Origin of the sequence: Dietzia sp. NCCP-2495 (assembly GCF_026011735.1) — a bacterium.
GTDB lineage: Bacteria > Actinomycetota > Actinomycetes > Mycobacteriales > Mycobacteriaceae > Dietzia.
In genome coordinates this window covers 1-56,438 of the sequence record NZ_BRVN01000012.1, presented here as the reverse complement: position 1 = coordinate 56,438, position 56,438 = coordinate 1, and the positions used below count along the sequence as shown (strand labels likewise).

Annotated in this window: 54 protein-coding genes (1 of these 54 running past the window's edge); 30 read left to right on the top strand and 24 right to left on the bottom strand. The window is 70.7% G+C overall.

What is annotated here, in order from left to right:
* The 3 genes from OPF83_RS11540 to OPF83_RS11530 form a co-directional block, all read right to left on the bottom strand.
* A protein-coding gene (locus tag OPF83_RS11540; protein ID WP_264887606.1) for an FMN-binding glutamate synthase family protein crosses the window boundary here: on the bottom strand, positions 1–481 show its beginning. 1,109 nt of this gene lie to the left of the window's left edge; only the first 481 of its 1,590 coding nucleotides appear in the window; the start codon lies at positions 479–481; the stop codon falls past the left edge of the window.
* A 226-nt stretch (positions 482–707) separates the two neighbouring features.
* Positions 708–1,829, bottom strand: a complete 1,122-nt coding sequence (locus OPF83_RS11535; RefSeq protein ID WP_264887605.1) for a glycerate kinase — start codon at positions 1,827–1,829, stop codon at positions 708–710.
* Between the two features lie 129 nt (positions 1,830–1,958).
* On the bottom strand, positions 1,959–2,615 hold the full coding sequence (locus OPF83_RS11530; RefSeq protein WP_264887604.1) for a hypothetical protein: 657 nt from the start codon (positions 2,613–2,615) through the stop codon (positions 1,959–1,961).
* Between the two features lie 256 nt (positions 2,616–2,871).
* Here OPF83_RS11530 and OPF83_RS11525 point away from each other — a divergent pair, with 256 nt between their 5' ends.
* A complete protein-coding gene (locus tag OPF83_RS11525) occupies positions 2,872–4,461 on the top strand; it encodes a bifunctional aminoglycoside phosphotransferase/ATP-binding protein (protein WP_264887603.1) in 1,590 nt (529 codons plus the stop codon).
* A gap of 10 nt (positions 4,462–4,471) precedes the next feature.
* Here OPF83_RS11525 and OPF83_RS11520 read toward each other — a convergent pair whose 3' ends face one another.
* Positions 4,472–5,623, bottom strand: coding sequence for a DUF4185 domain-containing protein (locus OPF83_RS11520; protein WP_264887602.1), 1,152 nt, complete (start codon positions 5,621–5,623; stop codon positions 4,472–4,474).
* Positions 5,624–5,788: 165 nt separating this feature from the next.
* On the opposite strand from OPF83_RS11520, the gene OPF83_RS11515 reads away from it, so the two are divergent.
* The 7 genes from OPF83_RS11515 to OPF83_RS11485 all read left to right on the top strand — a co-directional run bounded on the left by OPF83_RS11515 (position 5,789) and on the right by OPF83_RS11485 (position 14,872).
* Positions 5,789–6,325 (top strand): hypothetical protein, encoded by a 537-nt coding sequence (locus OPF83_RS11515; RefSeq protein WP_264887600.1) that lies wholly within the window; start codon positions 5,789–5,791, stop codon positions 6,323–6,325.
* A 462-nt stretch (positions 6,326–6,787) separates the two neighbouring features.
* A complete protein-coding gene (gene gltB, locus OPF83_RS11510) occupies positions 6,788–11,389 on the top strand; it encodes a glutamate synthase large subunit (protein WP_264887599.1) in 4,602 nt (1,533 codons plus the stop codon).
* Positions 11,382–12,854, top strand: a complete 1,473-nt coding sequence (locus OPF83_RS11505) for a glutamate synthase subunit beta (protein ID WP_264887598.1) — start codon at positions 11,382–11,384, stop codon at positions 12,852–12,854. The genes gltB and OPF83_RS11505 overlap by 8 nt, the downstream gene beginning before the upstream one ends.
* A 222-nt stretch (positions 12,855–13,076) precedes the next feature.
* Positions 13,077–13,433 (top strand): hypothetical protein, encoded by a 357-nt coding sequence (locus OPF83_RS11500; protein WP_264887597.1) that lies wholly within the window; start codon positions 13,077–13,079, stop codon positions 13,431–13,433.
* Positions 13,434–13,443: 10 nt separating this feature from the next.
* On the top strand, positions 13,444–13,743 hold the full coding sequence (locus OPF83_RS11495) for an RNA-binding S4 domain-containing protein (RefSeq protein WP_375546255.1): 300 nt from the start codon (positions 13,444–13,446) through the stop codon (positions 13,741–13,743).
* Positions 13,740–14,294, top strand: a complete 555-nt coding sequence (locus OPF83_RS11490; RefSeq protein WP_264887596.1) for a hypothetical protein — start codon at positions 13,740–13,742, stop codon at positions 14,292–14,294. The genes OPF83_RS11495 and OPF83_RS11490 overlap by 4 nt, the downstream gene beginning before the upstream one ends.
* Before the next feature lie 167 nt (positions 14,295–14,461).
* On the top strand, positions 14,462–14,872 hold the full coding sequence (locus OPF83_RS11485) for a hypothetical protein (protein WP_264887595.1): 411 nt from the start codon (positions 14,462–14,464) through the stop codon (positions 14,870–14,872).
* Between the two features lie 36 nt (positions 14,873–14,908).
* Here the strand turns inward: OPF83_RS11485 and rraA are convergent, their stop codons facing one another.
* Complete coding sequence (gene rraA, locus OPF83_RS11480; protein ID WP_264887594.1) at positions 14,909–15,391, bottom strand: ribonuclease E activity regulator RraA; 483 nt, start codon at positions 15,389–15,391, stop codon at positions 14,909–14,911.
* Positions 15,392–15,528: 137 nt separating this feature from the next.
* Here rraA and OPF83_RS11475 point away from each other — a divergent pair, with 137 nt between their 5' ends.
* The 3 genes from OPF83_RS11475 to OPF83_RS11465 all read left to right on the top strand — a co-directional run bounded on the left by OPF83_RS11475 (position 15,529) and on the right by OPF83_RS11465 (position 19,242).
* Entirely contained in the window at positions 15,529–16,695 is a 1,167-nt protein-coding gene (locus OPF83_RS11475; RefSeq protein ID WP_264887593.1) for an amidohydrolase family protein, read from the top strand.
* A gap of 23 nt (positions 16,696–16,718) precedes the next feature.
* Entirely contained in the window at positions 16,719–18,212 is a 1,494-nt protein-coding gene (locus OPF83_RS11470) for a phospholipase D-like domain-containing protein (RefSeq protein ID WP_375546256.1), read from the top strand.
* A gap of 88 nt (positions 18,213–18,300) precedes the next feature.
* Complete coding sequence (locus tag OPF83_RS11465) at positions 18,301–19,242, top strand: hypothetical protein (protein WP_264887592.1); 942 nt, start codon at positions 18,301–18,303, stop codon at positions 19,240–19,242.
* Between the two features lie 11 nt (positions 19,243–19,253).
* On the opposite strand, the gene OPF83_RS11460 is transcribed toward OPF83_RS11465, so the two are convergent.
* Together OPF83_RS11460 and OPF83_RS11455 are read right to left on the bottom strand one after the other, a co-directional pair.
* Positions 19,254–20,141 carry an oxidoreductase gene (locus OPF83_RS11460; RefSeq protein WP_264887591.1) on the bottom strand — a complete coding sequence of 296 codons (888 nt, stop codon included), beginning with the start codon at positions 20,139–20,141 and terminating at the stop codon, positions 19,254–19,256.
* 95 nt (positions 20,142–20,236) lie between these two features.
* Positions 20,237–21,031 (bottom strand): MerR family transcriptional regulator, encoded by a 795-nt coding sequence (locus tag OPF83_RS11455; RefSeq protein ID WP_264887590.1) that lies wholly within the window; start codon positions 21,029–21,031, stop codon positions 20,237–20,239.
* Positions 21,032–21,126: 95 nt separating this feature from the next.
* On the opposite strand from OPF83_RS11455, the gene OPF83_RS11450 reads away from it, so the two are divergent.
* On the top strand, positions 21,127–22,692 hold the full coding sequence (locus OPF83_RS11450; RefSeq protein WP_264887589.1) for a succinic semialdehyde dehydrogenase: 1,566 nt from the start codon (positions 21,127–21,129) through the stop codon (positions 22,690–22,692).
* Positions 22,693–22,797: 105 nt separating this feature from the next.
* On the opposite strand, the gene OPF83_RS11445 is transcribed toward OPF83_RS11450, so the two are convergent.
* Together OPF83_RS11445 and OPF83_RS11440 are read right to left on the bottom strand one after the other, a co-directional pair.
* Positions 22,798–23,466: a copper resistance CopC family protein gene (locus tag OPF83_RS11445; RefSeq protein ID WP_264887588.1), complete on the bottom strand. Its 669-nt coding sequence runs from the start codon at positions 23,464–23,466 to the stop codon at positions 22,798–22,800.
* Complete coding sequence (locus OPF83_RS11440) at positions 23,463–24,299, bottom strand: DUF6474 family protein (protein WP_264887587.1); 837 nt, start codon at positions 24,297–24,299, stop codon at positions 23,463–23,465. The genes OPF83_RS11445 and OPF83_RS11440 overlap by 4 nt, the downstream gene beginning before the upstream one ends.
* A gap of 125 nt (positions 24,300–24,424) precedes the next feature.
* On the opposite strand from OPF83_RS11440, the gene OPF83_RS11435 reads away from it, so the two are divergent.
* On the top strand, positions 24,425–26,101 hold the full coding sequence (locus tag OPF83_RS11435) for a TM0106 family RecB-like putative nuclease (protein WP_264887586.1): 1,677 nt from the start codon (positions 24,425–24,427) through the stop codon (positions 26,099–26,101).
* A 6-nt stretch (positions 26,102–26,107) separates the two neighbouring features.
* Positions 26,108–26,368: a hypothetical protein gene (locus OPF83_RS11430; RefSeq protein WP_264887585.1), complete on the top strand. Its 261-nt coding sequence runs from the start codon at positions 26,108–26,110 to the stop codon at positions 26,366–26,368.
* Between the two features lie 409 nt (positions 26,369–26,777).
* Here OPF83_RS11430 and OPF83_RS11425 read toward each other — a convergent pair whose 3' ends face one another.
* Together OPF83_RS11425 and OPF83_RS11420 are read right to left on the bottom strand one after the other, a co-directional pair.
* The gene (locus OPF83_RS11425; protein WP_264887584.1) at positions 26,778–27,545 is read right to left on the bottom strand and encodes an SDR family NAD(P)-dependent oxidoreductase; all 768 of its coding nucleotides are present in this window, start codon (positions 27,543–27,545) and stop codon (positions 26,778–26,780) included.
* 100 nt (positions 27,546–27,645) lie between these two features.
* Positions 27,646–29,709 (bottom strand): neutral/alkaline ceramidase, encoded by a 2,064-nt coding sequence (locus OPF83_RS11420; protein ID WP_264887583.1) that lies wholly within the window; start codon positions 29,707–29,709, stop codon positions 27,646–27,648.
* Positions 29,710–29,831: 122 nt separating this feature from the next.
* On the opposite strand from OPF83_RS11420, the gene OPF83_RS11415 reads away from it, so the two are divergent.
* Positions 29,832–30,152, top strand: coding sequence for a hypothetical protein (locus OPF83_RS11415; RefSeq protein ID WP_264887582.1), 321 nt, complete (start codon positions 29,832–29,834; stop codon positions 30,150–30,152).
* Between the two features lie 214 nt (positions 30,153–30,366).
* Here OPF83_RS11415 and OPF83_RS11410 read toward each other — a convergent pair whose 3' ends face one another.
* A complete protein-coding gene (locus OPF83_RS11410; RefSeq protein WP_264887581.1) occupies positions 30,367–30,969 on the bottom strand; it encodes a superoxide dismutase in 603 nt (200 codons plus the stop codon).
* 193 nt (positions 30,970–31,162) lie between these two features.
* Here OPF83_RS11410 and OPF83_RS11405 point away from each other — a divergent pair, with 193 nt between their 5' ends.
* Positions 31,163–31,630 carry an NUDIX domain-containing protein gene (locus OPF83_RS11405; RefSeq protein ID WP_264887580.1) on the top strand — a complete coding sequence of 156 codons (468 nt, stop codon included), beginning with the start codon at positions 31,163–31,165 and terminating at the stop codon, positions 31,628–31,630.
* A gap of 95 nt (positions 31,631–31,725) precedes the next feature.
* Here the strand turns inward: OPF83_RS11405 and OPF83_RS11400 are convergent, their stop codons facing one another.
* Positions 31,726–31,899: a hypothetical protein gene (locus OPF83_RS11400; protein ID WP_264887579.1), complete on the bottom strand. Its 174-nt coding sequence runs from the start codon at positions 31,897–31,899 to the stop codon at positions 31,726–31,728.
* A gap of 104 nt (positions 31,900–32,003) precedes the next feature.
* Between OPF83_RS11400 and msrA the strand changes: the two genes are divergently transcribed.
* Entirely contained in the window at positions 32,004–32,681 is a 678-nt protein-coding gene (gene msrA / locus OPF83_RS11395) for a peptide-methionine (S)-S-oxide reductase MsrA (RefSeq protein WP_264887578.1), read from the top strand.
* Between the two features lie 161 nt (positions 32,682–32,842).
* Here msrA and OPF83_RS11390 read toward each other — a convergent pair whose 3' ends face one another.
* Positions 32,843–33,046, bottom strand: coding sequence for a cold-shock protein (locus tag OPF83_RS11390; protein WP_264887577.1), 204 nt, complete (start codon positions 33,044–33,046; stop codon positions 32,843–32,845).
* A 206-nt stretch (positions 33,047–33,252) separates the two neighbouring features.
* Positions 33,253–33,633 carry a DUF488 domain-containing protein gene (locus OPF83_RS11385; RefSeq protein WP_264887576.1) on the bottom strand — a complete coding sequence of 127 codons (381 nt, stop codon included), beginning with the start codon at positions 33,631–33,633 and terminating at the stop codon, positions 33,253–33,255.
* 46 nt (positions 33,634–33,679) lie between these two features.
* On the opposite strand from OPF83_RS11385, the gene OPF83_RS11380 reads away from it, so the two are divergent.
* The 4 genes from OPF83_RS11380 (at position 33,680) to OPF83_RS11365 (ending at position 37,884) form a co-directional block, all read left to right on the top strand.
* Entirely contained in the window at positions 33,680–34,507 is an 828-nt protein-coding gene (locus tag OPF83_RS11380) for a DUF4328 domain-containing protein (protein WP_264887575.1), read from the top strand.
* A gap of 20 nt (positions 34,508–34,527) precedes the next feature.
* Complete coding sequence (locus OPF83_RS11375; RefSeq protein ID WP_264887574.1) at positions 34,528–35,445, top strand: glycerophosphodiester phosphodiesterase family protein; 918 nt, start codon at positions 34,528–34,530, stop codon at positions 35,443–35,445.
* Between the two features lie 90 nt (positions 35,446–35,535).
* The gene (locus tag OPF83_RS11370; protein ID WP_264887573.1) at positions 35,536–36,444 is read left to right on the top strand and encodes a DUF5926 family protein; all 909 of its coding nucleotides are present in this window, start codon (positions 35,536–35,538) and stop codon (positions 36,442–36,444) included.
* A 948-nt stretch (positions 36,445–37,392) separates the two neighbouring features.
* A complete protein-coding gene (locus OPF83_RS11365; protein ID WP_264887572.1) occupies positions 37,393–37,884 on the top strand; it encodes a hypothetical protein in 492 nt (163 codons plus the stop codon).
* A 33-nt stretch (positions 37,885–37,917) separates the two neighbouring features.
* On the opposite strand, the gene OPF83_RS11360 is transcribed toward OPF83_RS11365, so the two are convergent.
* The 3 genes from OPF83_RS11360 to OPF83_RS11350 all read right to left on the bottom strand — a co-directional run bounded on the left by OPF83_RS11360 (position 37,918) and on the right by OPF83_RS11350 (position 41,143).
* Positions 37,918–39,513: an LCP family protein gene (locus OPF83_RS11360; RefSeq protein WP_264887571.1), complete on the bottom strand. Its 1,596-nt coding sequence runs from the start codon at positions 39,511–39,513 to the stop codon at positions 37,918–37,920.
* Positions 39,514–39,621: 108 nt separating this feature from the next.
* Entirely contained in the window at positions 39,622–40,434 is an 813-nt protein-coding gene (locus tag OPF83_RS11355) for a CPBP family intramembrane glutamic endopeptidase (protein WP_264887570.1), read from the bottom strand.
* A gap of 13 nt (positions 40,435–40,447) precedes the next feature.
* Positions 40,448–41,143 (bottom strand): hypothetical protein, encoded by a 696-nt coding sequence (locus OPF83_RS11350; protein ID WP_264887569.1) that lies wholly within the window; start codon positions 41,141–41,143, stop codon positions 40,448–40,450.
* An 81-nt stretch (positions 41,144–41,224) separates the two neighbouring features.
* Here OPF83_RS11350 and OPF83_RS11345 point away from each other — a divergent pair, with 81 nt between their 5' ends.
* From OPF83_RS11345 to OPF83_RS11335, 3 genes are read left to right on the top strand one after another with little or no spacing between them, the layout of a single operon-like run.
* A complete protein-coding gene (locus OPF83_RS11345) occupies positions 41,225–41,764 on the top strand; it encodes a hypothetical protein (protein ID WP_264887568.1) in 540 nt (179 codons plus the stop codon).
* A gap of 20 nt (positions 41,765–41,784) precedes the next feature.
* On the top strand, positions 41,785–42,720 hold the full coding sequence (gene pheA, locus OPF83_RS11340) for a prephenate dehydratase (protein WP_264887567.1): 936 nt from the start codon (positions 41,785–41,787) through the stop codon (positions 42,718–42,720).
* A complete protein-coding gene (locus OPF83_RS11335) occupies positions 42,717–43,352 on the top strand; it encodes a histidine phosphatase family protein (protein ID WP_264887566.1) in 636 nt (211 codons plus the stop codon). The genes pheA and OPF83_RS11335 overlap by 4 nt, the downstream gene beginning before the upstream one ends.
* A gap of 39 nt (positions 43,353–43,391) precedes the next feature.
* On the opposite strand, the gene OPF83_RS11330 is transcribed toward OPF83_RS11335, so the two are convergent.
* Both OPF83_RS11330 and OPF83_RS11325 read right to left on the bottom strand, forming a co-directional pair.
* Entirely contained in the window at positions 43,392–43,742 is a 351-nt protein-coding gene (locus tag OPF83_RS11330; RefSeq protein ID WP_264887565.1) for a metallopeptidase family protein, read from the bottom strand.
* Between the two features lie 8 nt (positions 43,743–43,750).
* The gene (locus OPF83_RS11325; protein WP_264887564.1) at positions 43,751–44,884 is read right to left on the bottom strand and encodes a septum formation family protein; all 1,134 of its coding nucleotides are present in this window, start codon (positions 44,882–44,884) and stop codon (positions 43,751–43,753) included.
* A 143-nt stretch (positions 44,885–45,027) separates the two neighbouring features.
* Here OPF83_RS11325 and OPF83_RS11320 point away from each other — a divergent pair, with 143 nt between their 5' ends.
* Positions 45,028–45,375, top strand: a complete 348-nt coding sequence (locus OPF83_RS11320) for an ankyrin repeat domain-containing protein (RefSeq protein ID WP_264887632.1) — start codon at positions 45,028–45,030, stop codon at positions 45,373–45,375.
* 33 nt (positions 45,376–45,408) lie between these two features.
* Positions 45,409–46,671, top strand: coding sequence for a serine--tRNA ligase (gene serS, locus OPF83_RS11315; RefSeq protein ID WP_264887563.1), 1,263 nt, complete (start codon positions 45,409–45,411; stop codon positions 46,669–46,671).
* A 16-nt stretch (positions 46,672–46,687) separates the two neighbouring features.
* Here serS and OPF83_RS11310 read toward each other — a convergent pair whose 3' ends face one another.
* Complete coding sequence (locus OPF83_RS11310; RefSeq protein ID WP_264887562.1) at positions 46,688–47,203, bottom strand: PaaI family thioesterase; 516 nt, start codon at positions 47,201–47,203, stop codon at positions 46,688–46,690.
* A 55-nt stretch (positions 47,204–47,258) separates the two neighbouring features.
* Between OPF83_RS11310 and OPF83_RS11305 the strand changes: the two genes are divergently transcribed.
* Together OPF83_RS11305 and OPF83_RS11300 are read left to right on the top strand one after the other, a co-directional pair.
* On the top strand, positions 47,259–48,140 hold the full coding sequence (locus tag OPF83_RS11305) for a 1-acyl-sn-glycerol-3-phosphate acyltransferase (protein WP_264887561.1): 882 nt from the start codon (positions 47,259–47,261) through the stop codon (positions 48,138–48,140).
* Complete coding sequence (locus OPF83_RS11300; protein WP_264887560.1) at positions 48,137–49,036, top strand: HAD family hydrolase; 900 nt, start codon at positions 48,137–48,139, stop codon at positions 49,034–49,036. The genes OPF83_RS11305 and OPF83_RS11300 overlap by 4 nt, the downstream gene beginning before the upstream one ends.
* 21 nt (positions 49,037–49,057) lie before the next feature.
* On the opposite strand, the gene OPF83_RS11295 is transcribed toward OPF83_RS11300, so the two are convergent.
* Both OPF83_RS11295 and OPF83_RS11290 read right to left on the bottom strand, forming a co-directional pair.
* The gene (locus tag OPF83_RS11295) at positions 49,058–49,501 is read right to left on the bottom strand and encodes a nucleoside deaminase (protein ID WP_264887559.1); all 444 of its coding nucleotides are present in this window, start codon (positions 49,499–49,501) and stop codon (positions 49,058–49,060) included.
* 215 nt (positions 49,502–49,716) lie between these two features.
* A complete protein-coding gene (locus tag OPF83_RS11290) occupies positions 49,717–51,783 on the bottom strand; it encodes an N-acetylmuramoyl-L-alanine amidase (RefSeq protein ID WP_264887558.1) in 2,067 nt (688 codons plus the stop codon).
* A gap of 452 nt (positions 51,784–52,235) precedes the next feature.
* Here OPF83_RS11290 and glf point away from each other — a divergent pair, with 452 nt between their 5' ends.
* Positions 52,236–53,438 (top strand): UDP-galactopyranose mutase, encoded by a 1,203-nt coding sequence (glf, locus tag OPF83_RS11285; protein ID WP_264887557.1) that lies wholly within the window; start codon positions 52,236–52,238, stop codon positions 53,436–53,438.
* A 46-nt stretch (positions 53,439–53,484) separates the two neighbouring features.
* Here glf and OPF83_RS11280 read toward each other — a convergent pair whose 3' ends face one another.
* Positions 53,485–54,762: a hypothetical protein gene (locus OPF83_RS11280; protein ID WP_264887556.1), complete on the bottom strand. Its 1,278-nt coding sequence runs from the start codon at positions 54,760–54,762 to the stop codon at positions 53,485–53,487.
* Between the two features lie 78 nt (positions 54,763–54,840).
* Here OPF83_RS11280 and OPF83_RS11275 point away from each other — a divergent pair, with 78 nt between their 5' ends.
* A complete protein-coding gene (locus OPF83_RS11275) occupies positions 54,841–56,298 on the top strand; it encodes a DUF5129 domain-containing protein (RefSeq protein WP_264887555.1) in 1,458 nt (485 codons plus the stop codon).
* Positions 56,299–56,438 lie beyond the last annotated feature (140 nt).

The window sequence follows — 56,438 nt, the reverse complement described above, 5'->3', positions numbered from 1 at the left end:
GCGCTTCGACGGCGGGTCCGGACAGGGCGCCGTAGCTCATCGCGGAGATGGTGACCAGCGATCCGGGGCGGAACGCACGCGCCCGGCCCCGCGCGGCGCCGAGCACCTTGGCGGGGGGAGTCGGCACGAACTCGCCGGAGTGGATGTGGGCGGACAGGGACACCTCGCTGAAGGTCCGCTGCTTGATGAGCGGGTACCCCTCGAGGAATTCCACGTCGTTGTCCGTGCCGAAACCGAACGTGGTGGCGCGGCCCTCGGCGGACTCGTAGACCCAGTCGCGGTGGTCGCGGGTGAACGGCCGCTCCTCGTCGTTGCTCGCGACGATGTACTGCCGCAGTTCCGGCCCGATCGCCGTCAACGCCCGACGGGCGTGGCCGAGGATCGGGAAGTTGCGCAGGACCGGATAGCGGGTCTGAGTCAGGTCGGAGACCGCGACGGCGGCGAGCGCGGCCAGTGGTGCACCGATGAGCAATGAGCGCACGGGACTCTCCTAATGGGTGGGACGTGTCCGATGACGAGTGGCTCTCATCATGGGCCACCTCTACTACCCGTGTCCGGCGGCTCGCGAGACGGCCCGAAACCCGTCCGGCGACGTGGTCCCGGTTCGCGCACGGTGCCGTTCGCGCCCGCGGCCCGTACCGCCTAGCGCTGAGGGGGCACTGAGGGTGCACTAAAGGGGTGCTGAACGGCGCCTGAGCAGGCGTGCGTCAGGGCAGGATACGGGAGATGACCTCGGCGGTGACGTCCTCGAGCAGCGGTCCGGCGTTCGCTATCGATTTCTCGAGATCGGGTTCCACCTCGGTGAGGGCGGCGGCGGCCACGAAGCCGGCCTCGGCCACCCGGTGGGCCTCGAGGTCCAGGCGACCGCACACGGCCACCACGGGGACGGCGTGGTTGCGGCAGAGCGCGGCGACGCCGAGGGGGGTCTTGCCGTGCATGGTCTGGTCGTCGAGTCGCCCTTCGCCCGTCACCACCACGTCCGCCGCCGAGACCACGTCCTCGAGGCCGGTGAGGGTGCCGAGCACGGTGAAGCCGGGATCGAGCGAGGCGCCGAGCAGTTCGCGGGCGGTGAAGCCCACCCCGCCGGCGGCGCCGGAGCCGGGGGCCTCGGGGTCCACGGCCATGCCCTGGCCCCGCAGGACCTCGACCAGGCGCGTGAGGCCGGCCTCGAGCAGGTCGACCTCCTCGGGAGTGGCCCCCTTCTGCGGCGCGTAGACACGGGCGGCGCCGAGAGGGCCGAGGAGCGGGTTGTCGACGTCGCACGCGACGAGGATGCGTGCGGCCCGCACGGCGGGATCGAGCGCGGAGAGGTCGACGCTGTCGAGGTGGACGAGCGAGCCGCCGCCGTCGGGCAGTTCGTCGCCGCGTTCGTCGAGGAAGCGTGCGCCCAGGGCGGAGAGCATGCCGGTGCCGCCGTCGGTGGAGGCGCTACCGCCGATCCCGAGGTGGATGTTGCCGCGTCCGGACCGCAGGGCCGCGAGGATCGCCTCACCCACGCCGCGGCTGGAGGCCTCGACCGGTCGGGGGGTGCCGCCGGGCAGCCGGAGGAGTCCGCAGGCGTCTGCCATCTCGACGAACGCCGTGTCGGGGTCGATGGCGGCGTAGGCACTGTCGACCGCGTCGCCGGTCGGCCCGGCCACGGTGACGGGGACCCGGCGGGCGCCGCCGGCGACCATCACCTCGAGGCTGCCGCCGCCTCCGTCGGCCACGGGGCGCTCCACCACGTCGGCGTCGGGGTGCGCGCGGCGTGCGCCCTCGGCCGCGTGATGGCAGGCCTCGATAGCGGTGAGTGAACCCTTGAAGGCTCCGCATGCCACGACGATCGTCACGCCAGCATCATCCCTCATGCGTGTCGGCGGACACACGACGACCCGGGAACCGGTGCCGTCCAGGCACCGTGTTCCCGGGTCGTGGGGTGTCCTGCGGACGCCGGAGACCGCTGGTCAGACCGGTGTGTCTCAGCCGATCGAGCCGGTGAGAGCCGCCGGGCCCTCGGAGCTCAGGCCGGCGAGCGAGCCGGTGTCCACCGAGCCGGTGTCGTCGGCATCCGCCTCGGGGGTCTCGGCCGGGTCGGTGGTGTCCTCGCCGGAGACGCTGCCCTCGACGATGCCGGTGACGGTGTCGAGCGCGGAGTCCTCGACCGAGGAGCCGGGGACGACGCCCTCGATCGACTCGGTGGCGGAGCCGGAGACCGACTCGGAGACGGAGTCGGACAGCGAGCCGGTGACGGAGCCGCCCTCGCCGTCGATCACGGCGCTGCCGGTGTTCGGCGAGATGCCGAGGCTGCCGAGCTCGACGGAGCCGGGGTTGGGGGTCGAGGCGTCGAGGACCAGGGAGACGTTCAGGCTGCCGAGGTCGACCGCGAGATCGGTGCCGAGGGTGCCCTCGAGGCTGGCGGCGTCGAGGGGGAGCTCCTCGAGGCTCGCGGAGTCGACGGGCAGGCCCTCGAGGCTGCCGGAGTCGAGGCTGCCCGACTCGGTGCTCCCGGTGGGGGCGGGGGCGTCCTGCGCGGCGGCGAAGCCGGGGAGCGCAATGGCGGCGCCGACCGCGAACGCGCCGACGGTGGCGATCTTGGCGGAGGTGCGGGCGGTGTGCTTGCGGTGGGTGTTCGTCACAGCGTTGGGGCTCCGATCTACATCGACCGCAATGTGTCTCATCGCGGGCACCCTGGCCAGGCGGCACGGACCTTCCCGCGCGTCGTCCCGCGCTCGGGTGCGCCGCTGACCATACAAGCGGGGGCGCCGACTGTCAGTAGTCAGTTCCCGGCGGATTTTCGGCGTAGGTCGCTGGTTAAACGATCTTTTCCGGGTTCGTCACGGCGCCTGTCCCGGGTCACCGTTGAGGCGAGTTCACCATGTCTACACTGGCGTTATGGACACCTCGGACCGGTCCGTTCCCGGGGCGTGGGGGCCACCCTTCGTGGTGGAAACCCACAGCTCGCTCATCTTCCTCTGTGGTGACGAGGCTCATAAAGTCCGCAAGCCGATCGATCTGGGATTCCTCGACAACCGGACCGTCGGCGCGCGTGGGCGGCAGAGCCGCCGGGAGGTGGAGCTGAACAGGCGGCTCGCCCCGGACGTGTATCTGGGGGTGCTGGAGGTCCTAGATCCCGACGACGACGAAGTCGTCGACCACGTCGTGCGGATGCGTCGACTCCCGGACCGTCTCGGTCTCGCCCGCCTGGTGCAGGCCCGGGAGCCCGGCGGTCGCCGGGTCCGCGATACGGATGTCTTCGGTGGCGTGGGCGAGGTGGCCCGGCAGATCGCGCAGCTGCACGCACGCAGCCCCCACTCCCCGGAGATCGACGCGGCGGGGGAGCCGGAGACGATCCACGGGCTGTGGACCGACTCCCTCGAGCACCTGCGTCGGCTCGCCGTGGGCCGGGATGCGCCGGAGATCGTCGACGACATCGCGGCCCTCTCGGATACTTATCTCCGCGGCCGCGGCCCGCTGCTGCGGTCGCGGATCGACGCCGGCCGGATCGTCGACGGGCACGGAGACCTCGTCGCCGCGGACGTCTACCTCCTGCCTGACGGTCCGCGGATCATCGACTGTCTCGAATTCGACGACGGATTGCGGTTCGGCGACGCGATGGCCGATATCGGGTTCCTGGCGATGGATCTCGATCGTCTGGGTGCGCGGGACCTCGCCGTCGTGCTCCTCGAGGCCTACCGCGCGGCGTCGGGCGACGACGCGCCGCCCTCGCTCGTGCACCACTACCTCGCGTACCGCGCACTGGTCCGTGCGAAGGTCACCGCGATCCGCGCCGAGCAGGCAGACCAGGCCGAGCAGGTCGAGAGAGGTGAGGGCCCCGCCGCGATCGCCGACGCCCGACTGGCGCTGCGGCTCGCGGACACGGCGGTCGATTCGCTGCTGCGCGGACGGGTGCGGCTGGTGCTGGTGGGCGGGGTGTCGGGGTCGGGCAAGTCGACACTGGCCTCGGCGCTGGCGGACTCGCTCCGCGCGGAGGTGCTGCGTTCGGACGTGGTGCGGCTCGAGATGCGCGGCGCCGCGAAAGACACGGCCACCCCGGCCGCACCAGGTACCCCGGGCAGTCCGGCGGACGGCTATTCGGAGGCGGCGGTCGATGCCGTCTACGACGAGATGCTGCGGCGGGCGGCAGAGCTGCTCGGGCAGGGGCGCAGTGTGGTGCTGGACGCGACGTGGCTGCAGCCGCGACGGCGGACCGCGGCCGAGACGGTCGCCGCCGACACGCACGCCGAGCTGGTGGAGATCTCGTGCACCGCACCGCGTGACGATCTGGTGCGGCGCATCACCGAGCGGGCCCGCCGTGGCGGGGATCCTTCCCAGGCGACGCCCCGGGTCCTGGACGCGCAGCTCGCCGACCTCGCGCCGTGGCCCGAGGCGCTCGACGTGGACACGACCGAGCTGGATACCCGCGACCCGGATGCCGTGCACGCCTGGGCCGCGCGCGAGTTGGGGCCGCTGCCGTGGGTCTGAGTGCTGCGGGTCAGCGGCCCGGCGGGCGGGGGATCGATCCGACGAACTGCATCGAGCGATACGGCCACCCGGCGGGCCCGGCGGCCGAGTCATGCGTGTTCCACTGACTCACCACGACATGCCACTGCTCGGGAGTCGACCCCGGGACAGGGCAGCCGCAGTACAGCTGCGCCACCCGGGCGGGGCCGGTGGCGGGGTCGATGCCGTTGGACTCGTCTCCCCACGCGCAGCCCGGCAGCAGGGTGGTGTGCGCGGTCACCGAGCGGTCCATCAGGTCGGCGCCGATGAACGGGAAGCTCAGGCAGTCGATCCGGTAGTGCTCGGCGTTGAAGTACGTCAGGGTCCAGAAGTCCTCACATCGGCGCAGGTACATCTCCCCGATGCGCCCCGGCAGCACGATGGTCGTGGGATTGCCCCAGTCCCAGCGGCCGTCCGCGTGACCGAAGGTCTCCCAGTTGCCCGGGTCGGGGTGGTCGAGAAGCTCCTCGGGCACGCGCATGAGGATGACGCCCTTGTCGCGCTGGAACCCGGTCGAGAGGACGTACACGTAGCCGTCGTCGCCCTTCTCCCAGGTCCACAACTGACGGTGACCCCCCTCGAGCCGCGGCGAGAACTCGGCGCCGGTCGGTTCCCACGTGCGGCCGTCATCGGTAGACCGGTGGATCTGCGTGCGGGTCACCGTGCCCAGGCCCTCGTTGACCATGACGTGCAGATACATGGTGTCGCCGATCGTGAGCACGTCGCTGGGCAGGACCGTCGAGCAGCCGCGACCGTGCACGTAGTCGAGGAGCTGCGCCGCGTAGTCCCGCGGACCGGGGCCCGCGGCGTCAGCCCACTCGAGGCCGGCGGCCGGATCCCGGGTATCGGAGAACAAGCCCACCGGTGAGCGCCAGTCCGGATTCCCCGGACCCGGGCGGTCGTCGGTCGTGGGGGAGCACTGCGCGATCCCGGGATGTGGACGCCCGACATGAGGGGCACCCATGCCGGCGCCGGCGAAGGTGTCGCCGAACACGGCGAGTAGTCGCCCGGACGGCGTACGGGCGAGGATTCCCAGGTCTGTGCCCTCCATGCCGAACCCGGTGGTGATCCCGGGGCCGGTCAGGTCGCGCACCTTCCGGGTCCCGGTCGAGGTCGCTGCGGGGGCCTGCGGCGTCTCGTTCATGGGACCGACGCTACCGCGACCTGCCACAGGGGACGTGCAGGCAGACCGGCGGCCCGGGGCCGAGGCCAGGAAAATCCAGGTCGCCCGTTGCCACGTCGTTGCCGGATCACTCATTATTCGGAGCACTCCACACGTGTCTGATCGAGAGGCGTATGGTCGTCAATCGTGACCTCTCCCTTCGCGCGGCCCGGACGAGAACTCGTCCCCGGCCGGTGGCTCGGCTCCGTGGCCGTGCTGGCTCTGGGATGTGCGATCGCCTGGACCCTCGTGGGTTTCGGGCACGGAGTCCCCTTGGCCACCGCGGTTCTCCTCGGCCTGGCGGCGGTCGCACTGTGGAACTCCCCGCTTCGGGCGACCGGTCACGAGCCTCTGGCAGCGGTCCGGAGCCGGGCGGCGTTCGAGAACGCCGTCGTGGTGCTCTGGCGTCCGGGTTGTGCCTACTCCTCTGCTCTGCGTCGACGCGCCGCCCGCGAGGGTCTCAAGGTCCACTGGGTGAACATCTGGCGCGACGAGGGCGCCTACGAGCTGTGCTGCAGCATCAACCGTGGCTCCGAGGAGACGCCCACCGCCGTGGTGCTGGACCCGAGACACGGTGGTCCGATCGTGATCCCCGCATCGGTTCCCGGTATCCGCGAGGCCACCTCGGCCCGCGCTCTACCCGCGCCTCGCGCACTACAGTCGCCGCGCACCTTTCGGCGCTGACCTACTCCGTTCCGCGCTCCTTCCCGCGCTGGCAAGCCCTTTCTGTCGACTCGCTTCTGGCCTGCCCCGGGCGCGTCTTTCGCCTCTCCCCGCAGTCCTGAGTGTCTTGTGCTGTCCCGTGCTGCCCCGCTCGGCTCCGCCTCGTTGACCGGCCCTGACCGCTCGGTGAATCACCGGTGGCGGAAACCAGAACTTGTTGCAGCAAACGCCGATGCGCCCACATTATGAGACGAAAGTGTCTCAATTTGGGAGATTCAGTGAACTGGGAGTTTGTCGGAACCGCCCTGGGAACTCTCACATATTGAACTGAGAATCTCAGCTTTGGAGAAGTTAGTTGACATTCCTCGGTTAGGTCGACCCGGTTTCGTCCCATAGTATTTTCCTGCCAGCGGGCCCCGGCCCACTGAGTGCGGGCGCTCCACCGTGCACGGAGTCCGCCCGCCGATATGCGAAGGCGAACACATGCAGACGACTCCCGGCCCCCAGGGCCTGTACCGCCCGGAATACGAACACGACGCGTGCGGCGTGGCGTTCGTGGTGGACATGTACGGACGTCGGTCTCGAGACATCGTCGAGAAGGCGATCGCCGCCCTGGTCAATCTCGAACACCGCGGCGCGGTGGGTGCCGAGGCCAACACCGGCGACGGCACAGGACTGCTGATCCAGGTGCCGGACACGTTTCTGCGCGAGGTGATGCGCGACGAGCACGAGATCGATCTCCCCGAGGCCGGCGCGTACGCGACCGGACTCTGCTTCCTGCCCCAGTCCCGGATGCTCGCGATCGACGCCGCCCGCATGGTCGAGCGGATCGCCGCCGAGCAGGGCGTGACCGTCATCGGCTGGCGCGACGTCCCGGTCGACGACTCCTCCGTCGGCGCGATCGCCCGAGACGCGCAGCCGACCATCAAGCAGATCTTCGTCAAGGCCGCGGGCCAGGACGGGGCACTGCTCAGCGACGTGGACCTCGAGCGCAAGTGCTTCGTGGTGCGCAAGCGGTGCGAGCACGAGCTCGGGAGCCGTGGCCCCGGCGTGGGCGGCATGGGCTCCGAGACGGTGTACTTCCCGTCGCTGAGCCCCCGGACCCTCGTCTACAAGGGCATGCTCACCGAGAAGCAGCTTCCGGACTTCTACCTCGACCTCCAGGACGAGCGGGTCGAGTCCGCGCTGGGCATCGTGCACTCCCGCTTCTCCACCAACACGTTCCCGGCCTGGCCGCTCGCGCACCCGTTCCGCTACGTCGCGCACAACGGCGAGATCAACACCGCCCGCGGCAACGAGAACTGGATGCGGGCCCGCGAGGCGCTCATGGCCAGTGGGCTCATCGAGGACCTGCCGGCGGCGCTGCCCATCTGTACCCCCGGCGGGTCCGACACCGCGCGGTTCGACGAGGCGCTCGAGCTGCTGACCCTGGCCGGACGTCCGCTGCCGCACGCGGTCCTGATGATGGTCCCGGAGGCGTGGGAGCGCCACGAGAAGATGGACCCCGCCAAGAGGGCGTTCTACGAGTACCACGCCTCGCTCATGGAGGCCTGGGACGGACCGGCTTCGATCACGTTCACCGACGGCACCGTGATCGGCGCCGTCCTGGACCGCAACGGCCTGCGCCCCTCGCGCATCTGGGTGACCGACGACGGGCTCGTCGTGATGGCCTCCGAGGTGGGCGTGCTCGACATCCCCCAGGACAAGGTCGTCACCAAGACCCGCCTGCGCCCGGGCCGGATGTTCCTCGTGGACACCGAGCAGGGCCGGATCATCGACGACGAGGAGATCAAGACCTCCCTCGCCGCCGAGCACCCGTACCGCACCTGGCTCGACGAGGGGATCACGCGCCTTCAGGACCTGCCCGAGGTCCGGTACGAGTACATGAGCCACGAGCGCGTGGTCCTGCGCCAGCGCGTCTTCGGCTTCACCGAGGAGGAGCTGCGGATTCTGCTCACGCCGATGGCCGCCAGCGCCGCCGAGGCGATCGGGTCCATGGGCACCGACACCCCGCTGCCCGTGCTCTCCGGACGCTCGCGGCTGCTGTTCGACTACTTCGCGCAGCGGTTCGCCCAGGTGACCAACCCGCCGCTGGACGCCATCCGCGAGGAGCTCGTCACCAGCTACGGCGTGGTGCTCGGCCCCGAGGGCGACCTCATCAACCCGGGACCCGACTCGTGCCGTCAGGTCCGCCTGGACAACCCGATCCTGTCCAATTCCGAGCTGACGACGCTGCTCGCGGCCGGCGACTCGCGCCCCGGTCTGCAGTCCGTCGTGGTGAGCGGTCTCTACAACGTCGCCCACGGCGGCGACGGCCTGAGGGTCGCACTGAGCCGGATCCGTCGCGAGGTCTCGGACGCGATCTCGGGGGGCGCGTCGATCGTCGTGCTCTCGGACCGCGAGTCGGATGAGCGCAACGCCCCGATCCCGTCGCTGCTGCTCACCTCCGCCGTCCACCATCACCTCGTCCGCGAGAAGACCCGGACCCGGGTCGGCCTCGTGGTCGAGGCCGGTGACGCTCGCGAGGTCCACCACATGGCGGTGCTCTTCGGCTACGGCGCCGAGGCGATCAACCCGTACATGGCGTTCGAGTCGATCGACGAGCTCGTCAAGACCGGGGACCTCACCGGCATCGACTCCGAGAACGGCTACGCCAACTACCGCAAGGCGGCCGCCAAGGGGGTGCTCAAGGTGATGTCCAAGATGGGCATCTCCACCCTCGCCTCCTACACCGGCGCCCAGCTGTTCGACGTCACCGGCCTGTCCCAGGAACTGTGCGACGAGTACTTCACCGGCTCGATCAGCCCCATCGACGGCATCGGCCTGGACGAGATCGCCGAGGACGTGGCCCGCCGCCACCGCTTCGCGTTCCTGCCCCGCCCCGAGGAGGCCGCGCACCGCGAGCTCGAGATCGGCGGCGAGTACCAGTGGCGCCGCGAGGGCGAGTACCACCTGTTCAATCCGGACACGGTCTTCAAGCTCCAGCACTCCACGCGCTCGGGACGCTACGAGATCTTCAAGGAGTACACGCGACTGGTCGACGACCAGTCCGAGCGGATCGCCACCCTGCGCGGCCTGTTCGAGCTCCGCGGGACCCGCACCCCGGTGCCGATCGAGGAGGTCGAGCCGGTCTCCGAGATCGTCAAGCGGTTCTCCACAGGCGCGATGAGCTACGGCTCCATCTCCGCCGAGGCCCACGAGACCCTGGCGATCGCCATGAACCGCCTCCACGCCCGGTCCAACTCCGGCGAGGGCGGCGAGTCGGTCGATCGCTTCACCCCGGACGCGAACGGCGACTGGCGGCGCTCGGCGATCAAGCAGGTCGCCTCCGGCCGGTTCGGCGTGACCAGCCACTACCTGTCCAACTGTACTGACATCCAGATCAAGATGGCCCAGGGCGCCAAGCCCGGCGAGGGCGGCCAGCTCCCGCCGAACAAGGTGTACCCGTGGGTCGCCGAGGTTCGCGGCTCGACCCCGGGCGTCGGCCTGATCTCACCGCCGCCGCACCACGACATCTACTCGATCGAGGACCTGGCGCAGCTCATCTACGACCTGAAGAACGCCAACCCCGAGGCGCGGGTGCACGTGAAGCTCGTCGCCGAACAGGGCGTCGGCACCGTGGCGACCGGTGTGTCCAAGACGCACGCCGACGTGGTGCTCATCTCCGGCCACGACGGCGGCACGGGAGCCTCCCCGCTGACCTCGCTCAAGCACGCCGGCGGACCGTGGGAGCTCGGCCTCGCAGAGACCCAGCAGACCCTGCTGGTCAACGGTCTGCGGGACCGGATCGTCGTGCAGGTCGACGGCCAGCTCAAGACCGGTCGTGACGTGATCATCGCCGCCCTGCTCGGCGGCGAGGAGTTCGGCTTCGCCACCGCCCCGCTGGTCGTGGCCGGCTGCGTCATGATGCGCGTCTGCCACCTCGACACCTGCCCGGTGGGGGTGGCCACCCAGAACCCGCTCCTGCGCGAGCGGTTCACCGGCAAGGCCGAGTACGTGGTGAACTTCATGGAGTTCATCGCCCAAGAGGTCCGCGAATACCTGGCCGAGTTGGGTTTCCGGACGCTCGAGGAGGCGATCGGTCACTCCGAGTGCCTGGACAAGTCCAAGGCCTTCGCCCACAACAAGCGGGTGGCGGGACTGGACCTCGAGCCCGTCTTCGCGCAGGCCGAGTCACCGTTCATGCACCAGGACCTGCACAACACCAAGACGCAGGACCACAAACTGGAGAAGGTGCTCGACCGGACGCTGATCGCGGACGTCGGCGGCGTCGTCGTCGACCCCTCGACAGGACCGGCCACCGGCGCCTACCCGATCGCCAACGTGAACCGCTCGGTTGGCACGATGCTCAGCCACGAAATCTCCAAGGCGCACGGCGCCGAGGGGCTCCCGGACGGCTCCATCGACCTCACCTTCACCGGATCGGCGGGTAACTCGCTCGGCGCGTTCCTCGCCTCCGGCGTCACGCTGCGCGTGTTCGGCGACGCCAACGACTACGTCGGCAAGGGCCTGTCCGGCGGACGGATTGTCGTCCGCCCGGCCGAGGACGCCGCCCCCGACTTCGTGGCCGAGGACAACATCATCGCCGGCAACGTCATCTGCTACGGCGCCACCGCGGGCGAGATCTTCCTCCGCGGCATCGTCGGCGAGCGGTTCTGCGTCCGTAACTCGGGCGTCACCGCGGTCGTCGAGGGCGTGGGCGACCACGCCTGCGAGTACATGACCGGCGGAAAGGTCGTGGTGCTCGGCACCACCGGCCGCAACGTCGCCGCCGGCATGTCGGGCGGGGTCGCGTACTTCTACGACCCCGACGGTGCCCTGGCCGACAACCTCAACGGCGAGCTCGTCGACATCGAGGAGCTCACCGCCGACGACGCGCAGTTCCTCCACGACATCGTGGAACGGCACGTCGCCGAGACCGACTCCGCCCGGGGTCGGGACATCCTGGGCGGTTGGGCCCAGAACGTGAACCACTTCGCCAAGGTCATGCCGCGCGACTACAAGCGCGTGCTGCTGGCCATCGAAGCGGCGGAGAAGGACGGACGCAACGTGGACGAGGCGATCATGGAGGCCGCAAATGGCTGACCCGAAGGGCTTTCTCAAGCACACCGAGCGCGAGCTGCCGAAGCGCCGTCCGGTCGACCTGCGGATCATGGACTGGAAGGAGGTCTACGAGTCCACCACCCTGCCGGAGGCGGAGCTCAAGACGCAGGCCTCCCGGTGCATGAGCTGCGGTGTCCCGTTCTGCCACAAGGGCTGCCCGCTCGGGAACATCATCCCGGAGTGGAACGACCTGGTGCACCGGGGCCGGTGGGACGCGGCGGTCGACCGCCTGCACGCCACCAACAACTTCCCCGAGTTCACCGGCCGGCTCTGCCCCGCCCCCTGCGAGGGATCGTGCGTCCTGGGCATCAACCAGGAGCCCGTCACGATCAAGCAGATCGAGGTCGAGATCGCGGAGAACGCGTGGGCCGACGGCGGCATGGAGCCGGTCATCCCGACCTTCCGCACCGAGCAGACCGTCGCCGTGGTGGGCTCCGGCCCGGCCGGCCTGGCCGCCGCCCAGCAGCTCACCCGCGCCGGGCACTCCGTCACGGTCTTCGAGCGTGACGACCGGATCGGCGGCCTGATGCGGTACGGCATCCCCGAGTTCAAGATGGAGAAGTCCGTCCTGGACCGGCGCCTGGCGCAGATGGAGGCCGAGGGCACGGTGTTCCGCACCGGCGTCAACGTCGGCAAGGACATCACCGCCGCCGAGCTGCGCGCGCAGTTCGACGCGATCGTCCTGTGCGGTGGCGCCACCATGCGGCGCGACCTGCCGGTCCCCGGACGGGAACTCGACGGCATCCACCAGGCGATGGACTACCTGCCCCTGGCCAACAAGGCCGCCGCGGGCGACCCGGTGGTCGACGCCGACGGGCTGCCGGAGATCCACGCGCGGGACAAGAACGTGATCATCATCGGCGGTGGCGACACCGGTGCCGACTGCCTCGGCACCGCGACCCGCCAGGGCGCCAAATCGGTCAAGAGCTTCGAGATCATGCCGCAGCCGCCGGCCACCCGCGCGGCGTCCACGCCGTGGCCGGTGTACCCGCTCATGTTCCGCACCGCGTCGGCGCACGAGGAGAACGGCGAGCGCGTCTACGGCGTCTCGACCGCCGAGTTCCTGGGCACCGGTGGGCACGTGACGGCACTCAAGGGCTCCGAGGTCAAGATGATCGACGGTCGCTTCGAGCCGGTGCCCGGCACCGACTTCGAGTACCCGGCCGACCTGGTCCTGCTGGCGATGGGCTTCACGGGAGCGCAGCGCTCGGGACTGTGCTCGGACCTCGGCGTGGACTTCACCGACCGCGGCAACGTGGGTCGCGATGACGCCTGGGCGACCAACGTCGACGGCGTGTTCGTCGCCGGGGACATGGGCCGCGGACAGTCGCTCATCGTGTGGGCCATCGCGGAGGGGCGGTCGGCGGCCGCCTCGGTGGACCGCTTCCTGATGGGGGAGACGGCGCTCCCGGCCCCGGTCCGACCCACGGACATGGCCCAGCGCTGACATGGCCCGTCGCTGACATGGCCCAGCGCTGACATGGACCAGTGCAGACGGGACCCCGCGCCTGAGACCACACGGCGCCGGACGGAGGAGATCCGTCCGGCGCCGTCGGTCGTCCGCACCGTCCGGGCGGAACCCGCCGTGGCGTCTTACCTGAGGCGAACCTAAGATTGAGGCCAACACTTCTCGAGGTCGCCTGTCCGGCCGTCATCACGGAAGGCATCTATGGTCCGCCGTCGTCCCCTCGCCGTGATCGGTGCACTGAGTGCTGTCATCGCACTGCAGACCGCTCCGGTGGCGACGGCGCAGGTCGTCGACCGGGGCCCGAGCGGGATCGTCACCGAGCTGCCCCAGCTCAGCGAGCTGCCGCCCCTGCCGTCGGCGGGGGCGCCGGTCGAGGAGGAGCCGGTGCCGGAGGACACTCTCGACATGTCGGCCGTGCAGGCGGTGGCGCTCGTGCTGGCCATCGGCGCCCTCGTCGCGGGCGGGACCGGCCTGGCGCTGGTCACGCGGCGTGGGCGGGGGGAACCGCCGGAGGGGCCGTCCGGGCGCGCGGAGACCGTGGCCCGGCACGCCCGATAGGCTCAGCGGCATGAGCCGTCACATCGCAGGACGAGGACGCGTGAGCCGGGCGACGCCGCCGGCCGCCCCGCCGGTCGACGAGGTCGAGTGCGACCTGGAGCGCAAGCTGACCCTGGGGCAGTTCCTCAAACTGGCCTCGCTCATCGACACCGGCGCGGAGGCCAAGGACGCCGTCGCCGCCGGCGAGGTGAGTGTCAACGGTGAGGTGGACCTTCGGCGTGGCCGTGGCCTCATGGACGGGGACGTGGTGTCTGCCCGCGGCCGGTCGGCGCGCGTGGTGGCCCGACGTGGAGTGGGAGGGGACCGATGAGCGAGGGTGCCCAGGGGTCGGTACAGGCCCCGGTGATCCTGCACGACGACGACGCCGGCGCCCGGCGGTATGCCGGGTGGTTGGCGGAGGACTTCTCCACGCGTGCCACGAGGTATGACGAGGCGGACCCCGGCGAGATGGTGGTGGCCGGCACGGTGGTGCTGTTCACGGGCATGCGGCCCGAGGGTGGCCTGGGTGGCTCGGCGTTCATCACCGAGAACTGGGAGGCGTTGGTCGAGGCGGGTCGGCGCGTCGCCGTGGTGATGGTCGGGCCGACCCCGGTGACGGATGACGCCCGCATCGACTTGATGAGCAGTGAGTTCTCCGGGGACCAGCTGGCGCAGCTCAAGTTGTTCCAGCTGCGCGGCGTCGTGACCCCCGACCTGTTGGGGTTCCGTCAGCGGCTGGGGCTCAAGACGGCCATGGCGGCGCTGCGGCGCAAGCCGGACCGCACCCCCGAGGAGGAGGCGATGCTCGAGGTGGGAGGGCTGGACCTCACCGATCGCGTGTCGCTGGGGCCGCTGCTGCGCTGGATCCGCCGCGAGGCCTGACCTCGCGGGGAGGCTCGACCGCGCGACGGGACCTGATCGCGCGGGGCGGCTCGACCTCGGGACGGGACCTGACCTCGCGGGGAGACCTGCACGGGGGCGCCGGGTGTGGATACCATCACAGTTACCCCGCCCCGCCGGACGACGGGGCGATGACCCGGAGGTTCCCCTTGCGTACGACCGCACTCACCACCGCCGCCTCAGCGCTTGCGGCCCTCACCCTTGTCGCCGGGGCCGGTGCCGCGCAGGCGCAGGACACGAGGGACGACCCGGCGACCGATCCGGACGCCCGGGTGTGCATCACGATCGAGACGTTCAACGGCCACCGCGACATGTGCCTGACCCCGGCGGTGGCGGACGTGGTCGGCAGCCTCGGCTACGGATCCCTCGGCACCGGCTCCCTGGCGGACCTGCTCTCCCGGGTGATCAACACCGGGTCGGTGGCGCTGTCAGTGGATGTGCCGAACTCGGTCGGCTCGACCGGCTCGTACGCGCCCGGCTCGACCGGCAGCTACGGTCCGGAGGCGTCGATCGGCGAGCTGGCCACGGCGTCGACCGGCAGCGCCACCGGGGCGTCCTGACCGGCGGCGACCCGGGACCGGGCGCAACCGGAGGGGTCAGCGCACGACGATGCCGTCGGAGTCCGCGTACAGGGTCTCCCCGGGAACGAAGTCGACGCCACCGAAGCTGACGGTGACATCGCGCTCGCCGGCACCGGTCTTGCTGGACTTACGCGGGTTGGTGCCCAGCGCCTTGCAGCCGAACTCCATGCCGGCGACGATGGCGGAATCTCGGATCGCGCCGTTGACCACCACGCCGGCCCAGCCGTTGGAGCGGCCCATCTCGGCGATGAGGTCGCCGACCAGGGCGGTGTGCACGCTGGCGTCGCCGTCGATCACCAGGACGCGCCCCTCGCCGGGCTCGCCGAGCACGCTCTTGAGCAACGCGTTGTCCTGGAAGCACTTGACGGTCGAGATGGTGCCATAGAACTCGGTCCGGCCACCGAGGTCGCGGAACTGGGTGTCACAGCTGCGGACGTCCTCCCCGATCTCGTCGACGAGGTCCGCGGTCGGGATGAATCCGGTGGTGCCGTCGGTCATGCGAGTCCTCCTGGTTGAAGCGGTCGATGCCTCTACGCTATCCGGCCAGCCCGCCGCGGGAGACCGCGCCCGTGGGGGACAATGGCGCACACCGACAATTCGCAGCATCTATGTCCGCAGCACAGGGAGGTTCCTCCGTGGCCCAGTACGAGCTCCTGATCCACGCACGACGCGCCGTCGTCGACGGCCGCCTCCAGCAGGCCGCGGTGACCGTGGACGGTGGCGTGATCTCGTCGGTTCGTACCGGGTCACGGGCACGGGACGTCGGGTTGGCCGGGGATCACACGATGGACCTGGGGGACGACGTGGTCCTCATGCCCGGTCTCGTCGACCCGCACGTCAGCACCGACGACGTGGCCGTGGGTACCCGTTCGGCCGCGCAGGGCGGCATCACCTCGGTGATCGACTACGGCTCGGACGGTGCGCCGGCCGCGACCACGCCCGAGGGCGTCGACGCGTGGCGGGACGCGGTCACGGGGGAGTCCACCGTCGATGTGGGCCTGTGGGGCGCCGCGGTGCCGGACAACCTGGGGCGGCTCGGCGACCTGCTCGACCGTGGCGTGTTCGGGATCTCGGCCGTCGCCCGCGGCAAGGGCGTCGAGGGCGCACCCACGCTGGACCTGCCCGAACTGCTCACCACCGCGGAGGAGGTCCTCGGGCGAGGCGCGTTGTTCGCCGTGGACGCTGGCGTGGACGTGCTGCCGGATCTGCTCGACGTCGTGCGTCGCACGAGTGGCCGCCTGCATGTGCGGTCAGTGGCCGACGCCGAGGAACTGCCCCTGCTGCGCGCGGCGCGTGAGGAGGGACTGGCGGTGACCGCCTCGACCTCTCCGCATCTGCTGGCCCTGGTCTCGGAGCTCACCTACGGCGGTCCCGCCGTGGCCACTCTCGATCCGCCCCTCCGCGACGCCGCGAACCGCGAGCTCCTGTGGGGGGCCCTGCGAGACGGCACGATCGACGCGATCGCCTCGGCACGCCTGGGGCTGTCCGTGGTGTGGACCGAGGCCCGCCGCCGTGGCTTCGACCTGGCGGACGTGGCGCGCTGGATGGCCACGTCCACGGCGGCCATCGTGGGCCTGTCGGATCGTGGTGAGATCCGTGAGGGGCTGCGCGCCGATGTGGTGGCCGTAGCCGACGACGAGGCGTTCGTCGTCCTCCCGGGATCCCGTGACCTCGGCAGGTCGGATTCCGTGTACGAGCAGCGAGCCCTCGCCGGCGTGGTGCGGTGGACGATGCGCACCGGCGGGACCATCGATCCCCGCGCGATGCCCTTCGGAACGGTGCTGACCCGGGCCACCGAGTGAACCCCGGGTCGCAGGACCTCGCGCTGCTCTCGATTCCCGACGGGCTGACCTCGGCGCTGTTGCTCACCGAGTACGCGATCAAGATCCTCGCCCTGGGCATGGTCCCGGAGAACCGCCAGCCCGGATCGTCGCAGGCGTGGCTGCTCGCCATCCTGTTCATCCCGGTCATCGGCGTGCCGCTGTTCCTGCTGTTCGGTAACCCGTACATCACGGGGCGGCGACACGTCATCCAGGCGCAGGCCAACGAGCTGTACGCCGAGGCCCTTCGCGGTCGTCCCACCGTCCCGGTCGGGGTGCGGGTCGCCCCGGGGGTCCACTCGATCCTCGAGATGAACCGCAGACTCACCGAGATCCCGTGCGCATCGGGCGCGTTCGAGGAGCTCCACTCGGACTACGCCCGGTCATTGTCGGCCATGACCGCGGCGGTCGCGGCCGCACAGAACCGGGTCCACGTCGAGTTCTACGCACAGTCCTGGGACGACGAGACCGACGAGTTCTTCATCGCCCTGGTGGAGGCGGCCCGCCGGGGGGTGCGGGTCAGGGTCCTGGCGGACCAGTTCGGATCCGGGAAGTACAAGGGGTACAAGACCCTCCGGCGCCGACTCCGGGACACCCCGGTGGAGTTCCACCTGATGCTGCCGATCAACCCGTTCGTCGGTCGTTTCCGCCGACCCGATCTCCGCAACCACCGAAAGATGCTCATGGTGGACGGCCGGCACGGCTTCGTCGGATCCCAGAACCTCATCGACCGGCACTACGGCAGTTCCCGCAATGCCACGAAAGGCCGCGAGTGGGTGGACCTGATGATGGAGGTCCGCGGGGAAATCGTCCAGTCCATGGAGGCCGTGTTCGCGGTGGACTGGTACTCGGAGTCCGGCGAGGTCCTGGAGACCGTGACCGATCTCGAGGAGGGGGTCCCCGTTCCCGCCCACGCGGCGAGTGGAGATCCCACGGCCGGGGACCCGATGAGTGCGTTCCAGCTCATCCCGTCCGGTCCCGGGTACCGTACCCAGCCCAACCTGCGGATGTTCACCCAGCTCATCGCCCAGGCGCAGGACCGGCTGCGGATCGTCAGTCCGTACTTCGTCCCCGACGAAGCCCTCCTGCACGCGCTCACCTCAGCCGCGTACCGGGGCGTGGTGGTGGAGTTGTTCGTCCCCGAGCACGCGGACCAGTTCATGGTCCATCACGCACAGCGGTCGTACTACCGCGCGCTGCTGGAGGCCGGCGTGATCATCCACAGGTTCCGTTCGCCGGCGGTCCTGCACACCAAGTTGATGTTGGTCGACCACTACGGCGGTGTCGTGGGGTCGAGCAACATGGACCTGCGCTCGTTCAACCTCAACTTCGAGGTCAGCATGCTGGTCCTGGGAGGAGAGGCGGTCGCGGAGCTCGACGCCGTGGTGGACGGCTACGTCGAGGAGAGCTCGACGCTCGAACTGCAAGAGTGGATGAACCGCCCGTGGCCGGGACGTTACGTTGACAACGTCGCGCGGTTGACGTCCGCGCTGCAGTAGTACCCTTTGGGAGCTGAACGGACCGCACGGTCCCCGCGCACGACGAAAGGCCCCAGCGGCCCGCGCACGACGAGAGGCTGTACCTGAGATGACCCAGAGCCGAGTATCCGGATTCAGGGCTACGCGCATCGGCGCCGCGCTCGTCGCCGTCGCCCTGGCCACCGGCGGAGTCCCGGCCGCGGCGCAGGCCCAGACCCTCCCGGGTCTCGGTGGTCTGGATCCGTCCAGCCTGACCGATCTGGTGGACACCGGGAGCGTGGTGGACGTCGCGGGTGCTGCCAGCGAGGGCGGCACCGGTGACGGCACCGACGGGACGGGTGACGGCTCGAGCGGGTCGGGTGGCGGCGCTGACGGCACCGGCGACGGCACCACTGGGTCCCTCTCCCAGGGATCAGTGGACAAGGTGATCGACGCGATCCCCGATGAGATCGAGGTCGGCGGCCCGGGATTCGGCTCAGAGGGACTCCGGAATGCCGGCAGCGGCGAGATCGTGGACGGGGCGTTCTCCGTCGGTCAGGTGCTGGGCTCGGTGGCCCCGGTCGAGGCGCTCGGCAGCAGCGGCGGATCGGCGGCCGCGTCGGTGGCCTCGTCGGGCCTGGTCCCGGGATCGGTCTACACCAACGCGGTGGGGTCGCTCGGATCCGGCACGATCGGCCTGGGTTCGCTGGTCATCCCCGAGTACGTGATCCCGATGCTCGGACTGCAGGCGGCTGCGCTCGTCGTGGCGGACATGGGAGCCCGGCAGGAGACCGGCCGGCTCAGTCCGGACGAGTTGAACTTCTGGCACGGAGTCGTCGAGGGATCCGCCCAGGGCGGCACCATGGTCGAGGACGCCGCCGCAGAGGCCGGCGTCGAGGTCCCCGAACCGCTGTCCGGCAGCATCGACAGCGTGCAGGTGTCGGCCGAGCAGGATCCCCACGCGGAGAACGCGCGGATCCGCGCCGAGGCCGAGGCCGAGGCGGCGGCAGAAGTAGCCGCCGGCGAGACCGCCCCGACCGCAGAGTTCGCCGCGGAGAACCTGGGTTACTGAGCCGATCCGCTCTATCCGCGAGCGGTCATCTCCTCGCAGCGCTCCCACAGTGCTGCGGCGACCGCGCGATCATGAGACGCCCGGTTCGACCCCACGACCGTCGGGTACCCCGTCAACTCGCCCGGCCCGTCCGGGCCCACGTACGCCCCGCCCGGGAGATCCCTGACGGTGGCCGCGTAGAGCTCCGGCAGGGCACCGCGCTCGGCCGGCTGCACCAGGAACGGCACGCGCTCGGCGGCTCTCATCACCAGATCCTGGACCCGACTGCCACTGCGGTACTGCAGGTTCGTGGCCGAGTAACCCGGATGCGCGGCCACGGCCTTGAGCGACGAACCCGCCGCCTCGAGTCGGCGCTGCTGCTCGTAGGCGAGCATGACGCACGCCAGCTTGGTGGCGCCGTACACCGGCATCGGTGAGTACCTGCGGCGGTTCCAGTCGAGATCGTCCGGGTCCACGGAACCGAACCGGTGCATTATCGAGCCGAGCCACACCACGCGGTCCGTGAGCACCGGCTCGAGCACCCGGGTCAGCGCGAAGTGGCCCAGCACATTCACGCCGAACTGCATCTCGTGGCCCTGGGCGGTGCTTCCCCGCGGGATGTTCATGAGGCCCGCGTTGTTGATGAGCACGTCCGGCCGACGCGGCGCGAGGGTCTCGGCGGCGGCACGGACCGAGTCGAGATCGGCGAGGTCCAGCTGCACGACCTCCGCGCGATCCGGGTGGCCCAGGCCCGCCCGGGCGGCCTCGGCGCGACCGACGTCGCGACAGGCCATGAGCACCCGTGCACCGGCATCGGTGAGCGCCCGGGTGGACTGCAGGCCCAGCCCGGAGTTGGCCCCCGTGACGACGACGGTCCGCCCGGACTGGTCCGGCATATCGGCGAGAGTCCATCGGCTCATGCGGGCCAGCGTACGGACGGGTGCCCGCGCCGTGGGGTGCCACCGGGAGCCGCGGCACGGAACGGGGAGCCGCGGCTCGGCACTGGCGGACGGAGCTACTCCCAGGTCGCGGTCTCCGGGTCGACGCCGTGCGCCCGGGCATTGGCCTCGACAGCGGCGACGAGCCACTGCGTCAGGCCGGGCTCGAGCGAGTCGTACGTCTCGGCGAACCGCTGGTCCTGCGTGTACATCCGGGCCAGGCACACCTGCATCGAGTACGTGCAGTCGTAGAACTGCGCGATCGATGCCCGGTGCCGCTCGGCCAACGCGGCCGCCTCGGGGGAGGCCGGGTCGACGCCGGTGCGCTTCGCCGCGGCGAGGTCGGCGTTCAGCGCATCGCCCTCGGCCTTGACCCGCTTCCAGTCCTCCTTGGACATGCGGGCCGTGCGCTCCTGCGACTGCGCCCACTGCGGGGTCTCGCCCCACCGCTCCTCGGCCTCGACCTGGTACTCCTCCTTCCAGTCGGTACCGAAGATCTCCGCCCGGTCCTCAGGGGTCAGGGGTGTGTTCATTCCGATCGCCTCCTTCAGGCGGTCTACTGCGGAGACCATCTCCTGCAGGTGGGAGATGCGGCCGAGCAGGAGCTCTCGCTGCCGCGCCAGATGGGCGGACTCGTCCACCCCGGGATCGTCGAGGATCTCGGCGATCTGCGCGAGCGGAAAACCCAGCTCTCTGTAGACCAGGACCCGGTGGATGCGGGCGACGTCGTCGTCGTCATACACCCGGTAGTCCGACCACGTGCGGCCGCTCGCGGACACCAACCCGATCCGATCCCAGTGGTGCAGTGTCCTCACGGTCACTCCCACCAGGTCGGCGACCTCACCCACGGTGCGGCCCTTGCCTGTCGTCATACCTCCAGCATCTCTCACGGGAACGAGGTTGGGGCCTGACGCGGCGTCAGGGTCAAGCCTTCCGCAACTTCTTACTCGCCGGTAGCCTGGAAACTATGAGCCGACCCACACCCCGCGTGTACGACCGCCTGCGCGACCTCGTCGCGATCCCCGACTTCGTCGCCGACCCGTCGAGTCGTCCCTCCGCGACGATCAACGAGGTGTTCACCGGCGAGCCGCTCGCCGAGATCCCCGTCGGCACCGCCGACGACGTCCGCGCCGCCGTCGCCCGCGCCCGCGCCGCCCAGGTCGCCTGGGCCGAGCGTGACCCCAAGGACCGCGTCGCCGTGCTCGAGCGCTTCGCAAAGCACGTCATGCGGGGACGCGACGAACTGATGGACATCATCCAGGCCGAAACCGGAAAGAGCCGCGCCTCCGCCCAGGAAGAGGTGCTCGACTGCCTCATCACCTCGCGCCACTACGCGCGCGTCGCGCCCGGACTACTCGCACCCCAGCGCGTCCAGGGCATGCTGCCCGGCCTCACCAAGGCCGTCGTGCGCCGCCAGCCCAAGGGCGTCGTGGGCGTGATCGCCCCCTGGAACTACCCGCTCAACCTCGCCGCCACCGACGCGCTGGCCGCCCTGGCCGCCGGGAACGCCGTGGTGATCAAGCCCGCCTCGATCACGCCGTTCTGTGCGCTCGCTGCCGCCGAGATGCTCTACCGCGCCGGCCTGCCCCGCGACCTGTTCCAGGTGGTGCCCGGCTCCGGCGGCACCGTCGGCGGCGCGATCGTCGAGACCGTCGACTACCTCATGTTCACCGGCTCCACCGCCACCGGCCGCACCCTCGGCCGCCAGTGCGGCGAGCGGCTCATCGGCTACTCCGCCGAACTCGGCGGCAAGAACGCCATGATCGTCACCGCCAGCGCCGACCTCGACGAGGTGGCCGAGGTCGCCACCCGCGCGTTCTACTCCAACTCCGGCCAGCTGTGCATCTCCGTCGAGCGCGTGTACGTGGAGAAGTCCATCGCGCCGCAGCTCATCAAGACGCTCACCGCGCGCGTGAAGGCCATGAGCCTGGGCGCCGGGTACGACTTCGAGGCCGAGATGGGCAGCCTCATCTCCACCGATCAGCTCGAGACCGTGACCGCGCACGTCGACGACGCCGTGGCCAAGGGCGCCCGCGTGCTCGCCGGCGGTCGTCCGCGCCCCGACCTGGGCCCGCTGTTCTACGAGCCGACCCTGCTCACCGACGTCCCCGACAGTGCGACCTGCTACGAGGAGGAGACCTTCGGCCCGGTCGTGTCGATCTACCCGGTCGACTCGGTGGAGGAGGCGATCGCCAAGGCCAACGACACCGAGTACGGGCTCAACTCGTCCGTGTTCGCCGGCTCCGACGCGGAGGGCGAGGAGATCGCGGCCAGGTTGCGGACCGGCACCGTCAACGTCGGTGAGGGCTACGTCGCCGGCTGGGGATCCGTCGCCGGGCCGATGGGCGGCATGGGCGCGTCCGGCGTCGGCCGCCGCCACGGTGACGAGGGCCTGCTCAAGTACACCGAGGCCCAGACCATCGCCACGCAGCGCGTGATGCACATGGGCGGACCCGGGTTCCTGCCGCGCACCCGGTGGCAGAAGCTGCTGGCCCCGGCCACCGACGCCATGCGGCTCCTGCCGGGACGCTAGAGCCCGGACGCACGGGGTCCGTACTCACGAGCCCGTACGCACGACGAACGGGTCCCGCACGCCCTCCACAGGGGAGGGGGTGTGGGACCCGCTTTCGTCTGTGGCTCAGTCCTTGCCGCGACGCAGGAGGAAGAACGCCCCCGCGATCAACGCCGCGGCGACCCCGGCCACGACCCAGATCGCCGGGTTGACCCGGTCCTCGGAGTCCTGGGCCTCGGCATCCGTGGAACCGGCATCCGTGGAATCGGTGTCGCCGGAGTCCGCGGGCTCGGTCCCGGTGCCCTGACCGCTCTGCGCCGTCGGTGCGCCCGAGGCCGGAGCCTGGCCAGTGGTGGCCGCGGAACCGCCCTCGGCGTCGTCGTCACCGGCCTCGCCGGCGACGCGGAACGTCGACGAGCCGCTCACGACGTGCCCGTCGGCGGAGGTGACGCGGTACCCGACGGTGTACTCGCCGGCGGCGAGGTCGGAGACCTGCGCCGTCACCGTCGCGCCGTCGACGGTGGGGTCACCGGCGACGCGGTTGGTCGTGTCGCCCTCGTTCGTCACTGCGACGGTGACGAAGTTCGGGTTGATCTCCTCGTTGAAGGTCAGGACGATCTGCTCCGGGGAGCCCGCGACCTCAACGCCGTCCTGCGGATCGATCGACAGGAGCACCGAGTGCGCGGCCGCGACCGGCGCGGTGACCACGGTGGGGACGGCGACGGCCAGTCCGGTGCCGCCGATCAGCGCACCGGCGGCGACGATGCCGCCGAGGCGCCGACGAGCTCCCGTCACGCCTTGACCCCGAGGCGGGCGAAGACGTCCTTGTTGATCCGGTCGAGCTCGCCGGAGATGGACGAGTGCACCTCGCGACGCTGGGCGGTGGGGGTGATCTCGGCGGCCTCGACGGCGGTCCGGAGATCACCCAGGCGCGACCGGGTGGCGGAGATGAAGTCGGTGACCGCGCGCTCACCGCTGCGGGCGGTGGAGAGCTGGTCGAGGGTCTGCTCGAGGCGGACGATGCGCACGCCGAGCGCGGCGCCGGGGCCGGTGGCGTTGATGCCCTCGGACTTGAGGTCCACGGCGGCCGGCGGGGCGGAGGACCCCTGCGCGTTCGAGACGACCTTGTAGAGGATGGGCAGCAGGACCGGGGTGGCGACCTTGGCCAGGCCAAGCCAGCGCTCGAGGTCCTCCTTGCCCAGCTTGGTGCCGTCGAGCTTCTTCAGCTCCATCTCGGCGAGCTGGTACTCGTGCTTGCGGCCGGCGGCCTCGATCTTCTCGGCGGCCTTTCGGTCCTTGGCGGCGAGCTTCGCCTCGCGCTTGAGGGTGGCGCGCTCCTGCTTGGACAGGGCCTTCTCGGTCTGCCGGTCGCGCTTGGCGGCCTTCTGGGCGAGCTTGTCCTGCTTCTCGAGGCGCTTCGCGTCGCGCTTGGCCTTGCGGTCGGCGGTCTTGCTGGCCAGCTTGGCGCGTTCCTTGGCCTCGGCCAGGTCCACGCGGTGCGCCTCCTTGGCCTTGGCGCGGGTCTCCTTGGCGGCGAGCTTCGCCTCCTTCATCGCGGTGGACTTCAGGGCCTTGGCGTGGGCCTTGAGTTCGGCGCGCTTGTCGCGGTAGGTCGTCAGCTTGCCCATGGGCGTCGATCCTTCTCTCGTCGCGATCATCAGGTCACCAGCCTAGGCGAACGGCCGGTGTCATAGGAGGAGGACCGTCGACCGGACGTCGGTGTCGGGCGGGTTCTGGTCCAGAATGGATGCCGATGGAGGATGCCGGGAACGCCACACACGCGTCCCCCGACGAGCGGGTGGTGGGTCCCGCGTCGGGGGCGCGGTGCCTGCACCGTGTGGCCCGGGAGGCCGGTGCGGAGGCCGGATGGTGGCGGTGGGCGCCCGTCGACGAGGGAGTGCGGCAGCGCGCGATGGCCGCCGGTGACCGCCGCGCGGGGCTGCGGGAGCGCGCCCTGAGGGGCGCGGGCCCGGGCGTGCGGGTGGTGGACGTGGTGGGGGACCGGTGGACGGATCTGCCGGGGGATCTTCCCGACGACGACGACGAGCAGCGCACGCTCCGGGCACTAGATGAGGGGGCGACCCTGGTGTGGGGCGCCGCCCTGCCGGCGGATCCGTGCTCGGGCCGTGAGGGCATGCGCTGCACGCTGGCGGCGGTGCCGGGGGGCGGGTACGTGCCGGCGCTGGTGGTCAACCACAAGGTCGTCGACCCCCGACGGGGCGGGAGCTCGTCCCGGGCCCTGGTCACGCGGCTGCTCGACTGGGCGCCGGCTCCGGACCCGACCCTGCGGGTGCGTCGTCACCCGGGGGACCTGGACCGGCTCGTCCACGCGTGGCACCTGCTCGAGGCGATCGGGCACGCGGCGGCCCGGCCCGTCGGGGCGGTGCTCGGCCTGGGGTCGTCGCGCTCGGTGGTGCACGACCTGCACCCGGTGCTCGAGGCGGCGGACCGGACCCACGCGACGCGCCTGGAGGTGGTGAGGGGGACGCTGCCCACCGCGCCGAGCCGGATCGGCGAGTGCCGGACGTGCCCCTGGTGGGAGGGCTGGCAGGGACCGAGAGAGCGTGTTCCGGGGTGTCGGGAGCGGCTCGAACTGGACGACGATGTGAGTCTCGTCGTCGGCGGTGGACAGGTCGGCCCCCTCCACGCGGTGGGGATCCGCACGGTCTCCGATCTCGCCGACGCGGGGACCTCCCGCCCGCCCGACTGGAACGGCGAACCGTTCGCGGACGCGGTGCTGCGCGCTCGGGCGCACCGCGACGGCGAGGTCGTGGTCCCCAAGGTGGCGCGGCCGACGATCCCGCGCGCCGACATCGAGGTGGATGTCGACCTGGAGAGTCATCTCGACGACGGCGCGTACCTGTGGGGTACGTTGCTCACGCTGCGCGACGGGCGACCGCTGGAGGCCGAGGGCTACCGGCCGTTCGCCACCTGGGCGCGCCTGCCGGACGCCGACGAGGGCCGGTCGTTCGCCGAGTTCTGGCGCTGGCTCACCGCGATCCGTGACCGCGCCGCCGGCCAGGGGCGCTCGTTCCGGGCGTACTGCTACTCGCGATCCGCGGAGAACGGCTGGATGCTGTCCACCGCCACGCGGTTCGGCCCCGAGGGCACGCGCGCCGTGGTGAAGGGCGTCCCCTCGGTGGCCGAGGTCCGCGGCTTCATCTCCTCCCCGCAGTGGGTCGACGTACACGAGGCGGTGCGGACGCAGTTCGTGTCCACCTCGGGTCTCGGACTCAAGGTCGTGGCCCCCGTCGCCGGCTTCCACTGGCGCGATCCGGAGGCCGGGGGAGAGGCGTCGATCGGCTGGTACCGCGACGCGCAGATGTCGAGGGGGAGAGAGGCAGAGGCGGGCCGTGGGAGGATTCTCATCTACAACGAGGATGACGTCCGTGCGACTCGGGCAGTGCGCGACTGGATATCGAAGAACTGAACTCATATGTTCACCACCCGCAAGGTTGCAGCCGTCGCGGCCGCCACTGCCCTGACCATCAGCACGGGCGCGATCCTGCGTACCGCCCTGGGCGTCGGCTCGATCGCCGCGATCGGCGCCGGCGTCTACTTCGCGCCGGAGATCCACGCCGCGCTCACCAACGCCGGCATCCAGCTCCCGCCGCTGCCCTGGACCCCGGCCCAGGACGCCGCTCCGGCCGCTCCGGCTCCGGCCCCCGGCCCGGGTGCAGACAACGGCCGCGGCTGAGAGTCTCACCGCACGAACGGCCGCGGCTGAGAGACTCACCGCACGCCGGACGACTGAGGCCCACCCCTGATCCGGGGGTGGGCCTCAGTCATGTCGGCAGGAATTACCAGCCAGGTCTGGCCTAGCGCGGAGATCGCCCAGTGCCGGGATCGCCCACCGCGGGGATCGCCCACCGCCGGGATCGCCCACCGCCGGGATCGCCTACCGCGGGGATCGCCTACCGCGGGGATCGCCTACCGCGGGGCAATGCGGACGCCCCCGCCCCTCAAACACGAAATCCGCTACTCTCCCTGCGGTTTCGCTACCCATATAGGGGTAGCGGATGTGGAGGGAGAGTAGCGGATGCGGGCCCAGGTCGGGCGCGGCGCAGGCCGGGCGCAGGCCGGGCGCGGCGCGGCGCGGGGATGGTCTAGCGCGGGGCCATGCGCAGGGCGCCGTCCATGCGGAAGCTCTCGCCGTTGAGGTAGTCCTGCTCGACGATCGCGTTTGCCAGGGCCGCGTAGTCCGACGGACGTCCGAGGCGCGACGGGAACGGGATCGCGGCCTCCAGCGACTTCTGGAACTCCTCGGTCAGGCCCTTGAGCATCGGGGTCTCGATGGTGCCCGGGGCGATGGTGTTGACGCGGATGCCGAACTGCGCGAGGTCACGCGCGGCACAGATCCCCATCGAGTAGACGCCACCCTTCGAGGCGGCGTAGGCGATCTGGCCGACCTGGCCCTCGTACGCAGCGACCGAGGCGGTGTTGATGATGACGCCACGCTGGCCGTCCTCGTCGACCGTGTCCTGGGTGGACATGGCCTCGGCGGCCAGACGCAGGACGTTGAAGGTGCCCACGAGGTTCACCGAGATGCAGGTCTGGAAGAGGTCGAGCGCGTGGACGCCCTTCTTCGAGACGATGCGGGCGGCCGGGGCGATGCCGGCGCAGTTCACGGCGACGCGCAGCGGGGCGGCCTCGGTGGCCTTGGCGATGGCGGCCTTGACGTCGTCCTCACTGGTGACGTCGGCGGCGAGGAGGGTGATGCCCTCGTCGATGCCCTGCTCGACGGCCTTGTCGATCGAGGACTGGAGGTCGAGGCCGAAGACGAGGGCGCCCTTCTCGGCGAACGAGCGGGCGGTGGCGTTGCCGAGGCCGGAAGCGGCGCCGGTGACGATGACGGATGCACCCTTGATGTCCACGGGTGATGTCCTTTCGTTGAGGGAAGGTACGGGTCTGGCACGTGGGGGTCCAGCACTAGGACGTGCAAGTGACCACGGTCCCAGTATCTCAGGTCACCTGTCAGCGGACGTGGAAGCCCCTGCTCTCGCCCCTGACGGGGAACAGTCGCCCGTCGATCCCGCGGCCGGAGGCGGTGTAGACGATCCGGTACTCACCGGCCGGGGTGTCCTGGGGGATGTCCCAGGTGATGAGGGCGTTCGTCACGGTGAGCATGCCCTCGAACACGATCATGGTGGACCAGTCGCCGTCGTCGTGGACCCTGATCCACCGACGGCCGTCACGCCGCTCGACGGCGAGGTAGGTGTCGTCGCGTCGCAGGTCGGAGTTGGGGTGGGTGCCACTGAAGCGGGCCAGGACGCGCTGGCCGACGCGGTACTCGGCGGCCGGCTGGTCCAGGACGTCGCCGAACGCGCGCAGCGGGGCCGGGGTGTCGACGAGTGGGTTGCCCAGCGGGGAGGCGGGGACCTGACCGGTGAGGTCGCGCTCAGACGAACCGGGGTCGACCGGGCGGCCGTCGCGCAGCGCGCGGGCGAGCCCGGCGGCGATCTGCTGGATCGCGGGCAGGGTCCACGGTCCGAAGATCGTCGCGCCGCCCTCGTAGTTCTGCGCGGAGTACTCCTCGGGCGTGGTGACGTAGTGGCCGTAGGCGTTGGAGTAGCCCTGCACGGTGACGTGGTCCTCGGGCACGCCCAGTTCCGCGGCGATCGTCCGCCGCAGCCGGAGCCCCGACACAACGGTCGGTTCGAAGCCGAGGGCGAACAGGTAGTGCCCGCCGAGCCGCACGAGGTGGAACGGGTACACGCGCTGGATCGCGTTCGGCACCAGGCCCATGGGGAGCAGGATGTCCTTGGGGGCGTGCGCCTCGCGCAGCCAGGCCGGGACCACCACGTCGGCGATCGCCTTGATGACGGGGTTGCCGCCGCGCTCGCCCTCGTTGAAGGGGAGTTCGTCGCCGCCTCCTCCGTCCTCCTGGCTGCCCGAGGCGAACGAGGCGCCCAGGGCGGCGACGGCGGTGCGGTGCGTGCGTCCGTCGCCGGTGAACTCGGGCGCCACCTCGACGTTCGACATGTCGACCCACGTGTGGCGGACGTCGATGCCGGAGCCGAGGCCGCGCACGTCCCGTCCGACCTGGTCACGGGCGGCAGCGAATTGGCGCTCACCGATGATGCGGGTGTTGAGCCACTCGTCGGGGGTCGGGCCCTGCCCGGGCTTCAGGTCGAGGTTGGGGCTCACGTCGCCCGGGTTGGTCTGGGCGAACGCGGTGATCAGGCGCGGTGTGCCGCCGGCGAGGTAGTCCTGTCCGGCGACCTCGCGTTCCCAGTGCCACGCGGCGTAGCCCTTGTTGTCCGACGAGGCGATCACGTTGTGGCTGGTCATGGAGGTGGCGTGCGCGGCGAACCAGTTGAGGACGCCCACGAGTTCGCCGCCGCGGGTGATCTGGAGGGACTGTGAGCGCGGGTCGATGCCCTCGGGGAAGTGTGCGCGCTCGTCGGGGCGGTCGCGGTCGAAGGATTCGCGTGAGCGGTTGACGCCGGAGTCCTGGAGGGTGCCGGTGGTCACGCCGACCATGGAGGGGGCGAGGTCGTGGTGCGCCATGCGGACGGCGTCGACGATGCCGGCGACGTTCGCGTCGAAGGTGACCGGGCGGAACCCGAGCATGGACAGGTCGACCATGGGGTGGCCGGACGTCCCGCCGGGCGCGACGTGGGTGTGCGTGGCGGTGAGGACGACATTCCCCTCGTGGTAGGTGCCGCCGAACTCGGCGGCCAGGCGCCGGAGGACCTCCTGTTGGATGGACTGGAACATGAGGCCGATCTCGGCGGTGACGTGGAGGAACCGGGGTGACGACGACGAGTCGGCGAACACGAACGCCCTGGCGCGCTGCCGCAGATGCAGGCCCACGGACAGTTGCTCGGTGTCGGCGTACCCGTTGAACCCGGCGCCCAGTGGCTCTCCGGTCATGTCACCGATGCCGCGGCCCACGTGCATGGGCGTGGGCTGCGCGGTGGCCAGGGGTGGCAGGAGCGACTGGAGGGCGGCGACCCCGCCGAGGGCCGCCGCGCCGCCGAGTACCGTGCGGCGGCTGACCGTGTGATTCGTGTCGGTGTTCCTGGCGGCGGTCATCGGGGCTCTCCTGTGGCGTCTGCGTCCGGGGGTGACACGTGTCACCACCCGGGCTCGCACGCTACCGAACTGGACAACTGACCGGGGGCCCTCTCCCGCCTGTGTCCTCGTAGTATCCGGGTATGGGAATGATCGACATCAAGAATGCTCAGGACGTGTCCACGGCGACGGTGGTCGCCGGCGGTCTGCTCGGAGGCTGGCTGACGGCCCGCGAGACCGGCGTCCGCCCGCTCGGTGGGGTGGTGCTGGCAGCGGCCGGCGTGTGGGCGGGCCGCTCGTGGCTCGCCACCACCACCGTGCCCACCACGGTGGGGTTGTCGGCTCTGTACGTCGGCGCGTTCGGGGCCTCGCATCCGCTGGCCAAGCAGATCGGGGCGTGGCCGTCGGTCCTCGCGGTCACGGCGGTGGCGTCGACCGCGGCCTACGCCTTGGCGGACCGCTGACCGAGGTCGGGCGGGGCGCAGTGCTTGCCGGCCCGGTCGCAGGGCCGGCAAGCACGGATGGCGCGCCTGAGGGCGCCGTCCCGGTGAGCGGCCGGCAGGCCCGCTGAAAGGCCGACGGGCCCACTGAACGACCGACGGGCCCCCGCGCAATGATGCGCGGGGGCCCGTCCATTCTGTGCCGGGTCGGTGTGGACCCTGAGCTTTAGGTGCTGGGTCAGCCCTTGGCGGCGGCGTAGCGCGCGGCCACGTCCTCCCAGTTGATGACGTTCCACCAGGCCTTGACGTAGTCCGGCTTGACGTTCTTGTACTGCAGGTAGAAGGCGTGCTCCCACATGTCCAGCATCAGCAGCGGGGTGATGTTGATGGAGATGTTGCCCTGCTGGTCGGTGAGCTGCTGGATGACCAGGCGCTGACCGATGTGGTCGAAGCCCAGGACGGACCAGCCCGAGCCCTGCAGGGTGGTGGCCGCGGCGTTGAAGTGGGCCTGGAACTTCTCGAAGGAACCGAACTCGGCGGTGATCGCCTCGCCCAGCTCACCCTCGGGCTGGCCGCCACCGTTGGGCGACATGTTCTTCCAGAACACGGAGTGGTTGGTGTGGCCACCGAGGTGGAAGGCCAGGTTCTTGCTCAGCAGCGGGGCCTTGGCGGCGATGGTGCCGTCCTCACGGGCCTCGGCGAGCTGCTCGAGGGCGGTGTTGGCGCCGGCGACGTAGGTGGCGTGGTGCTTGGAGTGGTGGAGCTCCATGATCTCGCCCGAGATGTGCGGCTCGAGAGCACCGTAGTCGTAGTCGAGATCGGGAAGAACGTACTCGGCCATAGTGGAGTGTCCTTTCGGTTGGGTGACGTTTCGCGTCGGGTCTCGCCCGTGTCGGTCGTCACGAGGTCCACGTCCCACCATAGTGATCTATCCCGACTCGCGTCAGCGTGCGCCCGACACCTGCGGCCACCGGACGACCCCGGTGGCGTCGGCTGCCCGGCTGTGCACCTCGTCGGACCGGCACGGACCTGCCATGATCGGGGACGTGGATCACTCGGATAGGACGAGATTACATGTCATATCAGTGTCGGCGGTGGTGCTGACCCGGCCCGATGGTGCCGTGGTGACCGTCCGGAAAGCGGGGACGGACCGGTTCATGCTCCCCGGCGGGAAGTGGGAAACCGGGGAATCGCCACTGGAGTGCGCGATCAGGGAGGTCGACGAGGAACTGGGCGTCACCCTGCACCCGGACAGTGTCGAGTCGCTGGGCCGCTACATCACGGCCACGGCCAACGAACCCGGGTTCGAGTTGGTGTCAGAGGTGTTCGCGGCCCGGCTCGACGGTCGTCCCGAGCCGCGGGCGGAGATTGCCGAGGCGCGGTGGGTCCCGGACGAGGAACTGCAGGGGATCGCACGGTTGGCGGAGGAGGACTGCGCGCCGTGGGCGCCGCTGCTCGTCCGCGTCGCCCGCGAGCATCTCGTCACCCGGGGTGAGCGGTAGCGAGTTCGGTGCGGGGGGAGCGGACTCGGGCGGTAGCCGGACCCGTGCAGGTCTGAGGGTGAGTAGCGCCAGGTCAGAGGGCGATCAGCGCCGGGTCAGAGGATGAGGAGCGCGAGGAGGATGCCGAGCAGGACGACCGCCGCGACGACGGGCAGCCAGAGGTTGCGGTGATTGCAGTGGTCGCTGCTGCCGGAGCCTTCGAACGGCTGCTCCTGCCGGTGCTCGAGGATGTCACGCAGGTGCTGTGCGGCAGGTTTCGACGTCGTCATCTCGGATTCCCCCTCGGTCGTACTCCGGTTCACCATAACCCCGACTATGGCTTCCGTCACATCACGCCTGCATCTCGATTCCCGTACGGCGCTACCCTGGCGGCATGGGCTGGCTACAGGATTCCATTCGAACCGCCGCGCTGCGCTCGGCGTCCACCGTCATCGAGAAGGACTCCGCTCTCCCGGGCCGGACCGAGTCCGTCCCCGTGGCCGCGGCGAACATCGTCACCGGCAATCCCATGACGGGACCGTACCCGGAGGGGCACGAGGTGATCGTCCTGGGGATGGGCTGTTTCTGGGGCGCCGAACGTGTGCTCTGGGAACTCGACGGCGTGTGGACGACAGCCGCGGTGTATGCCGGCGGCTGGACGCCCAACCCCACCTACCAGGAGGTGTGCACGGGGGCGACCGGGCACACCGAGGCGGTGCTGGTGGTGTTCGATCCGGAGGCGTTGCCGGTCGAGAAATTGCTCGCCACGTACTTCGAGTGGCATGACCCGACCCAGGGGATGCGTCAGGGGAACGATGTGGGGACGCAGTACCGCTCGGCGGTCCTGACCACGACCCACGAGCAGTTGGAGACGGCGCGCAGGATCTCGGCGGGATACGCCGACGCGCTCTCGGCGGCCGGTCGCGGTGCGGTGACCACCGAGATCGGGATGCTCGAGGAGGTCCGGGCCGGGACGTACTACTTCGCCGAGGACTACCACCAGCAGTACCTCGTCAAGAACCCCGGCGGCTACGACTGCCACGTGCGCAGCGGGATCGCCTGTCCGGTCTGATGCGGCTGACCGGGCCCGGCTCAGCGCGGGCGGGTACGGACACGAGAAGAAGGGCCCGGCCGGGAGAATCCCGGCCGGGCCCTTCTCATGCGATCTGAGGCGAGCTGGGGTCTGTCGTGGAAATCACGACGCCCGCGTGCTCGTCAGCACGAGGCTGAAGATCAGAGAACGGTGATGTTCTCGGCCTGCAGGCCCTTGGCGCCCTGCGCGACGTCGAAGGAGACCTGCTGGTTCTCCTCGAGCGAGCGGTAGCCCGAGCCGTTGATGGCGGAGAAGTGGGCGAAGACGTCGGCCGAGCCGTCGTCGGGGGCGATGAAGCCGAAGCCCTTGTCAGCGTTGAACCACTTCACGGTGCCGGTAGCCATATCGGCGTCCTTTCGAGAGTCGATGCTCCGCTTGTCGGAGCATCAGGGTGATGCAGCAGAGAGCGAGCTGTGTTTCCCTGCGGTGCCGCATCGCCCTCGACGAGGACGCTGGTCTACAGAAATACAACGTACTGTTTCAACTACTGGTGAGAACACTACAGACCGAGAGGCGTTCCGTCACCTATTGGTGATGATGCGAACATGAACTATCGGTGACGAGCACCCCCGTCGCGGACGACCTCCGCCAGAACCAGGGCGTGATTTCGTTCGGTGTCCCTGGCCGCGTACGCCAGGACGAGCCCACCATCCGAGGACAGTTCGGCCAGATGATCGACAGCCTCGGCCGCGTCGCCGCTGTCCAGCTCGGCGCGATACCGCTCGGCGAACTCTTCGAAATCGAGCTCCCCGGAATGGAACTCCTTCCGCAGGTCGGTACTGGGAGCGGCGTCCTTGCACCACTCGTCATAGGAGAAGGACTCCTTGCGCACGCCCCGCGGCCACAGGCGGTCCACCAGAACGACGTGGGCACCGCCGGGATCGACCTCGCCCGAGACGAGGTCGTGGACACGAAGACACGTCACAGTCATGTGTCCATCCTCCGCCTCCGGCCACTGCTGTGCCAGCATGGACCGCATGACCACACCGGGACGCCCGCGGCAGTGGCAGTGGGTCGCCCACCCTCCGTGGCGGCAGCCCACCGACACCGCCCGCCCCCCGCAACCGCGGTACCGGTCCGGACCCGCCTGGGGGAGCACGACCCCGCGGTACCCCGCCACCCCCCGTTGGGGTCTGCCGCTGGTCGCTATCCCACGCCGGCTCGAGACCGAGCCGGCCCCGGCCCGGGCCCTACTGGCCTCCGCCGCACCCGGGATCCTCACCTCCGCCTACGTCTGGCTGATCGGCACCGCGATCGCCCACGGCCTGCGGTACCTCGCCCTGGCCGTCTACGCGAACCGGGTCGCGCCCTGGTGGATCGACGCCGTCACCACGGCACTCGTCTGGGTCACCGGCGGGGTCTCCCTCGTCGTGGCGGTGTGCGCGGCCGTCACCGCGACCGCCTGGCTCGTGCGGACGCGCCGCCGGGTGTTCGAGCCCGGGACGGACCCCCGGTCGAGGCTCGACCTGTGGCTGGGGAGCCTCGTCGTCGTCGTCAACTTCTTCCGCCTCCCCGTCTACCTGGAAGAACTCCGCCGGGCGTCCCCCCGCGCCCCCTCCCGATCCGCACTGCGCCGCTGGTGGGCGGCGTGGGCGATCAACGTCGTGGCAGTGGCCGTGGCGTTCTGGCGCAGCACCGGCGACGGACCCCAGGCCGCCGCCGACACCGTCCTCTTCACCGCCATCGCGGCACTCGCCGCCGCCTGGGCCGTCCACCAGACACGGTCTGTCATGCGGAGTTTCGACGACCCTTCCCCACGATTCACCAGGCGGTTGATCGCGGCGGGGATCGTGGACCGTAGATAGTCGCCCGGAAGGAGCGAGACGTGACGGTTCACGCGACCACCCACCTGCCGTCCCCGGTGTCCACCCGGAGCGGGGTCGTGGCCCACCGCGGTGCCTCCGCCGAATACCCCGAGCTCACCCGCGTCGCCTACCAGCGGGCGCTCGAGCAGGGGGCCGAGGCGCTCGAACTGGACGTGCGGCTCACCGCCGACGGCGTCCCTGTCCTCCTGCACGACCCCTGCACCAGCCGTGTCGGAGACCGCGACCTGTGGGTGCACTCCAGCACGCTCGACCAACTGTCTGGCATCGACGTGGGGTCCTGGCACCCCGTCCACTCCGCGCCCGAGTCCGTCCTGACGCTCCGCAGCTTCCTCGTGCTCGCTGAGGCGTACCCGCAGGTCAAGCTGTTCATCGAGACCAAGCACCCCGTGCCCTCGGGCGGCAAGGTCGAGGTCGCCGTGCGGGACGAGCTCGCGTACTTCGGCCTGGACCGGCCGGACAGCTTCGCCGAGTCCCGAGCCGTGATGATGAGTTTCTCCGTGATGGCCGTGCGGCGGTTCCGGCAGCTCGTCCCGCAGGTGCCGACGGTGCAGTTGCGCGAGCGGCGCAACGTCCTCAAGTCCTGGCCCGCCGAGGGGTTCGGCGCGCAGCTCATGGGGCCGAGCATCGGTGCGATCCGGGCGCGGCCCTGGCTGGTCGACTACTGGCGCTCGCGCGGCATGGGCACCTACTGCTGGACCGTCGACGACCCCGCCGACCTGCTGCTCTGCCGCGACCTCGGCATCGAGTGGGTGGGCACCAATGTCCCCTCGCGCGCGCTGACCGTGCTCGACGGGGCCGGGAAGAACGGCGCGGCCGGTGAGACCGGTGAGACCGGCGCCGTCGGCGGCGGTGTTGTCAGCGGCGGTGCGGACGGGGCGACCGAGACCACCGGAACGGCGGGCGCGGTCGGGCTGTGACCCGCGCGTCCGACCCTGGGCGGAAACGCCCGCGCGCCGAAGTCCGTGGTCCGGGCACAGGCGCCCGGAGCGCACCGTATCGTGGTGTACGTGGGTAGACGCAATCGCAGTAACGAGCCGAAGCCGGGCAGTAACCGCCAGGCAAAACTCGCCGCACGCGCGGCCGAACGTGAGCAACTGAGCGTCGCTCCGCGTCCGTTCGCCGGGTTCGCCGGCGAGTGCGACATGGTGGCGATGCGCGAGTTCGTTCCGTCGGCCACCGGGCGCCTGACCACGGTCGGGGAGGGCCGCGACGTCACCATCGCGACCGTCCTGCCCGGGGCCATCGCCGCCCTGGTGCGCGACGAGACGCTCGGTGGCGAGGCCCTGGTGGGATTGCAGGTGCAGGTCCACGGGCCCGATGTGGCCGCCGACCTGGCGTATGCCGTGGACTGGGCCCGGCGCGCCGGTGGCGGCGAGACGTTGACCTCCGCGCACCCGAACGGTGACACCCCGGCGCTGGCCGACATCGTGGTGGCCGACGCTCCGCTGGAGATCGTGGTCCACGACGACTTCTCGTGGTGGGTCGCCGAGGGCGTCGAGGTGGCTCCGGAGATCGCGCAGGCCGTGCGCAACGCCAACGAGGTCATGATGCCCTCGGCGCGCGTCGAGGCCGAGGGCGTCGAGGCGGCGTGGTGGGTCGACACGGGCGAGAAGGCCCACATCCGGTGGGTCCGCCCGGAGGACGAGGACAAGCTGTTCGAGGCCCTGGCCCGCGTGCATGCGGCCGACGGCCTGGATCTGGGCGAGGGCTCGCGTTTCGCGGGCTCCTTCCGGACGCACGGTGTGCTGGTCCCGGTGTTCGATCTCGATCGCGAGATGCACCACCAGGAGTGGGCGGCCGGTCTGCAGGCGCTCGACGCGCGACTGGCCGAGGCCCTGGCGGTCGACGCGCCGCTCACCTCCGAGGAGCGTTCCTCGCGCGACGGGCTCCGTTCGCGCCAGGTGACCCTCCGCTGATCTCCGCTTCCCCCGGCCGTCGCGGACACCGGGGTTTGGCTCCCGGGCCGCGCCGACCTCGATGTCGGCGCGGCCCGCTGTCGTGTCCGGCGGCGGGCGGTGGGAGGTCGACTCCCCGAGTGTGCTCTGTGGCGCTTAGGATTCTCACAGTCACCCGCGTCGTCTGACGTGGGTTGTGGTGACGGAGGGAGTGGGGTTGTGGCGGATCGGACGGGATCTGACGACGACGCCGCCGTGCCGCCTCTCCCGGAGGTGACCGTCCCTCCGTGGCTGCGGACCGGACCGACCACTGATCCGTCGGTCGCGGCCACCCCGCCCGTCACCCCGTCGGCCGCCGATGCCGCGGAGGCCGATGCCGGGCGGGCCGAACAGGGGAGCCGGTCCGACTCGAACCGGGTCCTTCCGACCCGGATCACCCTGGGGGCGCGGCGGCGCAGTGCGCCTGCGGACGGGGCGTCGACCCACGGGGAGCGCCGCGACTCCGCGGGGGGTTCCGACACCGCCGCCGCATCGAATGCCTCCACGGGCGCCGCGACTACACCTTCCTCGGGGCCCTCCACTGGTCCCGTGGCCGGTCCTGACGCGGAATCCGACCTGTCGACACTTCCGCTGCGCCGGGTCCCCGGGACCGCGGCTCGGCCCACCGGGACCGAGCCCGCCGCCCGCCCCGAACCCGCGGCCGGGCCCTCACCCGTGGCCGAACGCTCACCCGCGCCGCCTCGTGCGTCGGCGCCGGTGTCCGAGCCCTCGCAGGCTCCCGCTTCCTCGGCGACTCCGGCGTCACCTCCTGCCGCGTCCCCAGCTGCCCCGGCACCCGTACCGACCACTGCACCCGTACCGACCACTGCACCTGTCGCCGCGGGCGCAGTCGGTTCAGGCGCAGACGCCGCCGCTGCGGCCCGGTCGTCCGAGTCGGAAAGGGCCAGCCCATTGTGGTCGCGTCGACCGGTGCGGATCGCCGTCCTGGCGGCAGCGGGTGCCGCGGTTCTGGGTGGGTCGGCGATCCTCGGGTTCTTCGTGACCCGCTCAGCCACCGCGCCCGAGGCCGCCCCGACCGCCGCGGCGAACCCGGGGTGCGCCGACACGGTCGAGGACGGGCGCGTGCGGGGATCCGGCCCTGGTTCGCTCGACAGCCCGGCCGACACGGTATTGGCGTTTGACCACGCCTACTACGTCGAGCGGTCGGCGGAGAAGGCGTTCGAGGCGGTGTCCCCGTCGAGTCGGATGACCGAGGACCAGTTGCGCAGTGAGGGGATCGATCGTCTCGCGGAGGGAACGTCGCACTGCGTGGAGATCCGCGAGCTCGGCCCCACTCTTCTCGAGGTGGATCTGACGGAGTTCCCGCCGGAGTCGGAGCCGGTCCTCATCCACCAGCGCGTGCGGGTGGCGGAGAACGAGGACGGTACCTGGGGCATCGTCTCCATCACCCCCGCCGGCTGACGCGACCGACCCGGCGGACCGAGACCGTCCCCGTCACGACCCGACGTCGAGGTACTCCGGCCCGGGGGTCCGGCCGTTCGCGACGGCATCGAAGAACCCGGTCGTGGTGGGACCCCACACGAGGTAGGACCCGACGGTCCCGGAGGCCATGCCGTCGTTCGGCGCGGTGACGGTGAGCGGGTCGTTGCCGAGCTTGTACATCACCGAGGCGAGGGTCCAGATGTGATCCCCGGTGTCCACGGTGACGGCCTCTGCACCCGAATCGAGCAGGGGAAGCGCGGTGAACGGGTTGAGCACGTTGCCCGGCGTCAGCACGGTCCGGGTGAGCGAGCCGAGGAACTGTCGCTGGTTCCGCACGCGCTGGAGATCCTGCTCGGCGAAGCCGTGCCGGGTGCGGACGAATCCGAGGGACTGCGCGCCGGTGAGGATCTGACACCCGGGGGCCAGGTCGAGACCGGCGAAGGGATCGACGATCGGCTCGTCGATGCAGATCTCCACGCCACCGACCGCGTCGACGATGCCGGCGAACCCGCCGAAACCGATCTCCGCGTAGTGGTCGATGCGGACGCCGGTCTGTTGTTCCAGCGTCTGGGTGAGCAGGGGCGGCCCGCCGAACGTGTAGGCGGCGTTGAGCTTGTTTTCGCCGTAGCCGGGGATGTCGACGAGCAAGTCGCGGGGCAGCGAGATGAGCATGGTCCGGTCGCCGCCGCGGGGCGTGAACACGAGCATCATCGTGTCGGTGCGCTTTCCGCCGGCGTCCGCCTCCGAGCCGGTGGACAGCTCCGCCTGTTGCTCGGGAGACAGGCCCTCTCGGGAGTCGGTGCCGACGAGCAGGGTGACGGTGCCGGGGGTGTTGCCGATCCGACCGGGGTAGTCGACCAGGGCGTCGATCCGCTGCAACTTGGAATCCGCCCACAGCGCGGTGACGATCCCGAGCGTGAGGATCAGGACGAGCACCAGTCCGACGATCTTCAGCGGGCCGATCCGGCGCGCACGCGGTGCCCGGGCGGGTCGCTGCCGACGGGCGGCCGTCGCGGAGGCGGGCATCCCGGCTCCGTCACGCCGACCGCCGCGTCTCTGGCCCCGGCGATCGACCGGCTGGCGGTACGGATCGCGATCGGCCGCGCGACCGCGCATCTGGCGCGGATCACGCGGATCGCGGCCAGAACGAGGATCGCGGCCGGTGCGGTCGGCGTAGCGCGCCCGCTCGTCCGGCGGGATCGGTTCGGGGGTCTGACGGGGCTGGTAGCCGGTGCGGCCCCGGTCGCGTCCACCGCTCCGGCGCGGATCAGCGGCGTCGCGGGGATCACGGGGAACACCGCCACGGGGAACACCGCCACGGGGATCACCACCGCGGGGATCGCGGGGCAGACCCTCGCGGGGGTCGCGGGCGGCTCCGCCGCGAGGGTCACGGGGACCTCCGGCGCGGGCGTCGCGGGGGTCCACCGACCGTGACGGGCGGGGTGCCTGGGACCGCGAGGGCCGGGGCGCGGACGACCGGGGATCCCGCCGTGGTGCGGGGTCCCGAGGCGCCGCCGGGTCGGCGTAGCCGCGGCGTTCGCGCGCGCGGCGCCGGAGTTCGGCGGCTTCCTCGGGAGTGAGGTGCCGGCGCCTGGGGTCGTCGGTCATGGAATCGGACTCTACTTGTCCGCGGCGCGGGTCGACGGTCCTCGTCGCCGCGTCGAGTCGAGCATCACAGGCGTCACACCGGGTCGGACGGCACCGTCGGGTGTCGGTTCAGAGCCACGTCACATGCGGCGCCACCAGGGCATATCCCAGGAATGCTGCCACGTCCAGGAGCGTGTGGGCGAGGATCAGCGGCCACAGTCGCCGGGTGCGCATCCACCACAGCGCAAAGACGAGTCCCATCGCCAGGTTGCCGGCCCCGCCACCGAAGCCCTGGTACAGGTGGTACGACCCGCGCAGGACCGCGGTGCCGATCAGGGCGATCGTCGGCGGCACCCCGAGTTGGCGCAGGCGGATCAGCAGGTAGCCCACGACGAGGATCTCCTCGGCGGCTCCGTTCCCTGCCGCGGAGAGCACCAGGACCAGGGGCCGCCACCAGGTCTCGGTCAACCCGGACGCGGCGACCTGCAGGTTGAACCCCGCGCCGACGGCACCGAGGTACAGGGCGAGGCCGGGGATGCCGATCACCGCGGTCAGCGCGAGGCCCCACATGACCTGACTGCCGGCCCGGTCCCGGACCAGTCCGACGGCGCGCGCCCTGATCCCGGTGTGGGCGAGCAGGACGAGCGGCAGCAGGGCCCACGCGGTCAGGCGCAGCACGCCGAGTCCCTGGTAGGCCAGGTCGAGCCACGTGTGGGCGGAGCGTGAGGCGTTAAGGGTCGCCGTCTGGTCGGCGAGGTCGGCCGGGGCGAGTAGCGCGGAGACCAGGTCGAGAACGGCGTACAGACCGGAGAGGCCGAAGGTGACGAGGAGGACGACGACGACCTCGGCGAGCAGCACCCGCCTGACCCGCGGGTCGGTGACGGGCTCGAATCGTGCCGCGTACCGGGTCAGGGCCTCGCGGGGGGACAGTGCGGTGAGCACGGGGGCGGTCCGGTCAGTCCTGGTCGTGGATTGAGTTGACGATCCGGCTCATCCAGCGGGGGCCGGGAGCGGACTGCTGGGAGGTCGACATATAGGCCACCCACCATCTCTCCTCGGGCGTGCCGAAGACAGCGGCGAAGATGAGTCCCCCGTCGGCGACCCGGGCGGGATCCTCGGGCACCACCACGTAGGACACCGCCGCGCCCGTTCCGAGTTCGTTCACCACGTCGAAGGTGCGTTTGTCGTCGCGGATCCCGCGGACCCCGAGGATGTACTGCTGGACGGTCTCGGCGAGGGCCGTGGCGGCGCCCTCGTCGTCGGCGATCGCCGCGGCGGGCGTACCGGAATCGAGGGCTCCGGCGAAGATCCTGGTCTCCGGATCGTTCCCCGAGTCGACGGGGACCAGTTCGAGGGAGCCGAACTCGACGTCGTCGACGGACTCCCACCCGACCGGGACGACGATCTCCAGATCCGAGCTCTCATCGGCGACGTAGTTGCCGGCGAGCGTCGAGTCGCGGGGGAGAACCGACTCCGGGCTGTTGATCACGGACACGACGATGAGCAGGGTGAGCAGGCCGATCGCGACGTGGATCGTGCGCGGGCCCCGCTTCTCCTCGGGCGTGAGGTGCGAGGCGTCCGGGGTCTCGTCCTCGGGCGCGGTGTCGTGGGCCTCCTCGCTCGGGGGGCCGGTGGGGTCGTCGGAAGTCATCGCTGGTGAGACTAGCAACGTCGGGGGCGCCGGGCCGGGGCTGCTGAGCACCGCCCGTGATCGGGGTGTAGACCTGTGCTCATGACGGTGTCGTTGGAACTGCTCGGTCGTGGCCCCTCCCGGCCGGATCTGCTCGAGGATCTCGTCGTGGACGACGCCTCGCTCACCGAGATCCTGGGCCGGTGGACGGATTCCGTGCCGGTGGTCGTCGAGGCCGGGGCGGCCACCGGTCTGCCCTCACCGGACCGGGTCGCCGAGGTGTTGGGCAGGGGTGCCCCCGCGGTGGTGAACATCGGTCCCGACCCCGCCGACCCCGCCGGCAGTGCCGCTCCGCTCGCGGATCTCCTCGTGATCGCCGCCCACGCCGGGGTGGGCTTCGGTTCCGGGTTGATCCCCCGTTGCGCGGACGCCTCCGGGGTGTGGGCGGTGTTGTCCGGGGCGGTCGCGGCCATGACCGGTGCCGATGTCGCCGCCGCGATCGTCTCACCCGACCCGGCCGCGATCGTCGGACTGTCCCGATCGGCCCGGGAGGCGATCCGGGACGTGATCACCTGCGTGGTGGTCCCGCGGGACCGAGCGGAGGCCGTCGCCGCCGAGCTCGCGGCAGCAGACCCCGGCTGACGCGAACTAGGGTTGTCGTCGTGGTCACCGTTTCCTACCTTGGTCCTCCCGGCACCTTCACCGACGCCGCCCTACAGCAGTTCGTCGTGGATCCGCACGTCGGAGCGCTGCTGACGGGAGCCCGCCCGAACCCGGTCGAGACGATGGGCGAGGCGCTGGAGAAGGTCCGTTCCGGCGAGGCCGGGTACGCGTGCGTCCCGTTCGAGAACTCGGTCGACGGCACGGTCAACCCCACCAGCGACGCCCTCGCGGTGGGTGATCGGCTCCAGATCTTCGCCGAGACCGAGATCGACGTGGTCTTCTCGATCCTCGTCCGGCCCGGAACGGCCGCCGAGGACGTCCGGGTCCTGCGGACCCACCCAGTCGCTGCCGCGCAGGTCCGGGGGTGGGTCGCGGAGCACCTGCCGAACGCCCGCATCGAGACCACCTCGTCGACCGCGGCCGGAGCGGAGGAGGTCGCCGCCGGGATCGCGGATGCCACCGCGGCGCCCGCCCGCGCGGGGGAGATCAACGGGCTCGTCCCGCTGGCCGAGAACGTCGCCGACGTCGGCGGGGCACGCACCCGATTCGTCCTGGTGGGACGGCCCGCGGTACCCACGCCCCGCACCGGGAACGACCGGACCTGCGTGATCTTCGGGCTGCCGCACGAGCCCAACTCGCTGGTCCAGGCGCTCACGGAACTGTCGATCCGCGACATCGACCTCACGAGGATCGGTTCCAGGCCCACCCGGGTCGAGCGGTTCACCTATTACTTCCACGTCGATCTGGTCGGTCACATCGAGGACCCAGTCGTCGCCGAGGCGCTCGTCGCCCTGCGGCACCGGACCGAGAAACTGCGCTACCTCGGCTCGTGGCCCGTGGCGGGCACCGACGAGGCGGCCGGCACGCCACCGCCGGACCATGCCGACGAGCTGGCCTGGCTCGAGGGACTGCGCCGCGGAGAGGGTGCCGGATGAGTGCCCGCCTCCATCTCGTCCGACACGGTCAGACCCCGTCGAACGTCGCCGGGGCCCTCGACACCGCCCTGCCGGGCGCGCCGCTGACCGAGCTCGGTCGGGAACAGGCCGTCCTGGTGGGGCAGGAGCTGGCGGAGTCGGGGATCGCGCCGACGGTGGTGATGAGCTCCGAGGCGGCGCGGGCACGCGAGACCGCCGGTCTGATCGCCGCCCAGATGGACGGGCTCCCGACCCTCGCGGTGCCCGGGATGTACGAGGTCCAGGCCGGCCGGTACGAGATGCAGACCGGTGCCCGGGCTCTCCTCGCCTACAACAGGCTCATCCGCGACTGGCTTGAGGAGGGTGATCTGACCGCCAGCCTCCCGGACGGGGAGAGCGCCCTCGACGTGCGGGACCGGACGATGCCCCTGGTCGCCGAACTCCGTGAGTCGTACCTCGACAACGGGATCGACGTGGTCCTGGTTGTCCACGGTGCGGTCATGCGGATGATGTCCGTCTTCGCGGGCGCCGTGCCGTCGCAGTGGGCGCTGACCAATCACATCGCCAACTGCGGGGTCATCGAGTTGGCGCCGGACGGCGGCGGATGGTCGTGCGAGCGGTGGGGCGATCACCTGGGACGCCCGACGTTCTGACCGCGGCGCTCATGACCGCGGTGCTCATGACCGAGGCGCTCAGCCCCAGCCGAGCTCGTGGAGGGTCTCCTCGCCGATCCCGAAGTGGTGGGCGATCTCGTGGATCACCGTCACGGCCACCTCGTGGACGAGCTCCTCCTCGGTGGAGCAGAAGTCGCACAGTGCGTCCCGGTAAATGGTGATGGTGTCCGGGAGGAAGCCTGAATAGGTGTCCCCGCGTTCGGTCAAGGCCACGCCCTCGTACAGGCCGAGCAGGTCGTGCTCGTCGGGATTCCGGTCGGCGATGAGCACCACGACGTTGTCCATGGCCCGGAACAACTCGTCCGGGACGGAGTCCAGGGCGTCGTTGACCAGAGTCTCGAACCGCGCCTCGTCGACGGTGATTCCCATGGGTGTGCCTACGGGACGGGAACCGTGGCCGTGCCGAGGTCACCCTCGGCCGGAGGCGCGGATCCGTCCACCGGTGGCTGACCTGCCTGGCCGGGCTGGCCGGGATCGGTTCCGGGCGGCGGGATGATGGTGGTCGTGGGCGCGACCGGGACCTGACCGTCGACGAGGAGCCCCTCGACGGCCGGGCCTCGCAGGACCGCGAACGGACCGGGCTCGGCGGCCTTCATGAGACCGCAGTTGACCGTGCGGCTGCCGGTGCGCCACGAGATCTCCGAGATCGGGTTGACCAGGGTGGAGATGAGGGTGCTCCGGCGCAGTGCCTCGTCGGTCCCGAAGTAGCTGATTCCGGCCTGGAGACACGCCTCAGCCGTGAGCTCGGATTGCACGCGCGGCTCCGGTGGGACCGGTCCCTCCGGGAAGATCCCGGTCACGTCGAGGTCGGACACGATCTCGATCGAGTGGTCCTGCTCGCAGGGGATCGGTGCGCCCGGCAATCCCTCGGCGGTGAACCCGAGGCACGTGCCCGCCTCCCAGCGCCGGTGCTGGTCGGACTCGGCGAAGACTCCGGTCGACAGCGCGGATCGGCCGTCGAGCTCGGATGCCGCGATGCCGCAGAGCACACTGTGGTCGCCCTTGTCCCATCCCTCCTGGGACGGGGGCACGACCAACCCCGTGAAACGGCCGTCCGGGTCCACCTCTCGCCCGGCGTATCGGGTGATCGTCGGCAGGCACTGCTCGGTACCGACGGGGGCGAGCTTCTCGTTCGTCGGCAGAGGGGTGCCGTCTCCGAACCCGGGGAGGTCGGACAGCGGGATCCGGGCCGCGACCTCGAACCGGTGGGGCTGTGCGCAGTCGACCGCGGCGAACGAGGTGACCTGGTCGGATGCGTCCATCGACCAGGTCAGACACGTTCCCGGCACGGCGTCGGCGTACGCCGGACCGGACAGGGTCCGCGGGTCGACCTGCGGGACGACCTGGGCGATACGGCCGGCCCGGGACGAATCGGGGTTGTTGATGGCCGAGGCCATGAGGGCACCCGTCGCCCCTCCTCCGAACAGGATCGCGAGGAGTGAGGCCAGGACCGCGCCCCGTGAACGGAGCAGGGACCGACCTGGACGTGACGATCGGGTGGTGGTGCTCATCGCTCCTATGATGCCGCAATCGCTGCCGTGACGATAAGATCCTGGGCATGAGCGGACACGGCGACCAGCAGCCCGGCGGACCGGACAGCGGCACCCGTTCGCCCCGAGAAGGGGTGGACCCCGAGGTCCTCGAGTTCGCCCAGATGCTGTTCCAGTTGGCGCGAGAGGGCGAAACCGAACGCCTGGCGGCCTACGTCGACGCCGGTGTCACCCCCGACCTGACCAACGAGCGTGGGGACGGATTGCTCATGCTGGCCGCCTACAACGGTCATCCCGGAACCGTGCGCGCGCTGGTAGAGCGGGGCGCCGATGTGGAGCGGGCCAACGACCGGGGGCAGACCCCGCTGGCCGGTGCCGTGTTCAAGGGCTACGGCGAGGTCGTCCGGATCCTCTTCGAGGCGGGCGCCGATCCGTACGGCGGAGTCCCCACCGCCGTCGACACGGCGCGGATGTTCGAGAAGGACGCCTTCCTCGAGCTGTTCGGCGTCTGACGGGTGGCGGAGCGGGATCGTTAGAGTGGATGCGTGATCGATCTCAAGCTGCTCCGCGAGAACCCTGACCTCGTCCGTGACTCCCAGCGCACCCGCGGCGAGGACCCGTCGCTGGTCGACCAGCTGCTGACCGCCGACGAGAAGCGTCGTGCCTCGATCGCGGCCGCGGACACGGCCCGGGCCGAGCAGAAGGCCCACGGCAAGAAGGTCGGTCAGGCCTCGCCGGAGGAGCGTCCGGCCCTCCTCGAGGCCGCGGGCGCGCTCAAGAAGGCAGTCAAGGACGCTGAGGAGTTGGAGAAGGCCGGCGCCGCCGAGGTCGACCGGCTGCAGCGGATGCTCTCCAACATCGTCGAGGAGGGCACTCCCGCCGGAGGCGAGGACGACTTCGTGGAGATCGAGCGGATCGGCGAGATCCCGACGTTCGACTTCGAGCCGAAAGACCACCTCGAGCTGGGTGAGAGCCTGGGCCTGATCGACATGGAGCGCGGCGCGAAGGTCTCCGGTGCGCGCTTCTACTTCCTCACCGGCTACGGCGCGATGCTCCAGCTGGGCATGCTCCAGCTCGCCGCACAAAAGGCGATGGCAGGTGGCTTCACACTGATGATCCCGCCGGTGCTGGTGCGCCCGGAGATCATGCAGGGCACCGGTTTCCTGGGGGCGCACGCCGACGAGGTGTACAAGCTCGAGGCCGACGACCTGTACCTGGTGGGCACCTCTGAGGTGGCCCTCGCCGGATACCACCAGGGCGAGATCATCGACCTCGCGGACGGGCCGAAGCGCTACTGCGGGTGGTCGTCGTGTTTCCGCCGTGAGGCAGGCAGCCACGGTAAGGACACCCGCGGCATCATCCGCGTCCACCAGTTCGACAAGGTCGAGATGTTCTCCTGGTGCCGTCCGGAGGACGCCGCCGCCGAGCACCAGCGTCTCCTCGGCTTCGAGAAGGAGATGCTGCAGGCCATGGGCCTGCCCTTCCGGGTGATCGACATCGCCGGTGGAGACCTCGGTTCCTCGGCCGCCCGCAAGTACGACTGCGAGGCGTGGGTCCCGACGCAGGACGCTTTCCGGGAGCTCACCTCCACCTCGAACTGCACGACGTTCCAGGCCCGTCGACTGGGCGTTCGCTACCGCGACGATGAGGGCAGGACCCAGACCGCCGCCACGCTCAACGGGACGCTCGCCACCACCCGCTGGCTGGTCGCGATCCTTGAGAACCACCAGCAGGCCGACGGTTCGGTCGTGGTTCCCGAGGCGCTGCGCCCGTTCGTCGGCAAGGACGTGCTCGAGCCGATCCGCTGAGCGAATCGCGTACGGGTCAGGGGCGGAACAGCATCATCACGCCACTCGCACTGGCGCACCTGCGGCCGTCGGTGTCGGTGACCTCCACCTGGACCACCGACGTCGAGCGGCCCACGTGTTGCACCTCGGCAGAGATCGTCGCCGGCGTCCGGTCCAGCCGGAGTGCACGGATATAGCGGACCGTGAGGTCGAGCGTGGTGTAGCCGACGCCGGGTTCGACGACCGAGGCCGTGGCGTAGCCGAGGGCGGAGTCGACCCACCCGGAGACGATCCCACCGTGGACCGTGCCGCCGGCGTTCAACGCCCACTGGCCGGGCGTCGCGGTCATGGTCACCGTTCCCTCGGACGCGGCAATGAGCGTGAGTCCGAGAGTGTGCGCGCCAGGGGAGAGGTGACGCTCACCGCGGATGATCTTCTCGAGGGCGTCCAGGCCCGCATGCACGCGTTCGGCGGGGTCCTCAGGGCTCGGGGCCCAGGAGTAGCGGCGGCTGTGCGAATCTGGATCGACGGTGTCTGAGGGGACGTCATTCACAGGGCTGAACCTACATTGACACTCGGTGTCGTACTGGGCCGCTACTCTGTGGGGCGTGGAGCTCTTCTATACGGGGATTATCGGATTCGCACGCCTACTGTTCAGGATCCAGGGGCTGAAGATCAGCATGAGCGGGGAGCAGAACTTCCCGGCGCGAGGCGGCGCGGTCGTGATGATCAATCACACCGGCTACTTCGACTTCGTCTACGCCGGGATCCCGGCGCGCGAGCACAAGCGGTTCATCCGGTACATGGCCAAGGCAGAGGTCTTCGATCACCCTGTCGGTGGCCCCGTGATGCGCAAGATGAAGCACATCCCGGTCGATCGTGCGGCCGGGAAGGAGTCGTTCGACGAGGCGGTCTCGCGGCTGCGCGCCGGTGAACTCGTCGGTGTGTTCCCCGAGGCCACGATCAGTCGCAGCTTCGAGATCAAGGATTTCAAGTCCGGTGCTGTCCGGATGGCCCTCGCGGCCGATGTCCCGATCCTCACGGTCACGATCTGGGGATCGCAGCGCGTGTGGAGCAAGGGGCTGCCCAAGAAGCTGCTGCGTCCCAAGGTGCCCATCATGATGGAGGTCAGTGAGCCCATCACGGCGTATGAGCCCGTGGACGAGTGCACTGCACAGATCCGTTCGCAGATGCAGGCCACGCTGGAGAAGCTCCAGGACGAGTACGCCCGCCGCCACGGGCCCTACCCCGCCGGGGCGAACTGGGTCCCGGTCCGGCTCGGCGGATCGGCTCCGACACTGGATGAGGCCACGGCGCTGGACGAGGCCGCGCACGCCGAGCGTCTGCGACGCCGGGCGGAGAAGGACGCCGCGAACGGGGTCGCGCCCGACGATCGGGCGGCGAAGGCCGGTGGTGCCCCGACGCGGTCCGAAGAGCCCCGTGAGACGGACGACGGCGACCCTGTGACGGGAGGCCCGGACATCCGGTGACCGCATCCAGACCTCTCCTCGTCGCCACGGACGTCGACGGCACGCTGATCGGCAACGATCACCTCGTCCCCGCCGCCAACCTGGCCGTCATCGAGGACATCGCGGCGAGCGGTGCGACCTTCGTGCTGGCCACGGGGCGGCCGCCGCGGTGGATGTCGCAGATCGTCGACCAGCTCCCGTTCGCGCCACTGGCGGTGTGCGCGAACGGCGCCGTGATCATGGACACCGACTCGGGTGAGTTCCTCTCGTCGACACTGCTGCAGACGGACGTGTTGGTCGAGCTCGACCAGGTCCTCGGGGAACGGCTACCGGGATGCGGGATCGCGGCCGAGCGGCTCGGACGGGACGCGGCGGACGCACAGTTCGTCGCGAGTCCCGACTACGAGCACGCGTGGATCAGCATCGAGCATCTCGAGGTGGGGCACGACGAGGTGCTGTCCGAGCCGGTGCTCAAGCTCCTCGCCCGGATGCCGGGTATGTCGAGTGCCGACATGGCGGCTGCGGTTTCCGGCGCCGTCGAGCACCTGGCGGACGTGACCTATTCGACGACCGACGGCCTCATCGAGTTCGCACCCCGCGGCGTCACCAAGGCCAGTGGACTGGGTCTGCTCACGTCCGGAGAGTTATCCGGTGGGTCGGTGCTGGTTCCGGCGAGCGGTGGCGCGGCTGACAGGGAAGGTGTTGGTGGGGAAGGTGCTCGTGGCGCCGCTGCCCCCGTCGTCCCGGTGACCGTGGCGTTCGGCGACATGCCGAACGACGTGGAGATGCTGCGGTGGGCCGACCACGGTGTGGCGATGGGCAACGCGATCCCGTCGGTCCGCGCTGTCGCGGACGAGGTCACGCTCAGCAACGACGACGCGGGCCTGGCCCACGTCCTGCGCCGCTGGTGGACCTAGGCGTGATGGTCGGGGCGGCGGTCACCTCCCGCCGATGTCCTCCGACCACGCCGCAGGGTTCTCGGCGGCGAACCGGGTGAGGAGCTCGGCGGCCACGGGGTCGTCCAGGACCTCGACACGCACACCGCGATCGCGGAGGAACTCGATCTCGCCCGGGAACGTCCGTGCCTCGCCGATCACCACTGCGGGGATCTGGAAGAGGGCTATCGCCCCGGCGCACATCGAACACGGCGACAGGGTCGTGTAGAGCGTGCAGTCCCGGTAGTCGGCCAATCGACCGACGTGGTCCAGACAGTCGATCTCGCCGTGGAGGATCGCGCTGCCGCGCTGCATCCGCCGGTTACGGCCCGCGCCCAGCAATTCGCCGTCACGCCAGAGAGCCGCGCCGATCGGGATCCCGCCCTCGTCGAATCCGGTTCGCGCCTGCTGGAGGGCGGCGTCGTACTCGTTCTGTGTCCGTGTCATGGGAGCCTCCGTCCTTCCCCGGAGTACACCGGACGAGGCAGCACGGCGAGGCGAATCGACCGATGCCGCCGCCGGGATCGGCGACGGCATCGGATGCGCGATGTGGTGTCACATGGGTGCGGACCGGTCCCCACCACTTCCCCGGTGTGCCCGCCTCCCCTACTGGGACGAGGCGGGCACACCTGGTGGGAGCCGATCCGCGGGTCTGGGGTCCGTCAGCGGCTGGGCTCCACGGAGATCTCCTTGGTGGCCGGGTCGAAGACCAGGGTGCCGCCGGCGAATCGCTGCGCGACGGTGCCGTCGGGGCGCTCGGTCTCGGTGGAGGTCGGCAGGCCGAGCGGTCCGTGCTCGAAGCCCTGGGCGGCCCAGGCATCGCCTATCACGCCCCACACGGGGTGCGCACCGGTCTCGGGGGAGGAGTACACGGCGCCGTTCTCGGTCTTGACCAGCGAGACATTGCCGAACTTCTGGATCCCGGACAGGACCTTGCCCAGTGGGCCGGCGAACTTCTTCACGAGATCACCGATGTCGCCTCCGACCATGTCGCCGACCGAGCCGCCGCCGAGGGGGATGTCCTTGAGGGACACGCCACTGCTGAGGATGCTGGTCAGTTCCTTGACGTCGACCCTCTGCCCGGTGAGGGCGCTGCGCAGCGCCGAGGTGACGGCCGTCTGGATGGCCGACTTGGACAGGCCGGGGATGGTCGAGCCGTTGCCGCTGGTCTCGTCACGACCGGTGGACGGCGGAGTGGTGCCGGGCGCGGTCGGCGAGGTGCCGCCGCCACCGCCACCGCCACCGCCGCCACCCTTGGCGTAGGAGGCCGCGATGTCGCGGATCTGGCCCATCTTGGCGTAGCCCGCGTTGCCGGGGCAGCTCGTCAGGCCGACGTCGCGGTGGGCGAAGATGTTCGGCAGCCGGACCCCGGTTCCGTACGAGTACTTCGTGTAGGACGTGCCCTCCGAGTAGTGCATGTCGGTGCCCTTGGGGTCCACGCCGGCCACGGCCAGGCGCCACCCGAGGATCTCGCCGACCTTGCGGATGGTGGCGTCGGGCGGGGACACGGTCGAGAAGTCGCCCATCATCGAGATGCCCCACGTGTTGCCGTTGAAGCCACCGGCGTGGGCGCCCTGTACGTTGCGGGACAGTCCGCCGGCGCGGCCCTCGAAGGCCTGGCCGTACTTGTCGACCAGCACGTTGTACCCCACGTCGCACCAGCCCAGCGTGCGCGCGTGGTACGAGTAGATGCCGCGGACGATGCTCGCCGAGTCGCCCTTGGAGTAGTTGTTGCTGCCCGCGGTGTGGTGGACCACGCCGGCGGCCAGATCGGGGTCGTAGGTCGGTGAGCCACAGCGCATCGACTCATTCGCGCCCCAACCGGAGCGGGTGATGATCGTCGGCTGCTTCACCGCGACGTCGCCGTAGGTGCCGTCGCCTGAGGCGGAGATGTCGGCGAACTGCTCAGGGGAGGGCGTCGGGGTCTTGTCCGGCGAGAGCAGGACGGCCTGAACGGAGTCGGAGGCGGAGTCCGAGTCGAGCTCGGAGGTCTCGGCGACCGGCTTGATGTCCGCGAACCGGGTGGGGATCGGGGGCGTGCCGACCGACTCGCGGGATTCGGGTGCGGCCTCGGCGGGGGCGTCGGAACGGGCGGCGATGTCCTTGTCGGCGGGCGCGGCGTCGTCAGCCCCGGCGGCGTCGGACGCGGTGTCGTCGGCCTCGACCTCGAAGCGATCCGGATCGCCTGCGTCGGCGGCGGTCTCTTCGGAGGCGTCGGGCGCGTCGGCCAGCGAGGAGTCGGCGATGTCGACGCCGGAGAGGGAGATCTGTACCGCCGTGGCGTCCATGCCGAGGTAGATGGGTTCGGTTCCGCCGGTGTCATTGGTGGTCTCGCTCTTGCCGTCGACCGACTCGGCCTCGTACCAGGGGCCCCACGTGCCGTCGGCGCCCTTCGCGCGGACGTTGGCCACGGCGTCCGGGTGGGAGCCCTTCCAGGTGACGCCCATCATCGTGAACGGCGTCTCGGAGGTGATCTCCTTGACGGGGCCTGACCCTGCGGCGACGTCGCGGTCCACGCCGGTGGCGTCGGGCGCGTCGGCGAGCGAGACCTCGACCTCGCCGGTGGGCAGGCCGGAGTTCGCGGTGGTGGCGATGTCCTCCCCGGATTCGGTTGCCTGGTCGGCCCCGTAGACGGCGATCGGGGTGACGACGGACGCCGCGACCGCCACCGCAACGGCGAGGGTCCGGCGTCGACCGCTGTAGTGCAGTGGGCGGCGTCGTGTGCTCAAGGGCTTCTCCAGATCAGGTGTCGGTGCTCCGCGGTGCGAACCACGGGACACTTCTCCCACTCCGCCTCGCCCACCGCGCCGAGGCGCGACAGATGGGACGGATGTGACGAACGTGGTCAATGTTAGCCAAGAAACGTGTGAAACCAAGTGGTGTACAAGTGAATTTTGTGGTGACAACTATGTAGTTTCGAACCGGCGTACGACGACGACGACACCCGACCTGCGGCGTGAGTGGACGCGGGTCCTCCGAGAAGAAGTTCAGAGTTTTTGTCGTCGTCGTCAGTCGGCGCGCCATTAACCACCCCCCGACCCGCCGGATACCCTGGGAACCCGGACCCGCACCGACCGGCGCGGGGACCACAGGCGCGGCCGCGGAGAACAGTCGCGGCACACGAACTCGGGCGTGCACCGGCTTTCCACGGTGCGCACGTGTCAAACGGAGGGAATCGACGATGGCAGGCGAGCGGCAGTGGGGCACCTATGACCTCATCGTGGTGGGGTCGGGTTTCTACGGCCTGACGGTCGCGGAGCGCGCGGCCACCGAGCTCGGCAAGCGGGTACTCGTGCTCGAACGTCGCCACCACATCGGCGGCAACGCCTACTCGGAGGCCGAACCCGAGACCGGGATCGAGATCCACAAGTACGGCGCGCACCTGTTCCACACCTCGAACGAGCGCGTGTGGGAGTACGTCAACAAGTTCACCGACTTCACCGGCTACCAGCACCGCGTGTTCTGCATGTACGACGGCACCGCGTACCAGTTCCCCATGGGCCTGGGCCTGATCAACCAGTTCTTCGGCCGCTACTACTCGCCGGACGAGGCCCGCGCCCTCATCGCCGAGCAGGCCTCCGAGTTCTCTTCCGACGAGGCCGCCAACTTCGAGGAGAAGGCCATCTCCCTGATCGGACGCCCGCTGTACGAGGCGTTCATCAAGGGCTACACCGCCAAGCAGTGGCAGACCGACCCCAAGAACCTGCCCGCCGGCAACATCACCCGCCTGCCCGTCCGCTACACCTTCGACAACCGCTACTTCAACGACACCTACGAGGGCCTGCCGGTCGACGGCTACACCGCGTGGCTCGAGAACATGGCGGCCGACGACAAGATCGACGTGGTGCTCGACACGGATTGGTTCGACGTCCGCGACGCCGTGCGCGCCGCCAACCCCGACGCGCCCGTCGTGTACACCGGCCCGCTCGACCGCTACTTCGACTACGCCGACGGCGAGCTCGGCTGGCGCACCCTGGATTTCGAGATGGAGGTCCTGCCCACCGGCGACTTCCAGGGCACCCCGGTGATGAACTACAACGACGCCGAGGTGGAGTACACCCGCATCCACGAGTTCCGGCACTTCCACCCGGAGCGCAAGGAGTACCCCAACGACAAGACTGTGATCATGCGCGAGTACAGCCGCTTCGCCGACCGCGAGGACGAGCCGTACTACCCGATCAACGAGTCCACCGACCGCGAGCGGCTCGCCGCCTACCGCGACCGCGCCAAGGCCGAGACCGCCCAGAACAAGGTGCTCTTCGGCGGCCGCCTGGGCACCTACCAGTACCTCGACATGCACATGGCGATCGCCTCAGCGCTGACGATGTTCGACAACACCCTGGCCCCGCACCTGCGCGACGGCGCGCCGCTCGCCGACGCCTGAGCCTCCGCCCGCCTCCCCGGCCCCGCCCCGGTGGGTCCGGTCCAGGTCAGGGCATTCGGCGATTCCGGACCGCCGCGGCGTCCTGCGCCGCGTGCACGAGCGCGGGCTTGGCCTCGCCGAGGTGCTCGAGCACCGGCGTGACCGAGTCCCAGAAGCGGCTCAGCGAGCTCAGCCCCTCGTTCTCGGCCACGGCCTGGGCGCGTTCGGCGCGGGTGTCATCCGAGCGCGTGGGGTGCAGGGCCGCGCGCTTGCCCTCGATCCGGTCGTCCTTGCGCTGGGCGATCACGTAGCCCAGCGCGAACGCCACCGTTCGTGGCATCCGTCCGGTGAGCAGCACCTCGGCCTCGGGGTAGTCGTCGAGCACCTGCTCCACCACTCCCGAGAGCTCCTCGACCAGGCGCGCGAACGCCCGCGGGTCCACGCGTCGCCCGCTCGCACCGGGCACCCAGCGCCCGGCCGGCAGCGTCCACGGGACGAGGGCGGCCCCCTCGTCGTCGTCGCCACTCGCGGTGGGACCCGCCACCACGACCACCTCACACGTCTCACGCAGGGGGTGACCCGCATCGATCTCTGAGACCGGCCCGCCGCCCTCGAGCTGCAGCGAGAGCCACACGCGCCGGACGGCCGCCCGGTCAGGGGCTCCGGCGCCGAGCGTGTGCAGGGCGAGCTGGGTGTCGGCCTGCGCGCGGCGCGACCGCCAGCGGCGCTCGGCCCAGGTGTCGTCGCCGTCGTCGAAGTACACCGTCCGCACGCCCGTGTCACCCCCGGGCAGGCGCCGCTTCCGCGCCTCGGCGGGGAGCTCCGCGAGGTGCGTGCGCTCGCGCAGCAGCACGTCGTAGCCCACCGCGAGGGCGGCCGGGAACGCGAGATTGGGCGCCAGGACGTAGCCGGTGGCGTCGTCGTCGTCGTTCATCGCGCGCTCGAGCTCGTCGGACACGTGGTCCACCTCGCGTCGCAGGTCCACCACGTCGCCGTGCGTTCCGAACCACCCGGTCGCCGACCGGAAGTCCAGGCTGCGCGCGTTGGCCACGTCCACCGCGGCGCGGGTGCGGTCGGCGCTCTCCGCGGGCAGCAGCCGCAGGTAGTAGAGGGTGCCGTTGTGGGCGATGAGCCACGAGCGCAGCGCCATGGCCACCACGAGCACCGCCAACGTGCCGAGGAACCACCACAGGCGCGACGGCGACGTACAGTTCTCCGACCACAGATCGGGCACGGCCGAGACGGTGCACGCGGCGTCGCGGGAGATCAGGTCCTCGGCGACGAGCCCGCCGAAGGCGGTCGTCAGGGCGACGGTGATGGCGATGAGCGTTTCGAGCAGGAACACCGGACCACGGTAACGGTCCCGGTCGGGTCGGTCGCCGAGAGGCTGTCGCGGGCGAAGCGCCGCAGCTACCCTGAGGACATGACCCGGCCCGTGCCCCGCGTCCTTATCCGACTCCTCGTGGCACTCGCGGGTGCCGCGGCGCTGCTGACGATGCTCGCGTGGTCGCCCGGCTCCGTCGCGCACGCCCAGGCGCCGGCCGAGGCCCCCGCGCCGACCGCCGACGAGCCGGAGCAGGCGGTGGAGGTGGAGATCACCGACCGGGCCGACGTCCTCTCATCCGGCGACGAGGACCTCCTGCGCACCGAGACCGGGCGGATCTCGTTCCCGCCCCAGGTCCGCCGCGTGGTGTTCCTGACCTTCGACGACGGCGGCGAGAACCTCAACGACACCACCGAGCGTTTCGCGCAGTCCGACCGGCCCGACCTCGTCGCCGGCGACCGCGAGAAGTGGGCGCCGGGCGCGCTGCTCGTGGTCAACGACCCGGAGTCCCGCGACGTGGGGATCTACTGTGGCGACGACGTGTGCGCGGCGCTCGACCTCTTCGAGGGCCGCCACCTCGACGGTTCGCTGGAGGCGATGAAGGACCCGATGCGCCGCGGGAACCACGCGGTGGGTCTGCTCTCGGGCGCGCAGGCGGCGGCCGATCCCACCGTGCTCGCGCCGGAGCGGGAGGGGGCGCCGGGCTGGTTGCCGTGGGCGCTCGGCGGCGCGGGTGTGGTGGCCGTGGGCGCAATCGGCGCGGGTGTCGCCGCTAACCGGAAGAAGAAGGCGGCGACGGCGAGGGAGCGGTACGACCGGGTGTCCCGCGAATACGGGCGGGTCGCCGGGGAACTCGACGGGCTGGACATCCGCGCCAACTCGCTCACCTCCCCGCTGGCCGACGACGAGCTGCGGTCCCAGTGGGCCGACATCCGCGACCGCTTCCTCGCCCTGGACACCGTCATGGGCCGTATCGGTGACCTGCGGCCGGACTCCTCGGACTCCGAGTTCCGCGCCCACGCCGCCGACATCGACAGCGCGCACGAGACGGTGGACCAGATGGAGACGGCCGAGAAGAACATCGACGAACTGTTCCGCATGGAGCAGGGCGACGCCGACGCGCGCCGCCGCCAGCTCGGCGAGCTGCACGAGGACATGCTCGCCGCGGCCCTGGGTACGAAGGACTCCCGGCTCGCGGCCGAGGCCCGGGCGCTGGACGCGCGGGGAGACGAGCTCGCGCGCGACACCGCCGCGCCGGACTTCATGGACCGCTACGCGCGTCTCGTGGTGGACTACCGGATCGTCGTGGAGGCCATCCGCGCCCGCGAGATGGCGGATGTCGAGGAGGCGAAGGACGCCGGCGATCGCCACGCTCCGCGGCTGTACGACCGCGACTGGCGCGCCGGCTACGGATACCAGGGCTTCGTGCCCTACTACGTTGTGTCGAGCTGGCACGCCCACGACGTGCAGGCCGCCCAGTCGGCGGCGTCGAGTGCGACCAACAGCAGCTACTCCAACGCGTCGTTCTCCGGCGGCGGTGGGTCGAGCGGCTACTGAGCCCGATGTCGGGGGCGGGGGCGGGGAGGATGCTCCTATGGATGTCAAGCGGCTTTGGCGAGGTCGGCGGTGGTCGGTGCTTGGGTGGCGGGGTCGCGAGCCTGTAGGTCGTTGATCAGGGCATGGTAGATCTCGCGCGT

Bases quoted from the DNA above. Each gene is read 5' to 3' on its own strand.
- OPF83_RS11505 (WP_264887598.1), top strand. From the start codon at position 11,382: ATGGCTGACCCGAAGGGCTTTCTCAAGCACACCGAGCGCGAGCTGCCG.
- OPF83_RS11295 (WP_264887559.1), bottom strand. From the start codon at position 49,501: ATGACACGGACACAGAACGAGTACGACGCCGCCCTCCAGCAGGCGCGA.
- OPF83_RS11385 (WP_264887576.1), bottom strand. From the start codon at position 33,633: ATGACTGTGACGTGTCTTCGTGTCCACGACCTCGTCTCGGGCGAGGTC.
- OPF83_RS11275 (WP_264887555.1), top strand. From the start codon at position 54,841: ATGACCCGGCCCGTGCCCCGCGTCCTTATCCGACTCCTCGTGGCACTC.
- OPF83_RS11430 (WP_264887585.1), top strand. From the start codon at position 26,108: ATGTTCACCACCCGCAAGGTTGCAGCCGTCGCGGCCGCCACTGCCCTG.
- OPF83_RS11490 (WP_264887596.1), top strand. From the start codon at position 13,740: ATGAGCGAGGGTGCCCAGGGGTCGGTACAGGCCCCGGTGATCCTGCAC.
- OPF83_RS11500 (WP_264887597.1), top strand. From the start codon at position 13,077: ATGGTCCGCCGTCGTCCCCTCGCCGTGATCGGTGCACTGAGTGCTGTC.
- OPF83_RS11410 (WP_264887581.1), bottom strand. From the start codon at position 30,969: ATGGCCGAGTACGTTCTTCCCGATCTCGACTACGACTACGGTGCTCTC.
- msrA (WP_264887578.1), top strand. From the start codon at position 32,004: ATGGGCTGGCTACAGGATTCCATTCGAACCGCCGCGCTGCGCTCGGCG.
- OPF83_RS11400 (WP_264887579.1), bottom strand. From the start codon at position 31,899: ATGACGACGTCGAAACCTGCCGCACAGCACCTGCGTGACATCCTCGAG.
- OPF83_RS11350 (WP_264887569.1), bottom strand. From the start codon at position 41,143: ATGACTTCCGACGACCCCACCGGCCCCCCGAGCGAGGAGGCCCACGAC.
- OPF83_RS11325 (WP_264887564.1), bottom strand. From the start codon at position 44,884: ATGAGCACCACCACCCGATCGTCACGTCCAGGTCGGTCCCTGCTCCGT.
- OPF83_RS11420 (WP_264887583.1), bottom strand. From the start codon at position 29,709: ATGACCGCCGCCAGGAACACCGACACGAATCACACGGTCAGCCGCCGC.
- OPF83_RS11390 (WP_264887577.1), bottom strand. From the start codon at position 33,046: ATGGCTACCGGCACCGTGAAGTGGTTCAACGCTGACAAGGGCTTCGGC.
- OPF83_RS11360 (WP_264887571.1), bottom strand. From the start codon at position 39,513: ATGACCGACGACCCCAGGCGCCGGCACCTCACTCCCGAGGAAGCCGCC.
- OPF83_RS11405 (WP_264887580.1), top strand. From the start codon at position 31,163: ATGATCGGGGACGTGGATCACTCGGATAGGACGAGATTACATGTCATA.
- OPF83_RS11435 (WP_264887586.1), top strand. From the start codon at position 24,425: ATGGAGGATGCCGGGAACGCCACACACGCGTCCCCCGACGAGCGGGTG.
- OPF83_RS11525 (WP_264887603.1), top strand. From the start codon at position 2,872: ATGGACACCTCGGACCGGTCCGTTCCCGGGGCGTGGGGGCCACCCTTC.
- OPF83_RS11440 (WP_264887587.1), bottom strand. From the start codon at position 24,299: ATGGGCAAGCTGACGACCTACCGCGACAAGCGCGCCGAACTCAAGGCC.
- OPF83_RS11345 (WP_264887568.1), top strand. From the start codon at position 41,225: ATGACGGTGTCGTTGGAACTGCTCGGTCGTGGCCCCTCCCGGCCGGAT.
- OPF83_RS11520 (WP_264887602.1), bottom strand. From the start codon at position 5,623: ATGAACGAGACGCCGCAGGCCCCCGCAGCGACCTCGACCGGGACCCGG.
- rraA (WP_264887594.1), bottom strand. From the start codon at position 15,391: ATGACCGACGGCACCACCGGATTCATCCCGACCGCGGACCTCGTCGAC.
- OPF83_RS11320 (WP_264887632.1), top strand. From the start codon at position 45,028: ATGCTGTTCCAGTTGGCGCGAGAGGGCGAAACCGAACGCCTGGCGGCC.
- OPF83_RS11380 (WP_264887575.1), top strand. From the start codon at position 33,680: ATGACCACACCGGGACGCCCGCGGCAGTGGCAGTGGGTCGCCCACCCT.
- OPF83_RS11455 (WP_264887590.1), bottom strand. From the start codon at position 21,031: ATGACGACAGGCAAGGGCCGCACCGTGGGTGAGGTCGCCGACCTGGTG.
- OPF83_RS11460 (WP_264887591.1), bottom strand. From the start codon at position 20,141: ATGAGCCGATGGACTCTCGCCGATATGCCGGACCAGTCCGGGCGGACC.
- OPF83_RS11335 (WP_264887566.1), top strand. From the start codon at position 42,717: ATGAGTGCCCGCCTCCATCTCGTCCGACACGGTCAGACCCCGTCGAAC.
- OPF83_RS11415 (WP_264887582.1), top strand. From the start codon at position 29,832: ATGGGAATGATCGACATCAAGAATGCTCAGGACGTGTCCACGGCGACG.
- OPF83_RS11495 (WP_375546255.1), top strand. From the start codon at position 13,444: ATGAGCCGTCACATCGCAGGACGAGGACGCGTGAGCCGGGCGACGCCG.
- OPF83_RS11450 (WP_264887589.1), top strand. From the start codon at position 21,127: ATGAGCCGACCCACACCCCGCGTGTACGACCGCCTGCGCGACCTCGTC.
- glf (WP_264887557.1), top strand. From the start codon at position 52,236: ATGGCAGGCGAGCGGCAGTGGGGCACCTATGACCTCATCGTGGTGGGG.
- OPF83_RS11465 (WP_264887592.1), top strand. From the start codon at position 18,301: ATGACCCAGAGCCGAGTATCCGGATTCAGGGCTACGCGCATCGGCGCC.
- gltB (WP_264887599.1), top strand. From the start codon at position 6,788: ATGCAGACGACTCCCGGCCCCCAGGGCCTGTACCGCCCGGAATACGAA.
- OPF83_RS11330 (WP_264887565.1), bottom strand. From the start codon at position 43,742: ATGGGAATCACCGTCGACGAGGCGCGGTTCGAGACTCTGGTCAACGAC.